This window comes from Neobacillus cucumis, assembly GCF_023715505.1.
The window spans coordinates 1-57,671 of the sequence record NZ_JAMBOH010000008.1 but is presented as its reverse complement, the minus strand read 5'-3'; the positions used below and the strand labels follow the sequence as shown (position 1 = coordinate 57,671).

The 57,671-nt window shown below is 42.9% G+C and carries 59 protein-coding genes; 54 read left to right on the top strand and 5 right to left on the bottom strand.

Features of this window, described 5'->3' with window-relative positions; genetic code table 11:
* Positions 1 to 110: 110 nt before the first annotated feature.
* From M3226_RS13560 to M3226_RS13415, 30 genes are all read left to right on the top strand, one after another.
* The gene (locus M3226_RS13560; RefSeq protein ID WP_251566201.1) at positions 111 to 707 is read left to right on the top strand and encodes a thymidine kinase; all 597 of its coding nucleotides are present in this window, start codon (positions 111 to 113) and stop codon (positions 705 to 707) included.
* A gap of 164 nt (positions 708 to 871) precedes the next feature.
* A complete protein-coding gene (locus tag M3226_RS13555; protein WP_251566199.1) occupies positions 872 to 1,543 on the top strand; it encodes a hypothetical protein in 672 nt (223 codons plus the stop codon).
* A gap of 147 nt (positions 1,544 to 1,690) precedes the next feature.
* Positions 1,691 to 2,764 (top strand): peptide chain release factor 1, encoded by a 1,074-nt coding sequence (prfA, locus tag M3226_RS13550; protein WP_251566196.1) that lies wholly within the window; start codon positions 1,691 to 1,693, stop codon positions 2,762 to 2,764.
* Complete coding sequence (gene prmC, locus M3226_RS13545; RefSeq protein ID WP_251566194.1) at positions 2,757 to 3,701, top strand: peptide chain release factor N(5)-glutamine methyltransferase; 945 nt, start codon at positions 2,757 to 2,759, stop codon at positions 3,699 to 3,701. The genes prfA and prmC overlap by 8 nt, the downstream gene beginning before the upstream one ends.
* Positions 3,702 to 3,858: 157 nt before the next feature.
* Positions 3,859 to 4,833 carry a stage II sporulation protein R gene (gene spoIIR, locus M3226_RS13540; protein WP_251566192.1) on the top strand — a complete coding sequence of 325 codons (975 nt, stop codon included), beginning with the start codon at positions 3,859 to 3,861 and terminating at the stop codon, positions 4,831 to 4,833.
* A gap of 204 nt (positions 4,834 to 5,037) precedes the next feature.
* Positions 5,038 to 5,484 carry a GNAT family N-acetyltransferase gene (locus M3226_RS13535; RefSeq protein WP_251566190.1) on the top strand — a complete coding sequence of 149 codons (447 nt, stop codon included), beginning with the start codon at positions 5,038 to 5,040 and terminating at the stop codon, positions 5,482 to 5,484.
* A 185-nt stretch (positions 5,485 to 5,669) separates the two neighbouring features.
* The gene (locus M3226_RS13530) at positions 5,670 to 6,713 is read left to right on the top strand and encodes an L-threonylcarbamoyladenylate synthase (protein WP_251566188.1); all 1,044 of its coding nucleotides are present in this window, start codon (positions 5,670 to 5,672) and stop codon (positions 6,711 to 6,713) included.
* A 312-nt stretch (positions 6,714 to 7,025) separates the two neighbouring features.
* The gene (locus tag M3226_RS13525) at positions 7,026 to 7,583 is read left to right on the top strand and encodes a manganese efflux pump MntP (RefSeq protein ID WP_251566186.1); all 558 of its coding nucleotides are present in this window, start codon (positions 7,026 to 7,028) and stop codon (positions 7,581 to 7,583) included.
* Between the two features lie 162 nt (positions 7,584 to 7,745).
* Positions 7,746 to 8,189 carry a low molecular weight protein arginine phosphatase gene (locus M3226_RS13520; protein ID WP_251566184.1) on the top strand — a complete coding sequence of 148 codons (444 nt, stop codon included), beginning with the start codon at positions 7,746 to 7,748 and terminating at the stop codon, positions 8,187 to 8,189.
* A 265-nt stretch (positions 8,190 to 8,454) separates the two neighbouring features.
* Positions 8,455 to 8,901 carry a ribose 5-phosphate isomerase B gene (gene rpiB / locus M3226_RS13515; RefSeq protein WP_098527763.1) on the top strand — a complete coding sequence of 149 codons (447 nt, stop codon included), beginning with the start codon at positions 8,455 to 8,457 and terminating at the stop codon, positions 8,899 to 8,901.
* 26 nt (positions 8,902 to 8,927) lie between these two features.
* The gene (locus M3226_RS13510; RefSeq protein WP_251566183.1) at positions 8,928 to 9,494 is read left to right on the top strand and encodes a TIGR01440 family protein; all 567 of its coding nucleotides are present in this window, start codon (positions 8,928 to 8,930) and stop codon (positions 9,492 to 9,494) included.
* A 172-nt stretch (positions 9,495 to 9,666) separates the two neighbouring features.
* Positions 9,667 to 10,908: a serine hydroxymethyltransferase gene (glyA, locus tag M3226_RS13505; RefSeq protein ID WP_251566181.1), complete on the top strand. Its 1,242-nt coding sequence runs from the start codon at positions 9,667 to 9,669 to the stop codon at positions 10,906 to 10,908.
* A 233-nt stretch (positions 10,909 to 11,141) separates the two neighbouring features.
* Positions 11,142 to 11,771: a uracil phosphoribosyltransferase gene (upp, locus tag M3226_RS13500; protein WP_251566179.1), complete on the top strand. Its 630-nt coding sequence runs from the start codon at positions 11,142 to 11,144 to the stop codon at positions 11,769 to 11,771.
* A gap of 330 nt (positions 11,772 to 12,101) precedes the next feature.
* Positions 12,102 to 12,668 (top strand): nuclease-related domain-containing protein, encoded by a 567-nt coding sequence (locus tag M3226_RS13495; RefSeq protein ID WP_251566177.1) that lies wholly within the window; start codon positions 12,102 to 12,104, stop codon positions 12,666 to 12,668.
* 438 nt (positions 12,669 to 13,106) lie between these two features.
* Positions 13,107 to 15,290: a S8 family serine peptidase gene (locus M3226_RS13490; RefSeq protein ID WP_251566175.1), complete on the top strand. Its 2,184-nt coding sequence runs from the start codon at positions 13,107 to 13,109 to the stop codon at positions 15,288 to 15,290.
* Between the two features lie 387 nt (positions 15,291 to 15,677).
* Positions 15,678 to 15,902 (top strand): AtpZ/AtpI family protein, encoded by a 225-nt coding sequence (locus M3226_RS13485; protein WP_251566173.1) that lies wholly within the window; start codon positions 15,678 to 15,680, stop codon positions 15,900 to 15,902.
* A 2-nt stretch (positions 15,903 to 15,904) separates the two neighbouring features.
* Complete coding sequence (locus M3226_RS13480; protein ID WP_098527770.1) at positions 15,905 to 16,279, top strand: ATP synthase subunit I; 375 nt, start codon at positions 15,905 to 15,907, stop codon at positions 16,277 to 16,279.
* 22 nt (positions 16,280 to 16,301) lie between these two features.
* Positions 16,302 to 17,015, top strand: coding sequence for a F0F1 ATP synthase subunit A (atpB, locus tag M3226_RS13475; protein ID WP_251566171.1), 714 nt, complete (start codon positions 16,302 to 16,304; stop codon positions 17,013 to 17,015).
* Between the two features lie 72 nt (positions 17,016 to 17,087).
* Positions 17,088 to 17,312 carry a F0F1 ATP synthase subunit C gene (gene atpE / locus M3226_RS13470; RefSeq protein WP_098527772.1) on the top strand — a complete coding sequence of 75 codons (225 nt, stop codon included), beginning with the start codon at positions 17,088 to 17,090 and terminating at the stop codon, positions 17,310 to 17,312.
* Between the two features lie 119 nt (positions 17,313 to 17,431).
* Positions 17,432 to 17,971 carry a F0F1 ATP synthase subunit B gene (locus tag M3226_RS13465; protein ID WP_251566169.1) on the top strand — a complete coding sequence of 180 codons (540 nt, stop codon included), beginning with the start codon at positions 17,432 to 17,434 and terminating at the stop codon, positions 17,969 to 17,971.
* On the top strand, positions 17,968 to 18,504 hold the full coding sequence (locus M3226_RS13460; protein ID WP_251566167.1) for a F0F1 ATP synthase subunit delta: 537 nt from the start codon (positions 17,968 to 17,970) through the stop codon (positions 18,502 to 18,504). The genes M3226_RS13465 and M3226_RS13460 overlap by 4 nt, the downstream gene beginning before the upstream one ends.
* 26 nt (positions 18,505 to 18,530) lie before the next feature.
* Positions 18,531 to 20,039 (top strand): F0F1 ATP synthase subunit alpha, encoded by a 1,509-nt coding sequence (atpA, locus tag M3226_RS13455; RefSeq protein ID WP_251566165.1) that lies wholly within the window; start codon positions 18,531 to 18,533, stop codon positions 20,037 to 20,039.
* 95 nt (positions 20,040 to 20,134) lie between these two features.
* Entirely contained in the window at positions 20,135 to 20,992 is an 858-nt protein-coding gene (gene atpG, locus M3226_RS13450; RefSeq protein WP_251566163.1) for an ATP synthase F1 subunit gamma, read from the top strand.
* Between the two features lie 201 nt (positions 20,993 to 21,193).
* A complete protein-coding gene (gene atpD, locus M3226_RS13445) occupies positions 21,194 to 22,615 on the top strand; it encodes a F0F1 ATP synthase subunit beta (protein ID WP_251566161.1) in 1,422 nt (473 codons plus the stop codon).
* Positions 22,616 to 22,636: 21 nt separating this feature from the next.
* A complete protein-coding gene (locus M3226_RS13440) occupies positions 22,637 to 23,044 on the top strand; it encodes a F0F1 ATP synthase subunit epsilon (RefSeq protein ID WP_251566159.1) in 408 nt (135 codons plus the stop codon).
* A gap of 413 nt (positions 23,045 to 23,457) precedes the next feature.
* On the top strand, positions 23,458 to 24,741 hold the full coding sequence (locus tag M3226_RS13435; protein WP_251566157.1) for an ABC transporter substrate-binding protein: 1,284 nt from the start codon (positions 23,458 to 23,460) through the stop codon (positions 24,739 to 24,741).
* A gap of 100 nt (positions 24,742 to 24,841) precedes the next feature.
* Positions 24,842 to 25,717 carry a carbohydrate ABC transporter permease gene (locus M3226_RS13430; protein WP_251566155.1) on the top strand — a complete coding sequence of 292 codons (876 nt, stop codon included), beginning with the start codon at positions 24,842 to 24,844 and terminating at the stop codon, positions 25,715 to 25,717.
* 2 nt (positions 25,718 to 25,719) lie between these two features.
* Positions 25,720 to 26,634: a carbohydrate ABC transporter permease gene (locus M3226_RS13425; protein ID WP_251566153.1), complete on the top strand. Its 915-nt coding sequence runs from the start codon at positions 25,720 to 25,722 to the stop codon at positions 26,632 to 26,634.
* Between the two features lie 278 nt (positions 26,635 to 26,912).
* Positions 26,913 to 27,926 (top strand): SIS domain-containing protein, encoded by a 1,014-nt coding sequence (locus M3226_RS13420; protein ID WP_251566151.1) that lies wholly within the window; start codon positions 26,913 to 26,915, stop codon positions 27,924 to 27,926.
* Between the two features lie 56 nt (positions 27,927 to 27,982).
* Positions 27,983 to 28,819 carry a PfkB family carbohydrate kinase gene (locus tag M3226_RS13415; protein WP_251566150.1) on the top strand — a complete coding sequence of 279 codons (837 nt, stop codon included), beginning with the start codon at positions 27,983 to 27,985 and terminating at the stop codon, positions 28,817 to 28,819.
* A gap of 253 nt (positions 28,820 to 29,072) precedes the next feature.
* Here the strand turns inward: M3226_RS13415 and M3226_RS13410 are convergent, their stop codons facing one another.
* Positions 29,073 to 30,059 (bottom strand): SIS domain-containing protein, encoded by a 987-nt coding sequence (locus M3226_RS13410; RefSeq protein ID WP_251566148.1) that lies wholly within the window; start codon positions 30,057 to 30,059, stop codon positions 29,073 to 29,075.
* A 241-nt stretch (positions 30,060 to 30,300) separates the two neighbouring features.
* Here M3226_RS13410 and M3226_RS13405 point away from each other — a divergent pair, with 241 nt between their 5' ends.
* From M3226_RS13405 to nuoN, 14 genes are all read left to right on the top strand, one after another.
* Positions 30,301 to 31,137, top strand: a complete 837-nt coding sequence (locus tag M3226_RS13405; RefSeq protein ID WP_251566146.1) for a sugar phosphate isomerase/epimerase family protein — start codon at positions 30,301 to 30,303, stop codon at positions 31,135 to 31,137.
* A 111-nt stretch (positions 31,138 to 31,248) separates the two neighbouring features.
* Positions 31,249 to 31,968 carry a GntR family transcriptional regulator gene (locus M3226_RS13400; protein ID WP_251566144.1) on the top strand — a complete coding sequence of 240 codons (720 nt, stop codon included), beginning with the start codon at positions 31,249 to 31,251 and terminating at the stop codon, positions 31,966 to 31,968.
* A 44-nt stretch (positions 31,969 to 32,012) separates the two neighbouring features.
* Positions 32,013 to 32,870, top strand: coding sequence for a YitT family protein (locus M3226_RS13395; RefSeq protein WP_251566142.1), 858 nt, complete (start codon positions 32,013 to 32,015; stop codon positions 32,868 to 32,870).
* A gap of 1,402 nt (positions 32,871 to 34,272) precedes the next feature.
* On the top strand, positions 34,273 to 34,644 hold the full coding sequence (locus M3226_RS13390) for an NADH-quinone oxidoreductase subunit A (protein ID WP_098527788.1): 372 nt from the start codon (positions 34,273 to 34,275) through the stop codon (positions 34,642 to 34,644).
* Entirely contained in the window at positions 34,635 to 35,147 is a 513-nt protein-coding gene (locus M3226_RS13385) for a NuoB/complex I 20 kDa subunit family protein (protein ID WP_141561107.1), read from the top strand. The genes M3226_RS13390 and M3226_RS13385 overlap by 10 nt, the downstream gene beginning before the upstream one ends.
* A gap of 3 nt (positions 35,148 to 35,150) precedes the next feature.
* Entirely contained in the window at positions 35,151 to 36,449 is a 1,299-nt protein-coding gene (locus M3226_RS13380; RefSeq protein ID WP_251566140.1) for an NADH-quinone oxidoreductase subunit C, read from the top strand.
* Positions 36,450 to 36,452: 3 nt separating this feature from the next.
* Positions 36,453 to 37,553, top strand: a complete 1,101-nt coding sequence (locus tag M3226_RS13375) for an NADH-quinone oxidoreductase subunit D (RefSeq protein ID WP_251566138.1) — start codon at positions 36,453 to 36,455, stop codon at positions 37,551 to 37,553.
* Entirely contained in the window at positions 37,553 to 38,557 is a 1,005-nt protein-coding gene (nuoH, locus tag M3226_RS13370) for an NADH-quinone oxidoreductase subunit NuoH (RefSeq protein WP_251566136.1), read from the top strand. Before M3226_RS13375 ends, nuoH begins: the two co-directional genes overlap by 1 nt.
* Positions 38,558 to 38,617: 60 nt before the next feature.
* Positions 38,618 to 39,037, top strand: a complete 420-nt coding sequence (gene nuoI, locus M3226_RS13365) for an NADH-quinone oxidoreductase subunit NuoI (protein ID WP_098527792.1) — start codon at positions 38,618 to 38,620, stop codon at positions 39,035 to 39,037.
* Positions 39,034 to 39,555 (top strand): NADH-quinone oxidoreductase subunit J, encoded by a 522-nt coding sequence (locus M3226_RS13360; protein WP_251566134.1) that lies wholly within the window; start codon positions 39,034 to 39,036, stop codon positions 39,553 to 39,555. The genes nuoI and M3226_RS13360 overlap by 4 nt, the downstream gene beginning before the upstream one ends.
* Positions 39,552 to 39,866: an NADH-quinone oxidoreductase subunit NuoK gene (gene nuoK, locus M3226_RS13355; protein WP_251566133.1), complete on the top strand. Its 315-nt coding sequence runs from the start codon at positions 39,552 to 39,554 to the stop codon at positions 39,864 to 39,866. The genes M3226_RS13360 and nuoK overlap by 4 nt, the downstream gene beginning before the upstream one ends.
* A 133-nt stretch (positions 39,867 to 39,999) precedes the next feature.
* On the top strand, positions 40,000 to 41,871 hold the full coding sequence (gene nuoL, locus M3226_RS13350; protein WP_251566410.1) for an NADH-quinone oxidoreductase subunit L: 1,872 nt from the start codon (positions 40,000 to 40,002) through the stop codon (positions 41,869 to 41,871).
* Positions 41,868 to 43,376, top strand: a complete 1,509-nt coding sequence (locus M3226_RS13345) for an NADH-quinone oxidoreductase subunit M (protein WP_251566130.1) — start codon at positions 41,868 to 41,870, stop codon at positions 43,374 to 43,376. Before nuoL ends, M3226_RS13345 begins: the two co-directional genes overlap by 4 nt.
* A 6-nt stretch (positions 43,377 to 43,382) precedes the next feature.
* A complete protein-coding gene (gene nuoN, locus M3226_RS13340) occupies positions 43,383 to 44,870 on the top strand; it encodes an NADH-quinone oxidoreductase subunit NuoN (RefSeq protein WP_251566128.1) in 1,488 nt (495 codons plus the stop codon).
* A gap of 358 nt (positions 44,871 to 45,228) precedes the next feature.
* Here the strand turns inward: nuoN and M3226_RS13335 are convergent, their stop codons facing one another.
* Positions 45,229 to 45,399 (bottom strand): CsbD family protein, encoded by a 171-nt coding sequence (locus M3226_RS13335; protein ID WP_251566126.1) that lies wholly within the window; start codon positions 45,397 to 45,399, stop codon positions 45,229 to 45,231.
* Positions 45,400 to 45,443: 44 nt separating this feature from the next.
* Entirely contained in the window at positions 45,444 to 45,680 is a 237-nt protein-coding gene (locus M3226_RS13330; protein ID WP_251566124.1) for a hypothetical protein, read from the bottom strand.
* Positions 45,681 to 45,826: 146 nt separating this feature from the next.
* Between M3226_RS13330 and M3226_RS13325 the strand changes: the two genes are divergently transcribed.
* The 9 genes from M3226_RS13325 (at position 45,827) to M3226_RS13285 (ending at position 55,045) form a co-directional block, all read left to right on the top strand.
* Complete coding sequence (locus tag M3226_RS13325) at positions 45,827 to 47,335, top strand: mechanosensitive ion channel (protein ID WP_251566122.1); 1,509 nt, start codon at positions 45,827 to 45,829, stop codon at positions 47,333 to 47,335.
* Between the two features lie 66 nt (positions 47,336 to 47,401).
* Positions 47,402 to 48,709 carry a hemolysin family protein gene (locus tag M3226_RS13320; RefSeq protein ID WP_251566120.1) on the top strand — a complete coding sequence of 436 codons (1,308 nt, stop codon included), beginning with the start codon at positions 47,402 to 47,404 and terminating at the stop codon, positions 48,707 to 48,709.
* Between the two features lie 156 nt (positions 48,710 to 48,865).
* Positions 48,866 to 49,666 (top strand): SDR family oxidoreductase, encoded by an 801-nt coding sequence (locus M3226_RS13315; RefSeq protein WP_251566118.1) that lies wholly within the window; start codon positions 48,866 to 48,868, stop codon positions 49,664 to 49,666.
* A gap of 138 nt (positions 49,667 to 49,804) precedes the next feature.
* Positions 49,805 to 51,730: a BglG family transcription antiterminator gene (locus M3226_RS13310; RefSeq protein ID WP_251566116.1), complete on the top strand. Its 1,926-nt coding sequence runs from the start codon at positions 49,805 to 49,807 to the stop codon at positions 51,728 to 51,730.
* A gap of 24 nt (positions 51,731 to 51,754) precedes the next feature.
* Positions 51,755 to 52,204 (top strand): transcriptional regulator GutM, encoded by a 450-nt coding sequence (locus M3226_RS13305; protein WP_251566114.1) that lies wholly within the window; start codon positions 51,755 to 51,757, stop codon positions 52,202 to 52,204.
* Positions 52,205 to 52,220: 16 nt separating this feature from the next.
* Positions 52,221 to 52,772 carry a PTS glucitol/sorbitol transporter subunit IIC gene (gene srlA, locus M3226_RS13300; RefSeq protein ID WP_098527803.1) on the top strand — a complete coding sequence of 184 codons (552 nt, stop codon included), beginning with the start codon at positions 52,221 to 52,223 and terminating at the stop codon, positions 52,770 to 52,772.
* Positions 52,773 to 52,791: 19 nt separating this feature from the next.
* A complete protein-coding gene (srlE, locus tag M3226_RS13295) occupies positions 52,792 to 53,805 on the top strand; it encodes a PTS glucitol/sorbitol transporter subunit IIB (RefSeq protein WP_251566112.1) in 1,014 nt (337 codons plus the stop codon).
* A gap of 103 nt (positions 53,806 to 53,908) precedes the next feature.
* Positions 53,909 to 54,274, top strand: a complete 366-nt coding sequence (locus tag M3226_RS13290; RefSeq protein WP_374110600.1) for a PTS glucitol/sorbitol transporter subunit IIA — start codon at positions 53,909 to 53,911, stop codon at positions 54,272 to 54,274.
* A 93-nt stretch (positions 54,275 to 54,367) separates the two neighbouring features.
* Positions 54,368 to 55,045, top strand: a complete 678-nt coding sequence (locus M3226_RS13285) for a transaldolase family protein (protein WP_251566108.1) — start codon at positions 54,368 to 54,370, stop codon at positions 55,043 to 55,045.
* Between the two features lie 314 nt (positions 55,046 to 55,359).
* On the opposite strand, the gene M3226_RS13280 is transcribed toward M3226_RS13285, so the two are convergent.
* Positions 55,360 to 56,082, bottom strand: coding sequence for a TrkA C-terminal domain-containing protein (locus M3226_RS13280; protein ID WP_251566106.1), 723 nt, complete (start codon positions 56,080 to 56,082; stop codon positions 55,360 to 55,362).
* A gap of 53 nt (positions 56,083 to 56,135) precedes the next feature.
* Positions 56,136 to 56,402 (bottom strand): hypothetical protein, encoded by a 267-nt coding sequence (locus M3226_RS13275; protein WP_251566104.1) that lies wholly within the window; start codon positions 56,400 to 56,402, stop codon positions 56,136 to 56,138.
* Between the two features lie 122 nt (positions 56,403 to 56,524).
* Between M3226_RS13275 and M3226_RS13270 the strand changes: the two genes are divergently transcribed.
* On the top strand, positions 56,525 to 57,460 hold the full coding sequence (locus tag M3226_RS13270; RefSeq protein WP_251566102.1) for a magnesium transporter CorA family protein: 936 nt from the start codon (positions 56,525 to 56,527) through the stop codon (positions 57,458 to 57,460).
* Positions 57,461 to 57,671 lie beyond the last annotated feature (211 nt).

Sequence of the window (57,671 nt, the reverse complement as noted above, 5' to 3'; positions counted from 1 at the left end):
AGAGTATTCACATAGATATGCACGAAAAATACTTAAATATAGTTGAGAGTTCAGCTTAAAATAGACAATATAGTCGTAACAGGGTTCGTTATAGGAAGGAGACACCGTTTATGTACTTAATGAAACAAAGCGGATGGGTTGAGGTTATCTGTGGCAGTATGTTTTCCGGAAAATCAGAGGAATTGATTCGTCGGGTCAGGCGGGCTCAGTTTGCGAAACAAAATATAGCTGTGTTTAAGCCGAAAATTGATAATCGTTACAGTGAACAGTCTGTAGTATCCCATAATGGCTCTTCTTTTCATGCGAAGCCAATTTCCCATTCTATTGAGATTTTGCATCATGTAGAGGCAGATATTGATATTATTGCGATAGATGAAGTTCAGTTTTTTGATGAAGGGATTGTCCGGGTTGTTCAGCAATTGGCGGACAGCGGTCACCGCGTGATTTGCGCCGGCCTTGATATGGATTTCCGCGGCGAGCCCTTTGGCCAGATGCCGGCATTGATGGCGGTAGCAGAGGCGGTAACAAAGCTTCAAGCTGTGTGTACCGTCTGCGGTTCACCGTCCAGCAGAACACAGCGTTTGATTGACGGCCGTCCTGCTTCCTACCATGACCCCGTTATATTAGTCGGTGCTGCTGAAGCGTACGAGCCGCGGTGCCGCCACCACCACGAAGTCCCAAAAACATCACCAGTACCAGCCCGCTAATGGTGCCTGTCACCGTTAACGTGGTTAACGATGTGAAAAAATGATAATCGGTGCCTGACACTGTTAACACTGTCTGAGAGTTGATTTCTCAGGCAGTTTTTTGTGGCTGGATTTAGGTTAGGGTTATTAGTGTTGGTTAGCGAATCAACAGGAGTTTGCGCGGAATGTTGGCTGAATTCGGTGGAATTATAGCTAGAATCAACGGCATTACTTATAAAATTGATGGAATTATATTCAAAACAAGTGGAATCCACTTTAACCTCCCAATGAACAGAGCCTTGGAAATATTTCTCTCGCTCAAATTAAACAGGGCCGGGCATGATAATATTGGAGGTGTAAGAATGTTAAAAAAGTGGATGTATCTTGTAAGTATCATGTGTATGTTTCTATTAAGCGGCTGTCAGGGAGCTTACCTTGGTTCGGATGATAACGCCAATAACCTTCGCAAAAAGAATTCTGACCAAATGAACATCCGTGGTAATAATGTAGATTCCACAGCTGATCGCGGTAAAAACAAACAGCACTTGGTAGAAGACGATATCACCAATCAAAACCCGAACTTCCTTGATCTAAAGCGGACGGGCAGCGGTGGTGAAGCTGGTGCGACTAATCATGGCAACGATATCAACAAAGCCAAACAAGTGATTGCTGATACAGATGAGTTTAGGACCGACTCAGTATGGATTAACGGTGACCGCATGTGGGTAACCGTTTATAAAAAAGGAATGCTTTCTGATAAAGCTAGAAACGATGCGGAGGCTCGCCTTCACCGTAAGCTGGTTACAGCTCTCCCGCGTTATAATATCGAAGTACGTGTCCAGGAGGACCGCAGGTAACATGCTCTGATTTAGGGCATGTTTTTTTGTATGAAAAAAAAGGGTTTGGCCTCATAAAAAAATTTCTCCCTCAATTTGGTTTTGACGGGGGTTTTCACCTATACTATAATTAGAATGTTATGGACTAAAACTCGAGGTGAATAAACTGTGTTTGATCGTCTTCAATCTGTGGAAGATCGCTATGAAAAGTTGAACGAACTTTTAAGTGATCCAGAAATTATTAATGATTCAAAAAAACTTCGCGAATATTCAAAAGAACAATCTGATATACAAGAAACCGTACAGACCTACCGCCAATATAAAGAGGCTCGTGAACAGCTCCAAGAGGCAAAGGCAATGCTTGATGAGAAGCTTGACGCCGAAATGCGTGAAATGGTGAAGGAAGAAGTGAATGAGCTTGAGGCCCAAATTGAGGAGCTTGAAGCTAAAATGAAAATTCTTCTTGTTCCAAAGGATCCAAACGATGACAAAAACGTTATCTTTGAAATCCGTGGTGCGGCCGGTGGGGATGAGGCAGCATTGTTTGCAGGTACCCTTTACCGGATGTACAGCCGGTATGCAGAAGCCCAGGGTTGGAAAACAGACCTTATTGATGCTAGCCCAACAGGACTTGGCGGCTATAAGGAAATCAGTTTTATGATTAATGGTCAAGGTGCTTACTCCAAATTGAAGTTTGAGAGTGGTGCCCACCGTGTACAGCGTGTTCCGGAAACTGAATCTGGCGGACGGATTCACACTTCAACGGCAACGGTTGTTTGTTTACCGGAAGCTGAGGAATTTGAATATGAGATTCATGAAAAGGATATCCGGTTTGATACGTTTGCTTCAAGCGGCGCCGGCGGACAATCCGTTAACACGACGATGTCAGCCGTTCGTTTGACACACATTCCAACTGGAATTATGGTTTCAATCCAGGATGAAAAATCCCAGCATAAAAACCGGGATAAAGCGATGAAAGTATTGCGTGCTCGTGTTTATGATAAATTCCAGCAAGAGGCACAGGCTGAATATGACCAGGTTCGTAAATCGGCGGTTGGAACGGGTGACCGTTCTGAACGAATTCGCACCTACAACTTCCCGCAAAATCGGGTAACCGATCACCGTATTGGCTTAACACTTCAAAAATTAGATCAAATTGTTGAAGGTAAGCTTGATGAAATCATTGATGCGTTGATAATGGATGAACAAGCAAAAAGACTGGAAGCGGCATCTAATGAGTAAAAAAGTATTTGAGGCCCTAAAATGGGCTTCTTCTTTTTTAGTTGAGGCGGGTCTTGATGAGAACGCCGGCGAACTATTACTCCGGCATTTTACGGGGATGTCCCGGGCGCAGTTGTTTGCCAATATGCGAGAGGATTTAGAGCTGAGCGTCTTGGAAGCGTTTGAGAAGGCGGTGCGGGAGCATGTTGAAGTAGGCGTCCCGGTCCAATACCTGATTGGATCAGAAGAATTCTACGGCCGGACTTTCATCGTCAACGACGAGGTCCTCATCCCACGGCCGGAAACAGAAGAACTCGTCTATGGAACACTCCAGCGCATGAAGGATATCTTCAGCAGCCACCAAGAAATCCGCTTAGCTGATATCGGCACAGGCAGCGGCGCAATAGCCATCACGCTGAAACTGGAATACCAGCTGACGGCAATGCAAAAGGTGAAAATGGTGACAGGCACCAATAATAATCCGGAGACGTTACAAACGGTAACAGGCACCGTTAAGGTGACGGCTACTGATATTGCGGAGGGGTCGCTTGCGGTGGCGCGGGAAAATGCTGCGCGGCTTGGGGCGGATGTCAGGTTTATTCAGGGGGATTTGCTCCAGCCGTTTATGGAGAATGGCGAGAAACTGGATGTAGTGGTATCGAATCCGCCTTATATTCCACGCGCAGACATCGAAACAATGTCTAAGGTTGTAAAGGAGCATGAGCCGCATCGGGCCTTGTTTGCTGGTGATGATGGCTTGGATTTTTACCGCCGTTTTATGGCGGAACTTCCACAAGTCCTCGCTCCAACCGCACTCGTTTGTTTTGAAATCGGTATGGGGCAGGGAGAAGCGGTAGCAGAGCTGATTCGAAATACTTTTCCAAAGGTTAATGTCGAAATAGTTAATGATATTAATGGCAGGGATCGGATGGTTTTTGCCGAAATAAAAGAGTGTTAAATCGCATATCGATTTAATGCTCTTTTTTCTTTATATAACGGAAATTCCTTGCTCACCACTCCAGTCTCCAAAATCTATTTTTTCAAATTTACTAGTTTAAGATTCTTATTCTTTGTCCAAAATGAAACTATCGAAGGGCAAAGGAGATGTGCTAGAGATGAGAGGTAAACTAATAGTTTGGGGATACTTAGTCATTTTATCATTGGGAACAATGTTGAATTTATATATGCCAAAGACTGAAGCAGCATCAAAGGAGTCAATCGTCATTCCAGGGCAGGCGATTCGCCTCAGGATTTTGGCAAACAGTGACTTTGAAGAGGATCAAGCCATCAAACGCAAGGTGCGCGATGCCGTTAATGCCAAAATTACAGTTTGGGTACAAGATTTGACCTCCATGAACGAAGCAAAGAAAGTCATCAATGGCAAGCTTCCGGAGATTCAGGATATTGCAGAAAAAGTAGTCCATGAACAAGGATCCAACCAGTCCGTAAAGGTCGAGTTTGGAAAAGTAAGCTTTCCAACTAAATTATATGGCCAGTACTTATATCCGGCAGGGGAATACCAAGCGATCTTGATTACGTTAGGCAAAGGGGAAGGGGCGAACTGGTGGTGCGTCTTATACCCGCCGTTATGCTTCCTTGATTTTTCGAATGGTGTTGCCGTAAGTGACGGTTTTGAGGAAAAGCATGTGGCAAAAGCGGAAACCATTAGTAAAAAGAAACAGGAGGATGTAAACACAGATGAGGCTGTCGTCACTTCTGCCCCTGCAGCAGTGGAAGATGAACAATCTGAAACAGTAGAAGAAGTGGAACAACCTGCGAAAGAAGTAGCTCAAGTTCAGGAGACAACGGTAAAAGAAGTACAAGAGCCAAAGAAACCGGTAGAAGAAATACATGTAGAAAAAAAACGGATAGATGAAGTACAAGTAGAAAAGAAGCCTGAAGTAGAATTACAAGACGAGAAAAAACAAACAGAGGAAGTACAGACTACAAAGAGGACTGTAGAAGAAGTAAAGAAGATCAAGAAGGCAGCGAAGGCGAAGAAAGAAACACCTATATATACAGCTAAGGACGAAGAACCAGTAAAAGTAAAGTTCTTCGTAGTGGAAATGTGGGAGCAAATGTTTAACTAAACCAGTCCAGCGTCGGACTGGTTTTTTGTAAGCCGATAGGAAAGTATAACTTTCCAATCAGACATAATTGCAGCTTCGCCTTTGTCTTCGTTCTTAGGTCTAGCTAATCAGTGAGTTTTCTAATAAAAATTACGCATCTATCAGTTCTATTATCTCTGGTTTTTCATAGTAATAGGGTAGAATCTTTTAAACGAGGTGGATAGGATGCAGGCATTAATTCGCAGAGCTAATCAAGAAGATTTGGAAAATATACGAGAGTTCCTGACAAGAGCAAACCTAGGGACCGGTGGACTAACCGCAGAAGCGATCGACTATTTCCTCCTATTAGAAAATGAGGACGGCACGATCCGCGGTTCACTTGGTATGGAGGCATTCAATGAATACGGCATGCTGCGTTCACTGGTGGTTTCACCAGGACAAGCCGATAAAGAAATCTTTGTCCTTTTTGACCAAATGGTACAACTAGCAAAAGAAAAAGGGATGAAAAGCTTGTTTTTGGCAACAAATAAAAGTGTGGCCTTGCCATTTTTTGAATTAATGGGCTTTCAAAAAATCGAACGAGAAGCAATACCCACAGATTTTTATGAATCTGAGCATATTCGACACGTTTTAAATGTGGATAACTCGTTATTTTTAAAATTTTCTTTATAGTTGTGGATTAACCCGCAAAGTTATCCACTTTTTCAAAGAAGTTATACACAATTTGTGGATAAAGCTTGTATTTATACCCACCTTCTTTTATACTTTCAAACGTATAAGGTGAACAAATAGGAGTTTTTCCGTGTAAATTCGCCAAAATTCGATAAAAGTCTCGTCATCTATAAAGGTGGATAACTATGAACACAAATGTTTGGAAAGTGGATAAATATGTGGATAAACTTGAAAATAATCCACAGGTTGTGGATGCAGCCAATTTTTTAAGGGAAAATGAAGTCGTCGCCCTGCCCACAGAGACTGTTTACGGCCTTGGCGGTAATGCTGAAAATGATGAAGCAGTGGCTAAAATTTTTGCAGCGAAAGGACGGCCTGGGGATAATCCGTTAATAATTCACATCGCCGATCGCAGCCAGCTTAGTAGATTTGTAACCGAAGTCCCTGAAACGGCGGCAAAACTAATCGATGCCTTTTGGCCAGGACCGCTGACGATTATTTTTAAAAAGAAGGAAGGCGTTTTGTCTGAAAAGGCAACTGCCGGTCTTGACACCGTTGCGGTTAGGATGCCAGATCATCCGGTCGCACTGGCGCTGTTGAAAACTTGTGGATTGCCAATCGCTGCCCCTAGTGCCAACAGTTCTGGAAAACCGAGCCCGACTAAGGCTGAACATGTGTTGGATGATTTAAATGGAAAAATTGCTGGAGTGTTAGATGGAGGGGCAACAGGTGTAGGCGTTGAATCAACTGTTATCGATTGTACCGCTGGGACCCCCGTGATCTTAAGACCAGGCGGCATAACGAAAGAGCAGCTTGAGGCAGTCGTCGGCGAAGTTGAGGAGGATGCGGCCTTAAAGGACCAATCCGCACGTCCAAAGGCACCTGGAATGAAATATCAGCATTACGCGCCGAATGCCCCGCTTTATATGGTCGCAGGCCCGAAGGAATTTTTGCAAAAATTAGTAACAGAGAAGCAAGCGGAAGGGCTCCGGGTTGGTGTGTTGACGACGGAAGAAAATTGCGGCTTCTATGAGGCTGAACTGGTTCTATCGTGTGGTAGAAGGACCGATCTTGATACCGTTGCGGCCGCTCTCTATGATACGTTACGGAGCTTCAACCAGGGGCAAGTAGATATTATTTTTAGCGAAGTTTTTCCGGATGAAGGCGTGGGACATGCCATCATGAACCGTCTGGAAAAGGCAGCAGGCCATAGGCTTATCAACGAATAACACCGAAACTCCCTCGCAGGGGTTTCGGTGTTTTTTTAAAGATAAGAAAATCGAGAATCGTCCAGCTCCAGGCGCCATCGGATCGAGGACACAAGCTTATCCAGTTGCGTCCCAGAACAGTCGCCTCCACATTTAGATCAATCCGTCCAAAAGGTTAAAGAATAACCTTTGGGCCCGCTCGTCTTGTACTTGTCGCCGATAGGCGGTCGCCTTGCGCTTTTCTTGTACCTTGGATTCCTTTTTCCAATCTCACTTCTATTTCCGATTGGACGTGCATAGGCTAGGATAGTTAGTCCAAGGAGGCGTAGTTGAATGTCAGAAATGGTTGGCGAACTTTTAACACTAATAATAATGGCATTTGCACTTGGAATGGATGCCTTCTCGGTTGGTCTTGGCATGGGAATGTACAAACTGCGGCTGAGGAAGATTTTTAATATTGGCCTGACGATAGGCTTATTCCATGTATGGATGCCGCTCTTAGGCCTCATAGCAGGAAAATTTCTCTCAGAAAAATTTGGCGTCTTTGCAACAATAATCGGGGGCCTGCTCCTCATGGTCCTCGGTTTGCAAATGATTTGGTCGACCATGAAAAAAGAAGAAGCGAAGGTAATCACACCAGTAGGCTTCGGCTTACTGTTATTTGCATTAAGTGTGAGTCTTGATAGTTTTTCAGTTGGTTTGACCTTAGGGATCTATGGAGCCAAAACGATTATGGTTCTACTGTGTTTTGGAATCGCGGCAACTGTACAAACATGGGCAGGCCTTTTGCTCGGCAGAAAGGTTCAAGGCTGGCTTGGGACCTATAGCGAGGCTTTGGGAGGAACCATTCTACTTGGGTTTGGTTTAAAGCTGCTTGCACAAATTTGGTAATAGAAACTATGAATCATTTAAAACCTTTTTCTAAATATGCTAGACTATAGATGATGGGGGAAACAGTCTCGGTTAAGCCGGCGTCTACTTAGGTTTATTTTAAAAAACTGGTTCATTTAACCATTTCTGGGGTAAAATTCTAAGGGAAGGGAGCGACTCAGGTTGCGTCATATTTTATTTGTTTGTACAGGGAATACATGCAGGAGTCCAATGGCAGAAGCGATTTTAAAAAATAAAAAACTTGCTGATGTTGAGGTAAAGTCGGCTGGGATTTATGCGGCAAACGGCAGTGAGGCGTCCACCCATGTGAAACAGGTGCTGGATGACAATCAAATCCCGCATAATCATCGCTCACAAATGTTAACAGCGGAGGCTGCCCAGTGGGCCGATCTCATCTTAACGATGACGAGTTCTCACAAATTCGCAATTCAGCAGCAGTTTCCTCAGGCAACGATGAAGGTGTTTACGTTGAAGGAATATATCGGCGAAACCGGCAATCAGGATGTTGTTGACCCTTACGGCGGCAGTCTTGCGATCTACGAGGAAACATATCAAGAATTAGAGAAATTAATTGATAAGGCAATTGAAAAATTTAAATCACAGTGAATAGCGAATGGCGTAAAGCTTTTTTGAAAAAACTAAATGAGAATAGACATGGTAGAGCTCTCTTATGAAAAAGAGGGCTATTGTTTTTGGGTTTAAAAACCTAAGATGATGAAGGTTTCTGCTTTAAATTTTTGGGTCGGTGTGTCAAAATGAATACAGATTATCCTCGGACAAGCAGTGTGCTGATGGCAGCAAAGCTTGTTGTTGGGGAGGACAAAACCATTTGTTTTTTGAATTTTATGATAAGAGGAACAGGAGGATTTATATGAAAGTGGCATTAGCGTCAGATCATGGCGGTGTCAATATACGTAAGGAAATCGCTAATTTATTAGATGAATTAAAGATTGAATACGTGGATTTTGGCTGTGATTGTGAAACATCAGTGGATTTTCCGGATTATGCATTGCCTGCAGCTGAAAAGGTAGCAAGCGGTGAGTTTGACCGAGGTATTTTAATTTGTGGTACGGGGATTGGGATGAGCATTGCCGCCAATAAGGTAAAAGGCATCCGCTGCGCCCTTGTTCATGATACCTTTAGTGCCCGCGCAACGCGTGCACATAATGATTCCAATATGCTTGCGATGGGCGAACGCGTCATTGGGCCAGGACTGGCCCGTGATATTGCTGAGATTTGGCTGACTGGAGAATTTGAAGGCGGCCGTCATGCAAACCGGATTGGAAAAATAACGGAGTATGAGAAAACGCACCTCTAAGCAATGCTGAAAGAAGGGTATGTTTAATGATTCGTGATTGGGAAAAAGAGCTCGAAGCAATTTTGGTGGACTTTCAAGAACAGGCTGCGCTAAAACCGGGACAGCTGATGGTTGTTGGCTGCAGTACCAGTGAAGTGATCGGCGAACGAATTGGTACTGCAGGGACAGTTGAAGTGGCAGAAATGATCTACAGGCAGCTGAAAAATCTTCAGAATAATACGGGAATTCACCTTGCCTTTCAATGCTGTGAGCATTTAAACCGGGCATTGGTCATGGAGCGTTCAGCTGCGGCAGAGCGGGGGTATGAAGAAGTTTCCGTTGTTCCCGTCCGTACGGCAGGCGGTGCGATGGCAACCTATGCTTTTGGCCAGATAGAAGACCCGATTGTCGTGGAATTCATTAAGGCGGAGGCCGGGATTGACATTGGCCAAACACTAATCGGCATGCATCTTAAACATGTGGCCGTGCCCGTCCGTGTCAAGCAAAAAAGCGTCGGGCATGCCCTCGTCACCCTAGCCAAAGCACGTCCAAAACTAATTGGCGGTGCCCGCGCCGTCTACGAAAAAAACACCGAGAATACCAGCTGCTCGTAGTAGTAATGGTGACAGGCACCGAAAGCACTATTGTTCGGGTATTAATGGTGAAAGGTACTTTTTATCCTGTTTTTTAGAGTTTAGGGTGGCAAATTCCGAAAGATATGTTAGAATGGAGAAAGAATTTTCGAATTTTGAATTTTAATGGGTTAATATAAAAGGGGGATTTAGGATGAAGCATTTGTCTCAAGCGGATGATCAGGTATTTCAAGCAATTCAGCAGGAATTAGGACGTCAGCGTTCAAAGATTGAATTAATTGCCTCAGAAAACTTTGTAAGTGAAGCAGTTATGGAAGCACAAGGTTCTGTATTAACGAATAAGTATGCAGAAGGTTATCCAGGACGCCGTTATTATGGCGGCTGTGAATATGTTGATGTAGTCGAAGATCTTGCCCGCGATCGTGCGAAACAAATTTTCGGAGCAGAATACGTAAACGTTCAGCCGCATTCAGGTGCACAGGCCAACATGGCGGTTTACTTCACAATCCTCGAGCAGGGCGATACTGTTCTTGGTATGAACCTATCTCACGGCGGACACTTAACACATGGAAGCCCCGTAAACTTCAGTGGTGTTCAATATAACTTCGTTGAATATGGTGTGGACGAAACGACTCACCGCATCAATTATGATGATGTGCGCGAAAAAGCATTAGCTCACAAACCTAAGCTGATCGTTGCCGGTGCGAGTGCGTACCCACGTGCAATCGACTTTGCGAAATTCCGTGAGATTGCCGATGAGGTCGGTGCTTATCTAATGGTCGATATGGCTCATATTGCTGGACTTGTTGCAGCTGGTTTGCATCAAAACCCAGTCCCATACGCAGACTTCGTTACAACTACGACCCACAAAACATTAAGAGGCCCTCGCGGCGGGATGATTTTTTGCAAAGAGGAATTTGGCAAGAAAATTGATAAATCCATCTTCCCTGGAATCCAAGGCGGTCCGCTTATGCATGTAATCGCAGCAAAAGCTGTTGCTTTTGGTGAAGCACTGCAGGACAGCTTTAAAGAATATGCTGCAAATATCATCGCAAATGCGAGCCGTCTGGCTGAAAGTCTGCAAAAAGAAGGCTTGAAGCTTGTATCTGGCGGTACGGATAATCATTTGCTGTTGGTCGATGTGACAAGCCTTGGCTTAACAGGCAAGATCGCGGAACATGTTTTGGATGAAGTCGGCATTACCGTTAATAAAAACACGATTCCATATGATCAAAATAGCCCATTTGTAACGAGCGGAATCCGTATCGGTACGGCAGCTGTTACAAGCCGTGGCTTTGGTTTAGCGGATATGGACGAAATCGCATCTATCATTGCCTTCACATTGAAAAATCACGAAGACGCAGCTAAGCTAGACGAGGCACGTGGACGCGTTGAAGCATTAACAAACAAATTCACCCTATATCCAGAGTATTAATAGATTTTTTCGAAATGGGCCTTCATCTTCCAGATGGAGGTCCATTTTTTTCTCACCTCAGAACAAATCCCGGATAAAAATAAGCCTTTATTTCCCGGGATTTGGGAGGTTTTTATAGAGGGAATATTCGCTCTACTTTTTCGTCTCTCAAAGCATATGAACAAGAGTTGCTCTAAGGGTCTTTTTTCTGTAAAATGAGGCGATGATTAATTTAAGATAAAGGGGCGATTATTGTGGCAAAGGTATACGTCTTCGACCACCCGCTAATTCAGCATAAACTTACGTACATACGTGATAAAAATACAGGAACAAAGGAGTTCCGCGAACTTGTTGACGAGGTCGCAACCTTGATGGCATTCGAAATCACAAGAGATCTGTCACTTGAGGACATCGATATTGAGACACCTGTATGCCCGGCGAAATCAAAGGTTCTTTCTGGTAAAAAAATCGGTATCGTGCCAATCCTCCGTGCCGGAATCGGAATGGTCGATGGGATCTTAAAGTTAATCCCGGCTGCCAAGGTAGGCCATGTCGGCTTATACCGCGACCCAGAAACATTAATGCCGGTTGAATACTATATAAAGCTTCCAAGTGACGTAGAAGAGCGTGATTTTATTGTTGTTGATCCAATGCTGGCAACAGGCGGGTCTGCTATTGAAGCGATCAACTCTTTGAAAAAGCGCGGGGCGAAGCATATCAAGTTTATGTGTTTAATCGCTGCACCTGAAGGCGTTGAGGCCGTAAAGGCAGCTCATTCGGATGTAGATATCTATATCGCTGCGTTAGACGAGAAATTAAATGACCATGGCTATATCGTCCCAGGTCTAGGCGATGCCGGTGACCGTTTATTTGGAACGAAATAATAGAGTCGAGCAGAAATGCTCGGCTTTTTTTTGGTGCTATTTGGGTATAATTGGAAAAATAGCCAATACTGGCGAAAAATGAGCCAATAGTTTGGCGAAATCGGCCAATCCATCCCAAATTTGAGCCAATTCGCCAATCAAATGAGCCAAACCCTTCAAAAAATCGGCCAATCAAAAACTACTCACAAAAAATGCAGGCAAATTTCCCTCCAAATCCAATAAAATCCCTCCAAAAAGCAGCGTTCACAAAGAGTTCTAAATTATTTAGAAGGAAATTCACCCTAAATGAGGGAAATCTAGGAGTTGAATCGTTAAAAAGGAGGAATTTCGATGATAGTAAATGAAAGGCCTATTCCCATCCCTTTATTACAGCGAGAGGCACTGCTGCAAAGGATCATCAAATCGCATTCTAGACACAAGGATATTGAAAAGGAGCTGATTAATTGGAAAACAGGCTTTGCTGGGGAGCGAAATGTTGATTATTATCTTAGTTACTTGCCAGATGAACCGTATCGCATTATCAATGATCTTCGTTTGAAAAACAAAAACACCTTCCAAATCGATAGTTATATCCTTTCGCAGATGTTTGGCCTGGTTTTAGAAATCAAGAATATAACGGGGACGTTGTTTTTTGATAAAAACACAAACGGCGTCATTAGGACATATAAGGATATCGAGGAAGGCATCCCCAACCCCCTGACACAGGCTAAGCGCCATCAAAGACAATTAGTGAATTGGAAAATGATGCATAAAATTACCCCTATGCCGATCGAGTACTTAGTCGTATTTAGTAGAAATTCAACCATCCTAAAGACCAATCCGGGAAATGAACATATATTCGAGCATATAATTTATGCGGAGAATTTAGAGGAAAAGGTGGCGCAAAAAATATCATAGCCCCATCCTAAAAGGCAAAGCATTAAACAAACTGACCGATTACCTCATATCCGAAAGGATTCCTTCCTATCCTGAAATCCTCAAAACCTATAGTATTCCTAAATCTGATATCCTCCCCGGCGTTCAATGTCCAAATTGTAAAGCAATCCCGATGATAAGAGTGTCAGCCGCATGGTATTGCTCGTGGTGCAAGTTGTACTCAAAAGAGGCCCATATCCAAACAGTAAGAGACTACTTTCTATTAATGAACGCGCCCTTGACAGTCAAAGAATTTCAGGAGTTTTTACTAATAGAGCAACGAGGTGTGGCTAAAAACTTGCTTCACTCCTTAAACATTCCGTCCACAGGAAAAAACCGAACAACCCAATACTTTCTCCATCCCGATTGCATACTTTCCTCTTTGAAAGAAAACGCTAGAGGAAAAAGGGGAATTCATGAATGAAATGGCTTTTATCAATCCTTCTAACCTTACAAACCGCCTCAACCGTACTTATCCACCCGCCCATACCAAAATCCACACAGGTAGCGATTGTTGTCCTTAAACAACCGCTATCCGAGCAAGAAATTAAGCAAATAATCACCCCCTATAAAGACGTAAAACTAAGACGGATTTTTCAGGAAGCACTAGATGGTTTTTCGATTGAGGGCAGCCCTGAGGCCATCGCAGGTCTTAGCAAACAACAGCACGTCCTCACTGTATCGCCTGTCGCTAAATATCAGGCGGAATCAGAAGAGGGCGTCAAGATCATTGGCGGGGAAGAAGTGCGCCGGATCTTTGACGACCACAACCAACGCCTCACCGGCAAAGGAATCACCGTCGGAGTCATTGATACCGGGGTCGACTATAATCACCCTGATTTAAAAAGTAATTATGCTGGCGGCCACGATCTGGTTGATAATGATCAAGATCCAATGGAGACACTCGCCGTAGGCAAATCGACCATTCACGGCACCCATGTCGCCGGCATTATTGCTGCAAATGGAAAAATAAAAGGCGTTGCCCCGGAGGCCAAAATCGTCGCATACCGCGCCCTTGGGCCTGGCGGTGGCGGAACGACGGAGCAGGTACTCGCCGCAATTGAGCAAGCAATCAAAGACAAAGTGGATGTTGTTAACCTTTCCCTAGGAAATGACATTAACGGACCTGACCTGCCTATCTCCCTCGCCTTAAACCGTGCCGTGGACAAGGGTATTGTTGCCGTGGCAGCTTCCGGCAATTCCGGACCGAATGTATGGACAGTCGGTTCCCCCGGCACCGCCTCAAAGGCGATATCTGTGGGGGCATCGACGCCGACAATGGAAATCCCTTCCTTAATAATAGAAGGAAGTCGGAAAAAAATGCGTGTCCAGCCATTAGAGGGTTCAGCAAACTGGGGGCTTGACCGCTCGCTCGAATTAGCCGACGGCGGCATAGGTCGAAAAGAGGACCTCCATAATATTCAGGGAAAACTAGTGCTAATTAAACGTGGGACGATAACATTTACCGAAAAGGCCAAGAACGCCTATGAAGCAGGGGCAAAAGCGGTATTGATTTACAATAACTTGAGCGGAAGCTTCATGGGCAACCTCGATACTCCGATGAACATCCCAGTGGGAGCGCTCGCTCTCGGTGACGGAGTGATTTTACAAAAAAGATTAAAAGAACATAGTGTGACAGCAAGGGTTCTAATAAGCGAAGAGCGCGACCGGCTCGCGGACTTCAGTTCCCGGGGGCCTGTAACGGAGACATGGGAAATAAAGCCTGATATTGTCGCACCGGGGGTGGCCATCAAATCAACAATTCCAGGCGGCTACTTATCGCTGCAAGGCACCAGTATGGCCGCACCGCATGTGGCGGGTGCTTGTGCGTTAATTAAGCAGGCGCACCCGGAGTGGACACCGGCGCAGATTAAGGCGGCCTTGATGAATACGGCCAAACCAATCGGACCAAACAGCAACGCCTTATACCGCACGTATGAGCAGGGGGCTGGCCGCATTCAGGTCGATGACGCCATTCAGACCACTTCGCTCGTAACCCCAAGCAGCCTGCGCTTTGGGAAATATACCGAGGAGAACAACAGCCATAAGGCCATAGTAAAAATAGAAAATACGGGTGAAAAAACGCAGCGCTATTCTTTTAAAATTCCGCACCAAGTCGAAGGTGTCAGCTGGCGGTTTCCGTTATCGTTTACGCTCGGACCAAGGGAATCTAAAGAAATTACCATCGAATTGCAAATAGACCCGCAAGTTTTTAAGGAAAAGATCCATGATGGTTTTCTTCAGCTCGAGGCAGGTTCGGAACTGATTCAAATCCCTTATCTGTATGTACTCGAGGAGCCGGGATATCCGAGGGTGATGGGCTTTGATTTTGCGTATGGCGATAGACCGGGAGAATACCGCTATGAAGTGTACCTGCCAGGCGGGGCTGAGGAGTTTGGCATTGCCTTGTTTAACCCGGAGGATTACCGGTTTGTCGGATTCTTAGATACGGAAACAAATGTGAAAAAGGGGCAGCTTCGCAAGATCATCCCGAAAGAGCAGCTGCCGGCATCAGGTACTTATCTAGTAAAGGTTTTTGCGAAAAAGGCAGGTAAGGAGGATTTTATCGAGAGGATGATAACCGTCGAAAAGAAGGATGACTAAGTATAAGGCTGGGGCGATGGCACACTCCAGCCTTTTAAAAATGTCCAAAAGGAGCACATAAACAGGTGCTAGAATCTATTATTTATTAGAATTAGATTAAAATTCAATTAAAAGTTCACAAAATAGACACAAATTAGCCTAAAATTATTCAAAATTTACAATACAATTAATGTGTTAACAAAGGTGTCAAAGATTCAGAAATTATTAATAGTAGATTGTGGTATAATTCACGTAAATTCATTGACATTGATAAGTGGCTATTGTATGCTAACAAAGGGTGTCAATGATAGGGTTTTCATGTCATTTTATCTATATAAAGATAGTTTCTATGGAATGTATTTGTCACTTGCCCATTTGACATTCTCTCCAGAGTGAGGATGTGATCATATGCGTCAAAATAACCGCAACCCATTCCAAGCAATGGCGTTAATGTCCGCGATTGTCTCCCAATTAGTTGGCTCCATTCTCATAGGTATTTTTGCCGGCAGGTGGCTGGATCGGCATTGGAGTACCGAACCAATTTTCTTAATACTCGGACTGCTCTTGGGACTGGCAGCGGGAACTTATTCTATGCTTCTTTCAATACGCCATTTCTATTCAGGAGATAAATAATAATGCCAGATTTTAGAGTCATGTACAACAGGCAAAAGAAATGGATATTCTACTTGTTAGCCATATATGTTCTTGGCTGGGGCTTCACGACTTACCATACGATCTTTTTAGGATTGGTTTTAGGGACATGCTTCGGTTTTCTTAACCTCTTACTGCTGGTAAGAAAGACGGAGAAGTTTGATAAACAAGTATCAGAGGGGAAAAAACCCCGGTCTCTAGGCTCCTTATCAAGGATGGCGACAGCGGGTATTGGAGCAGCAATCGCCTTGAAGTACCCGGAATATTTTAATATTTTTACTTATGTGATAGGACTAATGACATCCTATATTGTCATTATGATAGATTATTTTTACAATGCAATGCATCAACATAAATGAAGGGGAAGTGAGGTGAGTACATATGGAACATAAAGCTCCTGAGTTTGAATTCTTGGGTCTATGGTTTAATGGCGCCAATATCCTGATGATCACTGTAGCAAGTGTCATTGTTTTTCTAATTGCCGTTCTTTCTACCCGCAAGCTGGCTATGAAACCAACAGGGATGCAGAACTTCTTTGAATGGGTGATGGACTTTGTAAAAGGGATCATCAATAGCACCATGGATTGGAAGGATGGGGGAAGATTTCATATCCTTGGAATCACACTCATCATGTATATCTTTGTATCCAATATGTTAGGTTTGCCGTTTTCAGTTGTAATTGATGGAACACTTTGGTGGAAATCACCTACAGCTGACCCAATCATCACGTTAACTCTCGCTGTTATGATCTTGGGATTAACCCATTTTTATGGTGTGAAGTTAAAAGGTGTCAAGGGATATGGAGAAACTTTCTTCAGCCCAATGAAATTCTTATTTCCTTTAAAGATTATTGAGGAATTCGCGAACACATTAACACTCGGTCTGCGTCTTTACGGTAACATCTTCGCAGGTGAATTGCTGTTATCACTATTGGCAGGTGGATTAGCCCACCAAGGAATTGCGGGTACCATTGCCGCAATACCGTTAACATTAGTTTGGCAAGGTTTCTCTGTCTTTGTCGGCTCTATCCAGGCTTACATTTTTACCATGTTAACAATGGTTTACATGTCTCACAAAGTGAGTCATGACCATTAAAATAACCGTTCATACTCATGAACAAAACAAAAAAATATTATGTTTTCATACATTTAAGGAGGAAAAACAGAAATGACAGGTTCAATTGGTATTTTAGCAGCAGCGATCGCAATTGGTTTATCCGCAATTGGTGCAGGTATTGGTAACGGTCTTATCGTAGGACGTACAGTAGAAGGTGTAGCACGTCAGCCTGAATTACGTGGTACGCTTCAAACTACAATGTTCATCGGGGTTGCGTTAGTTGAAGCCCTACCTATTATCGGGGTAGTTATTGCGTTCATGGTATTAAACCGATAAAATTGGAAAATCCTAGGTGGCGAAGATAACCGAATCCTTCGCCATTCATTTATGTTTATTCGATTCCATTGATTGTTCTCGAAACGTGTTTAGCAACTCTTGAAAGGAGTGAACCCAGGGTGTTAACTAGCAGTTTTGTACTGGCCACTGCCGCTGAAGCCGGCGAACATAGCGGCCACATTAATACTGGAGATATCTTCTTCCAGCTAATCGTATTTATCATTTTGTTAGCATTGCTTAAAAAATTCGCGTGGGGTCCATTAATGGGCATTATGAAACAACGTGAAGAGCATATCGCTAATGAAATTACTGCGGCAGAAAACAGCCGTCTAGAATCGCAAAAACTTATTGAAGAGCAGCGTAATCTTTTAAAAGAAGCACGTAATGATGCGCAAAATTTAATTGAAAATGCTAAAAAGCAAGGCGATATTCAGCGTGAAGAAATCATCTTGGCGGCTCGGGCCGAAGCAGAGCGCGTTAAAGAAACTGCCAAGCTTGAAATTGAGCAGCAAAAGGAAAAAGCTGTTGCTGCCATTCGCGAACAGGTTGCTTCCTTGTCTGTGTTAATTGCTTCTAAAGTGATTGAAAAGGAATTAACAGCACAAGACCAAGATGCACTAATTAACGAATATATTAAAGAGGCAGGAGAAGGACGATGAGCAACACTATGGTAGCAAAACGCTACGCGTCCGCTCTTTTTCAAATCACGAATGAACAGCAGATTCTAAATCAAGTAGAAGAAGACCTTCGTGTCGTTAAGGAGGTCTTGGAATACAATCTTGATTTAAAGGCTGTCCTAAAATCTTCAAAGCTTACAATTGATAAGAAAAAAGAGATTGTGAAAAATGCTTTTTCATCAGTGAATCTGTATGTCCTTAATACGGTGCTGCTCTTAATTGATCGACATCGCGAGGATCAAATTGTCGAAGTAACTGATCAGTTCCTTGAACTGGCAAATGAAGCAAAGGGTATTGCAGATGCGGAAGTGTACAGCGCTCGTGAATTGACGGATGCTGAACGCGATGCATTATCTGCGACATTTGCTGCGAAAATTGGCAAAAAATCACTAAGAATTGAAAATATCGTCGATTCCAACCTGCTTGGCGGCATTCGCCTTCGCATTGGAAATCGGATTTATGATGGCAGCTTGCGCGGCAAGTTAGACCGTTTAGAACGTAAATTGCTAAGCTAAGATATGAAAGAATAGGGGTGAAACTCATGAGCATCAAAGCTGAAGAAATAAGTGCCCTGATTAAATCACAAATTGAAAACTATCAGGCAGAAATTCAAGTAACTGATGTCGGTACAGTTATCTCAATCGGTGACGGTATCGCACGTGTTCATGGCCTCGACAATGTCATGGCTGGAGAACTTGTTGAATTCTCAAACGGCGTTATGGGTATGGCACAAAACCTTGAAGAGAATAACGTCGGTATCATCATCCTTGGACCTTACACAGAAATCCGTGAAGGTGACGAAGTACGCCGCACAGGCCGCATCATGGAGGTTCCCGTTGGGGATGCCTTAATCGGACGCGTTGTGAACGCACTCGGACAACCAGTTGATGGAATGGGTCCAATCAATACAACTAAAACTCGCCCAGTAGAAGCAATTGCTCCTGGCGTTATGGCTCGTAAGTCTGTTCATGAGCCATTACAAACTGGTATCAAAGCGATTGACGCACTTGTGCCAATCGGCCGTGGTCAGCGTGAGTTAATTATCGGTGACCGTCAAACAGGTAAAACATCTGTTGCGATTGATACTATTTTGAACCAAAAAGGTCAAAACATGATTTGTATCTATGTGGCGATTGGTCAAAAAGAGTCAACTGTACGTGGTGCGGTTGAAACCCTACGTAAATATGGTGCATTAGATTACTCTATCGTTGTTACAGCATCTGCATCACAGCCATCTCCAATGCTATTCTTAGCACCTTACGCTGGCGTTGCGATGGCGGAAGAATTCATGTATGAAGGCAAGCATGTTCTAATCGTATATGATGACTTGTCTAAACAAGCAGCTGCTTACCGTGAGCTTTCCTTGCTGCTTCGTCGTCCTCCAGGCCGTGAAGCATATCCAGGGGATGTATTCTACTTACACAGCCGTTTGTTAGAGCGTGCATGTAAAATTAACGATACTCTTGGTGCTGGTTCGATTACAGCATTACCATTTATTGAAACACAAGCAGGTGACGTTTCTGCTTATATCCCGACAAACGTTATCTCCATCACGGATGGACAAATTTTCTTACAATCTGACCTCTTCTTCTCCGGTGTTCGTCCGGCGATCAACGCAGGTCTTTCCGTTTCACGTGTAGGTGGATCTGCCCAAATTAAGGCGATGAAAAAGGTAGCAGGTACATTACGTCTTGACCTTGCATCTTACCGTGAATTAGAGGCATTCTCTCAATTTGGTTCTGACCTTGATAAGGCAACCCAAGCGAAGCTTGCCCGCGGTGCTCGTACGGTTGAAGTTCTTAAACAAGATCTTCACAAGCCGCTTACTGTTGAAAAGCAAGTAGTAATCCTTTACGCATTAACACGCGGTTTCCTTGATGATATTCCATTACAGGATATCCGTCGTTTTGAATCAGATTTCCATAATTGGTTAGACCACAACCGCAAAGAGTTGTTAGACCATATTACAAAAACGAAGGATCTTCCTTCTGATGAGGATATGGCTTCTGCAATCAACGACTTCAAAAAGACGTTTGCAGTTTCCGAATAATAGGGTCTGACATGTAGTAAGGCTGGGCAGTGCGGCCGCCGTAAGGCTGCCGTGCGCCGGGCCAGACATTCTTTGAAAAAGGGTGGTGAGAACCTATGGCTTCATTACGCGAAATAAAAACACGTATTAATTCGACGAAAAAGACGAGTCAAATCACAAAAGCAATGGAAATGACCTCTGCTGCGAAATGGAACCGTGCTGTTACAAATGCTAAATCATTTGTACCGTACATGGAGAAAATCCAGGAAGTAACGGCGTCGATTGCGATCGGCTCAGGCGGTGTGAATCACCCCATGCTTAAATCTCGTCCTGTTAAGAAAACAGGTTATATTGTGATCACAAGTGATAGTGGACTTGCTGGTGCGTTTAACAGTAACGTCATTCGTAAAGTTCATCAGACGATTCAGAGCCGTCACAAATCGAATGATGAGTTCGCTATTATTGCAATCGGAAGAGTGGCCCGTGATTATTTTGTAAAGCGCAATATAAATGTTATCTTAGAAATTATCGGTATCCCTGCACAGCCAAATTTTGCGGATGTTCAAGATGTAACCCGGAATACGGTTGCCATGTTTGCTGATGGTACCTTCGATGAATTATATGTCTTTTACAATCACTATATAAGTGCGATTTCACAGGAAGTGACCGAGAAGAAATTACTTCCGTTAACGGATTTATCTGCTTCTCACAAACTCACTTCTTATGAATTTGAGCCCTCTGCAGAAGAAATTTTAGAAGTTCTCCTGCCACAATATGCGGAAAGCTTAATTTACGGCGCCCTGCTTGACAGCAAGGCAAGTGAACATGCTGCCCGGATGACGGCAATGAGAAACGCAACGGATAACGCAAAAGAATTAATTAATCACTATACATTAGTATTTAACCGTGCGCGTCAAGCCGCGATTACCCAAGAAATTACCGAAATCGTCGGCGGTGCGGCAGCATTAGAATAGTGCTTGGTGACAGGCACCATTATTAACACGCCTTTAGTGAAAATGGGCTCTGTTCAGTGACCTTGATGAGTATCGTAGTGAGAAATGGTGGAGCGCTCCTGTTTTCTAACTTACAATGGATACGAATAAGGTGCAGGAACAAGGTTCATTTTTCAGAAGGATGTTTGGATTCTTGTAAAGAGTAAGTTAGGAGGGAAAACGATGAACAAAGGACGCGTTCTTCAGATTATGGGTCCGGTTGTTGACGTTAAGTTTGAGAATGGTCAATTGCCTGAGATCTATAATGCATTAAGAGTTGTCAATTCAGCGCGTAATGAATCAGATGTTGATATCAACTTGACCCTTGAAGTAGCCCTTCATTTAGGTGATGATACTGTTCGTACGATCGCGATGTCAACCACTGATGGTTTAACTCGTGGTGTAGAAGTAGAAGATACTGGTAAGCCGATTTCTGTTCCAGTTGGTGATGTAACACTTGGTCGTGTATTTAACGTATTAGGTGAAGCAATTGACTTGAAAGAGGATGTACCAGCAAGTGCCCGCCGTGATTCAATTCACCGTGAAGCACCAACATTTGAAGAGCTTTCTACTCAAGTAGAAATTCTTGAAACTGGAATTAAGGTAGTAGACCTTTTAGCACCATATATTAAAGGTGGTAAAATCGGTCTATTCGGTGGTGCCGGTGTAGGTAAAACCGTTTTAATCCAGGAATTAATCAATAACATCGCTCAAGAGCACAGCGGTATTTCTGTTTTCGCTGGTGTAGGCGAACGTACTCGTGAAGGGAACGACCTTTACCACGAAATGACAGATTCCGGCGTTATTAAGCAAACAGCGATGGTATTCGGACAAATGAACGAGCCGCCAGGTGCACGTATGCGTGTTGCCCTGACTGGTTTGACAATGGCTGAATATTTCCGTGATGAACAAGGACAAGACGTATTGTTATTTATCGATAATATCTTCCGTTTCACGCAAGCAGGTTCTGAGGTTTCTGCCCTACTTGGCCGTATGCCATCTGCGGTAGGTTACCAGCCAACTCTTGCTACTGAAATGGGTAGACTAGAAGAGCGTATTACGTCTACAAATAAAGGTTCTGTAACATCAATCCAAGCGATTTATGTACCTGCCGATGACTATACGGACCCGGCTCCGGCTACTACTTTCGCTCACCTTGATGCAACAACAAACCTTGAGCGTAAGCTTTCTGAGATGGGTATTTACCCTGCGGTGGATCCACTTGCTTCGACTTCTCGTGCATTGGCACCGGATATCGTGGGTGAAGAGCACTATACAGTAGCTCGTGCGGTTCAATCGACTCTACAAAAATACCGTGAGTTACAGGATATTATCGCGATCCTCGGTATGGACGAACTTTCTGATGATGATAAGTTAGTCGTATTCCGTGCGCGTCGTATCCAGAACTTCTTGTCACAGAACTTCCACGTGGCGGAGCAGTTTACTGGTCAGCCAGGTTCGTATGTTCCTGTTAAGGAAACCGTTAAAGGATTTAAAGATATCCTTGAGGGTAAATATGATCACCTTCCTGAAGATGCGTTCCGTCTTGTCGGCCGTATTGAAGATGTGGTTGAGAATGCAAAACGTATGGGTGTAGAGGTCTAAAGAGAGCCAGGAGGGTAAAAAATGAAGACGATTAAAGTCAGTGTTGTTACTCCCGATGGCCCGGTGTATGAATCAGATGTGGAAATGGTAAGTACCAAAGCTAAAAGTGGTGAGTTAGGTATTTTACCTGGCCATATTCCATTGGTTGCTCCGCTTGAAATTGGTTCGGTTCGTCTGAAAAAGGATGGAAAGACGGAATTTATCGCAGTGAGCGGTGGATTTTTGGAGGTTCGTCCTGATCAAGTGACAGTTCTGGCCCAATCGGCTGAGAAAGCATCTGATATTGATGTGGAACGTGCCCTAAGAGCGAAGGAACGTGCCGAGCAGCGTATGAGAGACCAGCGCGCTGAGCATATGGATTTCAGACGTGCTGAGCTTGCCTTGCAGCGTGCAATCAATCGCCTCGCCGTATCGGAAAGAAGATTATAAATAAAATGAAAAACCTCTCTGGAGTGTGCCGGAGGGGTTTTTTTTGTTTAAAAAGCAAAAATCATATTCTGTATAACCTAATATATTTTCGAATAAATAATTTTTTTCTATCAGAAGTGCTATTATTATGATATTTTTATCTAATAAAGAAGTATTGTACAATACTAATTCGCTAATCGAAAAATAGTAAATAAAGTATTTATCAATCCGCAACAAATTGTTTGAAAGTTTTAGCTATTTTGATATTGACGATAAACGTTATAACATGTAATAATATATTATAATACAACAGGTGATAAACACTGACAGGATAGGTCGAAGGAGGATGGACAAAAAGATTAATATATTGGTTTAGTTCATTATGAAAGCGGTTTAAAAAACCTTTTGCCAAGTGAATGAATTTACTGGGGGGAATGTATGTGAAACGTTGGTTTAGTGTAGCTGTCATTATTTTAATGGTTATGTCATTAATTATCGGTTGTTCCTCAAAAAGCACTACTTCAAAATCAAAAGATGGAAAGACTACGATCACATTTTTTTACCGTTGGCCAAATGAGCCGTACAAGTCCTATTTTAAAAGTGTTATTGCCGACTTTGAAAAACAAAATCCTAACATTAAAGTCGAAGAGGTAACCGCATTAAACGATGATTATAAGCAAAAAGCAAATGTTCTTCTAGGAAGCCAGAATCCACCTGATGTATTCTTTAGCTGGGCTGGAGAATATGGACAAAAGTTTATTAGAGATGGTGTGGCGTTAGACCTGACAAAATACTATCAAGATGACACTAAGTGGTCTGGCCAGTTAATCAGCGCACAAGTAGATTTCTTTAAAAAGGATGACAAAGTCTATGGAGTACCGCTTTTTACAGACAGCAAGCTGTTCTTCTACAACAAAGATCTATTTGATAAGTTGGGATTGAAAGCACCAACTACGTGGGATGAGTTCATGAACGTATTGGAAACCATTAAAAAGAATGGAACAACACCGATCATCCTGGGAAATAAATCACCTTGGGCTGCCGCTCACTATGTAACAGCGTTGAATCAGCGATTAGTTCCAAAGGAAGTGCTGGACAAAGATCTTAGCTATCAGGGAGCCAAGTTTACTGACCCTGGATATGTAGAAGCATTAAAGAAATTAAATGAATTAAGACCATATTTTAATGACGATCCAAATGCAGTTGCACATGATGAAGCAAGAGGCCTTTTCCTGGGCGGGAAAGCAGCAATTACATTCCTAGAAACACAGGAAATTACGTATATGAAAGATGCAACCTTTAAATGGGATACATTTAAGGTACCAACCATTGAAGGGGCAAAAGGGGATCAGGGCGGTTTAATCGGTGCACCTGAAGGCTTTATGGTTCATAGCAAATCTGCTCATCCAAAAGAAGCGATGGCGTTCTTGAAGTTTATGACGTCTAAGGCAAATGGCGAAAAGTTAATTAAAGATACTGGATTAGCTAGCACAGTTGTTGACGCAGTCAATGAGAATAGCGCAACGAAAGAAGAAGTAAAAGCAATGGATTTAATTAAGGAACAGAAAAATATGTTGATCTGGACTGATAGTGCGCTAGACAGCCGAATCTTCAAACCATACGGTGATGGAGTACAGACGATGCTTGGCGGCGGAATGAAGCCTGCAGAAGTTATGAAGAGTGTTCAAGAAGCAGCAAAACAAGTGTATCACAAGTAACAGTATCTACAAATCTATCAAAGGTGCCGGTTAAGAGAGACAACAACTCCCTTTTAACCGGCAAAATGCTAAATGATTTTGTTGTTTGGGGGGGGTTAAGATGCGCAGAACACGAATGGTCCCGATTCTTTACATGGCACCGGCCTTGGGTTTGCTGGCTTTATTTGTATACTACCCATTAGTTCGAAATGTCGTAAATGGCTTTTATGAATGGAACCCATTTACATCAGATAGAAGTTTTGTTTTCCTAGATAATTATCTACGACTCTTTAAAGATCCTGTTTTTTACACAGTGATAAAAAACAATATGTTATACGCGGTGATCTCTGTGATTATGCAGGTTGGGCTTGGGTTAGTGATTGCAGCGGTACTGGAAGATAAGATTTTCAGGAGATTTTCGACCTTCTTCCGGACAACCTTTTTCATCCCCGTTCTCATCTCGATGACGGTCATTGGAATCCTGTTTAGTTTTATTTACAATCCGGAAGTAGGGCTGCTAAACAGTTTCTTACGGCTAATCGGACTAGGGGATTTGGCGGAGGGCTGGCTGGGCAACCCCAAAACAGCGATTTATGCAGTCATTTTTGTCTCTCAATGGCAAAGTATTGGATATGCGGTCATGTTGTATGTGTTAGCAGTGCAAAAGGTGCCAGGAGAATTATATGAAGCGGCCACCATCGATGGGGCCGGGAAGATTCGTACATTCTTCAGCATTACAGTTCCACAAGTAAAAGAAATGACCTTTGTTCTATTAATCTATACAGTGACTGGCTCGTTCTTAGTTTTTAGTGAAGTATATGTATTAACGAGTGGTGGTCCGGGGAATTCATCACAGGTTTTTAGTACATATCTCTATCAAAAAGCGTTTATTGATAATGAGCCAGGATTTGCATCAGCGATCGCAAACGTGATTCTTGGTATCACGCTTATCTTTTACTTTGTACAGAATAAATTCTTAAAAACAGGGGAGGAGTAGAAATGAAGCTGGTCGAATCCCAGGGAGATTCAGTGAGACAAGATGGAAATCTTGAAAAAATTGTCAATGTAAACTTAAAGTCTGCTAAAAGCAAATCTGGCTTTTCAATCGTTGTCGGTTTGATCTTTCTCTTTTTACTCCTTTACTTTGCAGCCATTGCCTATCCATTGTTCTGGATGGTCATCAACTCCTTTAAAACGACGGCTGCCATTTTTAACGACAGCTGGGGACTTCCAAAAGAGTGGCTCTTTTCAAATTATACGACGGCTTGGGAACAAGGGGTTTCAAGCTACTTTATGAACAGTTTGATTATCACGGGCGGGACCTGTTTGTTGACGGTGTTAGTAAGTTCCTTGTGTGCGTATGGTTTAACTCGTTTTCAAATCAAAGGCGGCAAGTTCCTGCTTTTGTTTGTTTCAGCGGGTCTGATGTTTTCTCCGCAAAGCAGTTTGATTCCGCTCTATGAGCTGGTTCAAAAGCTGGGGATCTTTGATACGTATTGGGCATTGATTTTAACGTTTACGGCCTACCGTATTCCTTTAACCGTGCTGCTAATCCGCTCTTTTTTTCTATCGATTCCGAAAGAGTTAGAGGAATCTGCTTACCTTGACGGAGCTAACAGCTTTAAGGTGTTTACAAAAATATTCCTGCCAATGAGCAGACCGATTCTGTTCACGGGTGTAATTTTAACCGCTTATTATGCTTGGAATGAGTTCTTATTTTCGATTCTCTTTATTCAAACAGAAGACGTTAAACCGATTACCTCTGGACTCTTAGTGTTTAAAGGTGCCTTGAGCACGAATTGGGGCGTACTGATGGCTGGTTTGGTCATTTCTGCCATTCCGCTTATTGTCATCTTCCTCATGATGCAAAAATACTTTGTCCGCGGCTTAGCCGAGGGAAGTGTGAAGGGATAATTTTTTAAAAATAGGTTCTGTTAACTGATATTGTTTTTTATACTCTGTTGATTGGATCGGAAGGCGCCGACTCCTCGAAAATGCTATCGCATTTTCTTCGTGCGTGGGCGGATTCGAGGATGAATTTCAATGTCCTGCGGGAGTAAGGGGCAGGGGAGACCCCACAGGCGCTAATGCGCCGAGGAGGCTCCCCGGCACGCCCGCGGAAAGCGAGTGCCTGGAGAGGAAATCAACAGCCAAATTTAACGGCTTAAAAATAATAATAGGGAGTGGACGCAATGTTGAATTTTAGCAGGGAAAAGTATTTAAAGGTGACAGGTGGAGCCATCGGGCTGAGAGAAGAAATTGAAAGAGTAGTAGATAAGGTCTATGAAAAAGGCTTTAAAAACCTTTTCTTAATCGGATCCGGCGGGGCAGTGGCAACCTTCTATCCATTCGAATATATGGTGAACTCAACATCGACGATTCCAGCCTATGCGGAAATTGCCGCAGAATTTGTTTTACAAAATCATAAACAGTTAAGTGAAGAGTCACTAGTTATTCTTTCTTCTCTATCAGGGACGACAGAGGAGACGGTTGCCGCAGCCAAATATTGCAAGGAAAGAGGCGCAACTACTATTGGCTTAACAGGTGAGTACAATAAGCCGCTAGCTGACACAGTAGACTTTCCATTAGTCAACTTTGCAGAGAATGATTTTGCCAGTGATTCCAATCAATTGGTGCTCTTCCACCTTATTTTTAGACTGATGCATAAAAATGGCGATTTCCCTGAATATGAAAAATTTGCTGCACAGCTTGAACTACTTCCAGAAAAGTTAATCGAGGCAAAGGAAAAATTTGAGCCTAAAGCAGAAGCGTTTGCGATTGTTTATAAGGATGAGCCATACCATATGGTAGTTGGTTCGGGAACCACATGGGGCCGTGCCTACTCTTATGCGATGTGCGTACTGGAAGAAATGCAGTGGATTAAGACGAAATCAATCCATGCGGCGGAGTTCTTCCATGGCACCTTGGAGTTGGTTGAAGAGGATACAAGCATGATTCTATTAAAAGGGGAAGATGAAACTCGTCCACTAATGAATCGTGTGGAGCAGTTTGCTGAACAGTATACGAAGAAATTAACGGTGCTTGATACAAAAGACTATGCACTAGAGGGAATCAGTTTGGAATTTAGAAAGTATTTATCACCAATTGTTACGTCTACTCTTCTGCAAAGACTTAGCGTCCACCTGGAAGATAAACGGAATCACTCATTAGAGATTCGAAGATATTACCGGACCGTAGCATATTAAAAAATGTAAGGGAAAGATGATATCTTTCCCTTATTCACTAATGGGAGGGAAAATTAATGAGATTAATAGCGGTTGGAGATAATGTAGTGGATTATTATGAGGATCGAGAAGAAATGTTTCCTGGCGGGAATGCCGTCAATGTGGCTGTTTTTTGGAAACGTTATGGTGTAGAGGAAGTTTCATATATTGGCATCGTCGGGAATGACGAAGAGGGCGGGCATATTGTCAGCTCGCTAGCACAGGAACAAATTGATGTTTCCCGGGTAAGGAAAGTGTTCGGACCCTCAGGAGAAGCCGTTGTTACGTTGGATGAGCAGGGCGACCGTAAGTTTGTCGGCTCGAATAAGGGCGGTGTCCAGAAAGAGCTGAAATTGAACTTTACCGAATCTGAACTAGCGTTTATCAGCACTTTCTCGCTGCTGCATACAAGCGTATTCAGCCACTTAGAAAAGGAATTGCCTTTATTGCAGCAGTATATTGATCTCTCATTTGATTTTTCAACGAAATATGATGAGGACTATTTAGAGCTTGTCTGCCCCTATATAAAATTTGCCATTTTCTCTGGCGGTGACTTAACGAACGAGGAGTGTGAGAGACTAATCGCGCGTGTTCACCAGCTTGGGACACCGAATATTATTGTGACCAGGGGTTCGGAAGGATCTTTATTCTCCGATTCAAAACAGCTATATAAGCAAGGAATTGTAGAGACGGATGTAGTCGACACACTTGGTGCAGGTGACACCTTTGTAGCAATCTTTTTAAAAGAATATGTCTCCTCCGGGAACGCTCAGGAGGCAATGGAAAAGGGTGCGGCGGCGGCGGCTGAAACGTGCCAGCGCTTTGGTGCCTTCGGCCACGGGAAAAAGCGTGGGAAGCGGATTACTATTGGTTAAGGCAAGGAAACCTGTTCTTTGTAGAACAGGTTTTTCTATTACGCTTATAAAAAACACTCCCTAAGTCTTTAAGACTTAGGGAGCGGATTCATTTTAAGAGATAAGAAAGTATAAATTTCGACTTCGGGAATTGTCTAGCTCCAGGCGCCATCGGCTCGAGGTCACAAGCCAATCCGTCCAAAAGGTTAAAGAACAACCTTTCGGCCGGCTCGTCTTGTGCTTGTCGCCGATAGGCGGGCGCCTTGCGCTTTTCTTAGTATTCTACTTTCCACATATATCTTCTTTTTGAAAGCGGGTGATTACGCGCATCGGCTAATTGTTCTGCATAGCGGCGGAGAACGTAATTTAAGACAAGCGGTGCGATATATCCCTTTAACTCTTCGTCAATGCCTTCTAAATCAAGCTCTTTTGCATCTAACACGACGAGTTTTTTACCATATTTTTTCGAAAAATCTAAGGCTCTTTCATCTAGTGGACGTGTTTCATCTAAGCCAACTAGGATAATAAATGGTACTTCTTCATCAATGATTTCAAATGGACCATGGAAGTATTCACCGGAGTGAATGGCGTTAGAGTGAATCCACTGCATTTCTAAAAGAATGCAAGTAGTATAGGAATAGGCAATTCCATAGTTGGCTCCGCTCGCCATCGTATAGATTACTTTTTCATCCTTGTAGCTTTGACCAAATTGTTGGGCACGATCTTCAAATTGCTTGCCAGCTTTCTCAAAAGCGGCCTGGGTATTGAATAAGCTATTGACCATTTTGTCAAACTTATCGTTTCCTTCTAGGACGTTTAGAACACCCATCGTTAGTTGATATAGTAAGCCTAAGTTGGTATTGAAGGCAACGGATTCTGCGCCCCATTCGTATTTAACAACGAATTCACTTTCTTGTGCCAGCGGGGAGGTTGGTTCGTTTGTGAAACCAACTGTTAATGCACCTTTTTGACGGGCAAATTCCGCAGCCTTTACGGTTTCAGGAGTGGTACCTGACATCGAGCACAAGATGACAAGTGAATTTTCGCCAAGTTTTCTAGGGTTGCGATGAATGAATTCATTGGAGCTGTATACATCAGAAGGAATGTTTTTTGCTTCTCGGTCCATGATATATTTGTTCGGATACATGATAGCAGAGGAACCGCCGCATGCTACAAAGTATACATGGTTAATTGTGCGCCCTTTCAAAGCATCTAACACGTTTTTTACCTGTGGATCTACAACTACTTGTGAGTTTACCATTCATTTTTCCTCCTTAGGACTATTTGATCTAACATATAATAATACATTATATGATGTTATAGTATTATACATGATATAAATTGTCAATCTCTTTTGAAAATTAAATTTTATATTTTAATAGATACTAATACTGAATTGACTTATAACATATTATAATGTTATATTAACTTTGAATATCTTACTAAATGAGATAGTTTTTGGTTTAAAAATAAATACAGGATGAAGTGAAGGGGATGGGGAAATGTCAAGGATCACGAAGGATCAAATTACGGGAATGAACTTCCATTATAAGCACTATCCTTTGGAATACTTTTTAGATGCAATGGTTCGATATGAATGCAAAAATATTGAATTATGGGGAGCATCCCCTCACTTTTATGTGGATGAACTAACACTTCAGGATATGAAAAATATAAAAAGAGAGATTGATAGAAGAAACTTGTCGGTGGTCTGTTTTACACCGGAACAGTGTGTCTATCCAATCAACCTTGCGGCCAAAGAGGATAGCATTCGGGAAAGAAGTATCCAATATTTCATCAAATCAGCCGAGGCCGCAAAAGAACTAGAGGCACCATTACTATTAGTTACGCCAGGCTGGGGCTATGAAAATGAAGATAAAAAGGAAGCTTGGAAGCGAACGAGAGATTCTCTTGAAAGATTATCAGCCGTTTCAGGCGAACTTGGGTTAACCCTTGCGCTTGAACCTTTAACAAGAGTAGAATCCAATATCATCAACGATGCGAAGTCATTAAAAGCGATGCTAGAGGAAGTAAATAGTCCCTTCCTCAAAGGGATGATTGATACGATTCCAATGGCTCTAGCTAATGAAGATTTCAATGATTATTTCAGTATCCTTAAAGACGAGATTGTCCATATTCATTTTATTGACGGGAAACCGGAAGGCCATCTGGTCTGGGGAGATGGGGTCTTACCGCTGCAGAAATATATCGATCAGTTGAGTGAACATGGTTATCAGGGATCGCTCACTTTAGAGTATACATCCTATCAATATGTGCAGAACCCAGATGAGGCGATGGAACGCACGTTGGACGTGCTTTCAGGGGTGTTAGCCGATTGAAACAAATTGATAGCTGGAAATTTTTTATATATACTTGAAGTAATTATGGAAAAAGCAGCAATGGAATAATGATGGCAGTGTGCTAATAAGAAAATTAGGCAGGTGATTGATATGTTAAAACAGGATGATCAGATTCCTTTATATATTCAATTAAAGGAATCGCTCCTCAGCTCGATCTTGAATGGGGATTTAAAGTATGGGGATAAAATCCCGACGGAAGCAGAATTAAGTGAAGAATATAAAATCAGCAGGATTACCGTAAGAAAGGCGATTGTTGAACTGGTGGAAGATGGGTTCCTCGTCAAGCGGCAGGGCAAAGGAACGTTCGTTAACAAACGGAAGATTGAGCGAAAGATTGTCCACTTTTTAAGCTTTAGTGATGCCTGTAAAGCAAATGGCCTGACAGCGAGCAGTAAAGTCATAAAAAAGGAAATTGTTCAGCCAACGGCAAAGGATAAAGAGCTGTTGCAGCTTGAAGAGGGGGATGCCCTGTTATTTATTCAACGAGTCCGCTTAGCTGGCGATTCTCCGATTATGATTGAAAACAATTATTACTCCTATAAAAAGTTCCATATCTTACTGAATGAGGATTTAGAGGGTTCCGTCTATAAAGTAATTGAAGAAAAACTGAATATTAAGCCTCGTGGTTCCTGGGAGACGACGTTGGAGATTGTCCGGGCGTCAGAGGATGAAGTGCAATTACTCAATACTTCAAGCGGCGAGCCTCTATTTTATATGGAAACGACCGTATATGATGAAAACGACGAGCCTGTTCATCGCGGAAAACAGTATATTTTAGGTGATAGCTATAAATTCATCTTCCAGCAATAGTTTTAAAAAGAAAATCGGAATTCGATATGGGGAAGTAGAGCGCGATGAGGAAAACGATCCAAGATTGTTTATACATTTTGCTGGGTTCGCTTATTTTTTCAATTGGTATTAACTACTTTACAATCCCAAACCTGTTGTCAGAAGGCGGGATTATCGGCTTAACGATCATTTTTCACTATCTGTTCCACTGGTCGCCTGGGATTGTGAATTTTATCCTTAATACGGTGCTTGTTTTGGTAGGAATGAAGTTTTTGGAAAAAAGGGCTATTATTTATACGTTATTTTCCATTTTTTCATGTTCTTTGTTTTTATTTATTACCGAGGAAACGGGAAAACGGCTGACGAATGACACGTTATTAGCGGCCATCTTTGCTGGTTTATTGGTGGGAGGCGGCTTAGGGATTATTTTCCGTGCCGGGGGAACCTCTGGCGGGACGACGATTTTAGCGAGGCTTGCCAACCAGTTTTTGGGCTGGAGTATGGGGAAGGGTATTTTGGCGATTGATCTTATCGTAGTGGCGGGCTCGGTGTTTATCATTGGGCTTGGGAAAGCGATGTATACGTTTATTGCAGTTTATTTGGGTGCTAAGGCGATTGATTTTATCGTGGAAGGGCTAGAAGAAAAGGTGGCTGTCCTGATTATTTCTAATTCATCTGACTTGGTGTTGGAAGCGATTACGAATAAGTTATCACGAGGAATTACGGTTTTAGAGGGACGCGGCGGTTATACCGGTGATAATAAGGATGTGCTTTATATCGTGATTAATAGGCAGGAAATTGTTCAGCTGAAGAATTTGATTCATGCAGTGGATGAGGATGCCTATGTGACCGTTCATCTTGTTCAGGAGATGATTGGAAAGGGATATAAGGTCGGTAAGACTAAGATGGCGAAAGGTATGTAGGGTAGGTTGTTTGAGGGAGTGATATTGGTAAGGAGCGGGTTCCGTTAACTATCGCAACCAATATTGCTGGGGTACCTATATATGTTCGCTTGCAGATTGTGATTGACTACCGGGATGGATGATATTTGAGGATGCCGGTCGTTAATGAGGTCTATTGACTACCGGGATGAATGATTTTTGAGGATGCCGGTCGTCAATAAGGTCTATTGACTACCGGGATGGATGATATTTGAGGATGCCGGTCGTTAATGAGGTCTATTGACTACCGGGATGGATGATATTTGAGGATGCCGGTCGTTAATGAGGTCTATTGACTACCGGGATGGATGATATTTGAGGATGCCGGTCGTCAATAAGGTCTATTGACTACCGGGATGGATGATATTTGAGGATGCCGGTCGTTAATGAGGTCTATTGACTACCGGGATGGATGATTTTTGAGGATGCCGGTCGTCAATAAGGTCTATTGACTACCCGGATGAATGATTTTTGAGGATGCCGGTCGTTAATAACGTTTATTGACTACCTTGTTGAATCATTTTTTTTGTTAACGGTCGTCAATCAATATTCCTATTAGTTAATCATCTTTTGCATTTCTAAGCGTGTATATTTTATTAATAGTTAGTTCGGCCAGTCTTGCGACTGGCTTTTTGAGTGGGAAAGATATGTGTGGTGAGAAAGACTCAGTTTTTTCTAGAGGTGGTATGATGAGGACAATTCTGCATATGATGATAGGGGAAATAAATATATTTAGTTGGACTCAAGTACGGGTGTTAGAAAATGTTCTAGCAATATAACAGTTTGTGTCATTTTTTGATAAAAAAGAGTGATTCTTGTTTATTTTTTAGAAATAGGAAAGAAAAGTGAACATTTGATGACAAATCTCACAGACAAAAGAGAAGAAATTATTGTTAAATAGTGGTTGTTGTCGATAATTTTAGTAGGGTTACTGGGGTTTTTGCCAACCCTGTTTTAGGCACGTCATCTTCCACCGAGGCTCCAGATCACGTGCACTGAAAGCCGCACTTTGGATTAGTTTTGCTGGTTCGCTCTTGCGTCATCCCTGATGTATTTAGAGGAGCTTTTCTGCACAGATCACGCAAACGCTCAAGGGGGAGGGACCCGTGTCTTAAGACAAGTTTAGTGTGGGAAAATTGGATTTCTATCGCCATGTGAGAAAAGCACATTTCGCTTTCGCTGACACTCCATCTTGCAACGATTCCCTATTTGAAGTCTCTTTTGAGAGCCAGCTCTCACGAGGCTAAAAATGGGAAATTGCCGCGGCGATAGAATTCCAATTTTTATAAAGTTGGTTTGTCGACACGGGTTTGTAACAGTGCTATAATGAATTCGGTTACATATTTAATTAGTATGAAAATTTACAACATTGGAGGGGATAGACATGGAACTTAATGTATATCAGAATAATTATCTGATAGTTTTTGTGTTCCTATGTCTTGGTGTGCTGCTGCCTGTGGTGGCGTTATCTTTTGGGAAACTTCTGCGTCCGAATAATCCGAGCGATGAGAAGAATACCACATATGAAAGCGGTATTGAGCCATTTCACGATTCGCGTGTGCAGTTCAATGTCCGCTATTATATTTTTGCCCTGATGTTTGTTATCTTTGATGTAGAAACAGTGTTTTTATATCCATGGGCGGTTGCTTATGATAAGCTTGGGATCTTTGCGCTCGTTGAGATGTTAATTTTTGTGGCGATGCTTTTACTTGGCCTAGTGTATGCTTGGAAGAAGAAGGTGTTACGATGGATTTAAGACTAGAAGATTTCACACCGGATGAAATAAGAGAGTTAGAACGAAATGTATTTTTTGCCACGCTGGAGCAAATTAAGGCATGGGCACGGAGTAATTCTTTGTGGCCGATGACATTTGGTCTGGCTTGTTGTGCGATTGAGATGATGGGCACCGGGGGAGCGAACTATGACCTTGACCGGTTCGGGACGATTTTCCGTACATCACCGCGGCAATCCGATTGTATGATTGTTTCTGGTACAGTGACGAAAAAAATGGCACCGATCTTACGCCGTTTATATGACCAAATGCCGGAGCCTAAATGGGTGATTGCAATGGGTTCATGTGCGACTGCCGGCGGACCGTATGTAAAATCGTATTCCGTTGTTAAAGGAGTCGATCAGATTGTTCCGGTGGATGTCTATATCCCAGGATGCCCGCCTAACCCTGCTGCTTTAATATATGGAATCAATAAGTTAAAGGATAAAATTCGTTACGAAGCGAAGACAGGGAAGAAGGTGATCTAACCGATGAGCGGGGAGAAGGATCTCGAACAATTAAAGAAAGAGGCGGCCGCGAAGGCAAAGGCTGAGGCATTAGCAAGGCGTAAGGCGAAAGAGGCTGGCGGATCCGCACCACCACCGGCACCGGAAGAGGCACCAGCACCAGCCGCTGCTGCGAGTGCGGGCAACGCTGATGACCTCGCCAAGAAAAAGGCAGCCGCAGCTGCGAAAGCAAAAGCGGCTGCGTTAGCGAAAAAGAAACGCGAAGGGATCACGGATAAAGAGGCGCCAGCTGAAGAAACACCAACGCAGGCTGCGGAAACTGCTTCAGCAAATGACGCTGACGATCTCGCGAAGAAAAAGGCGGCCGCAGTGGCAAAAGCGAAAGCAGCGGCCGCAGCAAAACGCAAAGCGATGGAACTTGCGGGCGGTACGGCACCAGCTGAAGAAACCTCGTCTGAGCAAGGCGATGATAACGATGACCTCGCAAAGAAAAAGGCGGCCGCGGTGGCAAAGGCGAAAGCGGCAGCTGCAGCGAAACGCAAGGCAATGGAATTAGCAGGAGGAAACGCCACTGAAGCGGAAGCTCCAGCAGGGGACGATGCGAAGGCAAAGGCAGCCGCAGCGGCAAAAGCCAAAGCAGCAGCGGCAGCAAAAGCAAAGGCCGCGGCAGCCGCAAAGGCCAAAGCAAGTGGAACCGATGCAGATGCAGGCGGCGATGATGAAAAGGCAAAAGCGATTGCAGCCGCGAAAGCGAAAGCAAAAGCAGCGGCAGCAGCCAAAGCAAAAGCAGCAGCAGGCGGGAAAGCGGGTGCCGCAGCTGAACCGGCAGCCGAAGTGAAGCCATCGGTCAATCAGCCATACTTAGATAAGTATGTAAAAGTGATTGCAGAACACTTAGGTCCGGATGTTTTAGAAGATTCTTATATTAATAAACTATCCAAAGATGTTCCGACACTTGTGGCGAAGCATGATACATATTTCAAAGTAGCTCAATTTTTAAAATATAATGAGCTGCTCGGGTTTGATTATCTGTCAGAGCTGCATGGAACAGATTTTGAAACACATATGGAAGTCTATGTTCACTTATACTCATACAAAAACCGGCAATCGGTGGCGTTGAAAGTAAAGATTGACCGAGATGAACCAACAATCGAATCCTTGCAGCCACTATGGGCCGGCGCGGACTGGCCTGAATGTGAAGCATATGATTTACTAGGAATTAAGTTTAAAGGACACCCCGATTTACATCGGATCCTGCTTGGAGAAGATTGGGTTGGCCATCCACTGCGTAAAGATTATGAACAGTATGATGTGGAGGTGTAGCGGGTGATCAGAACAGAAGAAATGTTACTAAACGTCGGTCCCCAGCATCCAAGTACGCACGGAGTTTTCCGCTTGGTTGTTAAAATTGATGGGGAAATCATAACCGAAGCAAAACCTGTCATCGGTTATTTACACCGTGGAACGGAGAAATTGGCCGAGAATCTGCAATATACGCAGATTATCCCTTATACCGACCGGATGGACTACCTTTCAGCGATGACCAATAATTACGTTATCTGTCATGCGGTTGAAACGATGATGGGAATCCAGATTCCTGACCGCGCTGAATACCTGCGCGTCCTGGCGATGGAGCTAGGGCGAGTTGCGAGTCACCTTGTTGCCTGGGGAACTTATATCCTTGACCTTGGTGCGACGAGTCCATTTATTTACGCCTTCCGCGATCGTGAAATGATTATTAATATGCTGAATGAGTTATCAGGCGCCCGCTTGACCTTCAACTATATGCGTGTCGGCGGTGTGAAGTGGGATGCTCCTGAGGGCTGGATTGAAACGGTAAGGGATTTTGTTCCGTATATGCGCGAGCAGTTAAAAGGTTACCACGACCTTGTTTCCGGAAATGAAATCTTCTTGGATAGGGTAAAAGGTGTTGGTAAATATACGAAGGAAGAAGCGCTTCAATACTCGCTTAGCGGACCAAATCTACGCAGTACAGGTGTGAAGTGGGATCTTCGTAAAGATGAGCCATATTCGATTTATGATCGCTTTGACTTTGATGTACCAACCTCTGAGGACGGTGATTGTCTAGCCCGCTACCACTTACGGCTTGCTGAAATCACTGAATCGTTAAAAATCATTGAGCAGGCTGTCGAGCAATTCCCTGCTGAAGGTGACATTATGGCCAAGGTTCCAAAAATCATCAAAGTGCCAAAAGGTGAGGGGTTTGTCCGAATTGAATCACCGCGCGGCGAGATTGGCTGCTATATTTACAGTGACGGGAAGAAAGAACCGTACCGCTTAAAGTTTAGAAGGCCATCATTCTATAATCTACAAATTCTGCCGAAATTACTAGTAGGCGAAAATATTGCAAACTTGATTGCCATTTTAGGGGCAGTGGATATTGTCCTTGGGGAGGTCGACGGCTAATGATTCAAGATTTGCTCCAATCAAGTCCTGGCTTAGTTAACTTTGGAATATTCTTTTTACTTGGTGTTGTCTTGCTTTTAGTCGTTTTAGGTTTCGTAACTTACGGAATCTTAGCCGAACGGAAAGTAATGGGATATATGCAATTGCGGCACGGCCCAAATCAACTTGGCGGCCGCTGGGGTCTATTGCAGACTGTTGCGGACGTTTTAAAGCTATTATTAAAAGAGGATGTTATCCCGAAAGCAGCAGACCGGCCATTATTTATTTTGGCACCGATCATTGCTTTCGCACCGTCATTCATGGTGCTGGCCACCTTACCATTTACCGATAAGTTTCAGTTTGCGGATATTGGTGTCGGCTTACTTTATTACATTTCTATTTCAGGGTTAACTGTTTTTGGGATGCTGCTGGGCGGCTGGGCATCAAATAATAAGTATGCACTTTTAGGCGGGATGCGTGCGGCGGCACAGATGATTTCCTATGAAATCCCGCTGGTCATGTCCGTGTTAGGGGTGATCCTGTTAGCAGGAAGTTTAAATTTAAATGATATCGTCATGCAGCAGAGGCACGGCTGGTTTATCCTATTGCAGCCAATTGGCTTTATCGTGTTCTTTATCGCTTCAATTGCGGAATTAAACAGGACACCGTTTGACTTGCCAGAGTCGGAGAACGAACTGGTTGCCGGTTATTTCGTTGAATATGCTGGATTTCGCTGGGCGTTTTTTATGCTTTCAGAGTATGTATATGTATTTGGGATGTCGACGCTGATTACGGTCGTCTTCCTTGGAGGCTGGCTGGCGCCATTTGCGTTCCTTAGCTTTATCCCTGGAGCAGTATGGTTTGCACTTAAATTCTGTTTAATCGTCTTTATCTATTTCTGGATTCGGAGTACGCTGCCGCGTTTCCGCGTCGACAGATTGATGGAATTCGGCTGGAAAGTCCTATTGCCAATCGCATTAGGAAACATCTTCCTGACCGCTCTCATCAAATCATTATTCTTTTAATTACATTTGTGGTGCCTGACACCAATAACAATATTTAAACTGTCTAAAGGGGTGAAAAACGTGCTTGGAGTATTTAAAGGCTTGAAATATACCCTTAAACAATTATCGCGCGAAAAGGTTACGTATGATTATCCGAATGAGCCGCTTCCGCTGCCGGACCGCTTTCGCGGCATCCAAAAGTTTTATCCGGAAAAGTGTATTGTCTGCAATCAATGCATGAATATCTGCCCGACAGAATGTATTAATTTAACGGGTAAGAAGCATCCGGACCCAACCAAAAAGGGGAAGATCATCGACACATACGATATTAACTTCGAAATCTGTATCCTATGTGATCTGTGCACAGAGGTTTGCCCGACGGAAGCAATCGTCATGACGAATAACTTCGAGCTCGCCGCATACAGCCGCGACATGTTATTTAAAAATCTGGAATGGCTGGATGAAAACGACGAAAACGTACGGCAGGTGAATAAACCATGACATTCTCAGGCGAATTCCTCGCATTTATGGGACTCGCACTCGTGGCCATTATCGGCGGCGTTCTGCTGTTAAACTTGAATAAGGTAATCCATATGGTTGTCGCTCTTATTTTCACATTCGTGGCGATCGCGGGGATTTATGTACTACTTTCTGCAGAGTTTATTGCGGCAGTGCAAATCTTAATCTATTCAGGGGCCATTACGATCATCATGCTTTTCGGCATTATGTTAACGAAGCATAACGATGAGAGCGAACCCAAAACAGGCAGATTACGAAAGTTCCTCTTGTTCCTTGGAGTAGTCGGCTTTGCCTTTGCGGTTTACATTGGCATCTACAATTTCAATATTGAGCAGGTTCCGACCAAGCTCCATGAAAATAACACATTACAAATTGGGCAGGCGCTCTACTCAAAGTATATTATTCCATTTGAGTTAACTTCTGTTTTACTATTGGTGGCACTCGTCGGCTCGATTATCTTAGCAAAAAATGATAAGAAGAAGGAGGCGGATGAGGAATGAGTTCAGTTCCCGCTTCAGCCTTCCTGGCACTGGCACTAATCCTATTTTGCATTGGCTTATACGGTGCTTTGACAAAGAAAAATACCGTTATCATCTTGATTTCAATTGAACTAATGCTGAATGCCGTTAACATAAATCTGGTCACCTTCAGCAAATATGGCATGACACCATCGATTACAGGTCAAGTCTTCGCCTTGTTTGCCATCAGTGTGGCAGCAGCGGAGGCAGCGGTAGGTCTGGCGATTCTTATTGCTCTATATCGCAACAAGAAAACCGTCGACATCGACGAAATGGATACAATGAAACACTAATTGGACTCAGGCAAACCTCGGGTAGTAAGCCCTTGAGGTTATTCGACCAAACTTCGGACAGTAAAAGCACACCCGTCCGAAGGAGAATCGACAAAATTCGGATGGTCACTCATCACCATCCAAGGGGTTGATAATATTGGAAAATGCATGGCTTATCCCGCTTTTCCCGCTATTATCGTTTTTGATCCTTCTTCTATTCGGTAAGCGGCTGAAGGAGGCGAGCGCATATGTGGGGATTCTCTTCACGCTCGCATCGCTGATATATTCCATTTTGGTCTTATTCGAGCGCTTTACAGAGCCAACCTACGGGACAAATTTTGAATGGCTCACGATAGGGGATCTGCATCTTACAGCGGGCTTCGAAGTCAATCAATTAAATGCATTAATGCTGGTAATCGTGTCGCTCGTTAGTTTCTTGGTACATACGTACTCCAAAGGGTACATGCATGGCGACGAGCGGTTTCATGTATTTTATGCTTATTTAGGATTATTTACCTTTGCGATGCTGGGTCTGGTAATTTCACCGAACCTGCTGCAAACTTATATTTTCTGGGAACTAGTTGGTGTGGGTTCCTTCTTATTAATCGGTTTTTATTTTTACAAGGAAGAAGCGAAAGCGGCGGCCAAAAAGGCGTTTATCATGACTCGTATTGGGGATGTTGGCCTGTTTATCGGGATGATCCTTCTTTTCTGGGAAACCAAAAGCTTCGAATATAGCGTCATTTTCCATTCAGTCGAAGCCGGCGCTATCCCAACATCGATGATTACCCTGATAGCAATTCTGATTTTTATCGGGGCAGTCGGAAAATCCGGTCAGTTCCCGCTTCATACCTGGCTTCCAGATGCGATGGAAGGTCCGACACCTGTCTCGGCTTTAATCCACGCTGCTACAATGGTTGCCGCTGGTGTTTATTTAGTCGCAGCACTATTTCCGCTGTTCGCAGCCAGCAAAACTGCGCTGCTTACAATTGCAGTCATCGGAGCGTTTACCGCCATTTTTGCGGCAAGCATCGGTTTAGTGCAAACCGATATTAAACGGGTTCTTGCCTACTCAACTGTCTCACAGCTTGGCTACATGATGTTAGCCCTTGGCTCGGCCGGTTATGTGGCAGGTGTATTCCACCTAATGACACATGCCTTCTTTAAGGCTTTGCTATTCTTAGCTGCCGGTTCGGTCATTCATGCGGTTCACTCGCAAAACATTGAGGAAATGGGCGGGCTTTGGAAAAAATTAAAATTGACCGGGCCGTTATTCTTAATCGGAACACTCGCGATCAGCGGGGTACCATTATTATCCGGTTTCTTTTCAAAAGACGAAATTCTCGCCGCGGCATGGGAAGGCGGACATCCAATCCTATTCTTGCTGGCACTCATTGCGGCATTCATGACAGCATTTTATATGTTCCGCTTGTTCTTCCTGGTTTTTACCGGGGAAGCGCGCGGCAACCAGCAGCATGTTCACGAATCGCCATCCAATATGACCTTGCCGATGGTAATCCTAGGCGTACTCGCAATCATCGCTGGTTACGTGAACACACCATGGTTCGGCACGTTCCTTGGCGACTGGCTTGTTGACGGCAATGCAGCACTTGCCCAGCATGGACATACGGAAGGTCCTGCCTGGATCATGATTGCCGCAACGATTGTATCATTAGCGGGAATTTATCTAGCCTACTTGATGTACTATAAGCGTTCGCTTGCCCGTAATTGGTTAAGCGGTACAGGGGACACCTTGCACAGTATTTTATTTAATAAGTATTATGTTGACGAGTTCTATCAATACACCGTTGTCGCAGCTACCAGAGCACTTAGCTACTTCTTGCGGTTCATTGATGTCTTCCTCGTTGAAGGGCTTGTCAAAGGTGTTGTCGGGATTGTTCAAGGACTCGGACGTGCAGGCTCTAAGCTGCAATCCGGACAGGTACAGACCTACGGGGCGGTTGCCTTTATCGGTCTCGCACTGCTCGCCGTCATTTTTGCATTAACAGGGGGGTACTTACGATGAATTTATCAGCTGTTCTTTCAATCCTAGTATTCTCCCCAATACTCGGTATCATTGTCTTGGCTATGATGCCAAAATCAGTTGAAAAACCAATCAAGATCGTTGGCTTTCTAGCCACCTTGCCGGCACTATTCTTGTCACTCGCTTGTTATCTCCATTTTCAGTGGGGCAAGAACCTGGCAGACTTCAATGTCGCAAAAGAGTGGATTCATTTCCGCGGCATGAATACCGAAGAGCCCTACTTTGCAGTCAACTACGAACTTGGCCTAAGCGGCTTTCAGCTTTTACTAGTCGTGTTAACCGCAGTAGTGGCAACATTATCAGCGATTGCCGCCGCACGGTTTGTTAAAAAAGAATGGAAAGGCTATTTTATGCTGTTCCTTCTTTTAGAAATTGGAATGCTCGGCGTGTTTACCGCTGAAAACCTAATTTTATTTTTCATATTCTTCGAGGTTACGCTCATTCCAACGTTCTTCTTAATTGGAAAATGGGGTTATTTTGAAAAAGAAAAAGCTGCATATAGTTTCTTAATCTACAATGGGTTAGGCTCTGCCGTTCTCCTTATCGTGATTATGATTCTATTTGCAAAAACAGGTACTACCAACATTGAGCTGCTGACACAAATGATGGCAGATCCAAGCGCACCGCTTTCTGGTGACTTGAAAATGGGACTCTTCATCGGTCTTTTGATTGCCTTTGGTGTGAAGTTGCCAATTTTTCCATTACACAGCTGGATGCTAAAGGTGCACGTTCAGGCACCACCTGCGGTTGTTATGATTCACTCTGGGATTCTATTAAAAATTGGTGCATATGGACTGATCCGTTTTGGATTGGGAATTTTTCCGAAGCAGTTTGATACCCTTGCGACGCTGATTGCCGTCCTTGGCGTGATTAACCTACTATATGGAGCGTTCCTAGCTTTCATTCAAACAGATTTTAAAATGGTTTTGGCCTATTCGTCGATTTCTCACATGGGGATCGTGCTCATTGGACTTGCGGCGATGAACACAGCCGGTGTACAGGGAGCAATTTTCCAAGTGGTCTCGCACGGTCTCATTTCGGCGTTATTGTTCTTCATCGTCGGCGTCCTGTACGAGCGTACCGATACGTCGCTTCTCAAGAACCTGGGTGGAATGGCGAAGGGGATGCCGCTCGCAGCCGGCTTTCTGCTTGCTGGCGGAATGGCCTCACTGGGACTTCCTGGCATGTCCGGGTTTGTCAGTGAATTTATGGCCTTCCTAGGGCTTTTCAAGGAACTGCCGTGGCTTGCTGCCGTGGGAACCATCGGCATTATCATGACCGCAGCGTACGTACTGCGCGCTGTCTTGGGAATCACGTACGGCAAACATAATCGCGAATTTACGGGCGTGGTCGACCTAAAAGGCGTCGAATTCATACCGGTTGTGGTACTAATGGTTTTAATCGTATTAATTGGAGTTTATCCAAGTGTTCTAAGTTCTCCGCTGCAAACAACACTGGAAACCATCATGTTAGGGTTAGGAGGGTGATGAAGAATGGATTTAACGACATTGAAATCATTTAACTGGAGTGTCATGACACCAGAGTTCATCATCCTCGGTGTGGCCGCAGCGCTTACATTAATCGATTTATTTACACCAAAAAAACAAGACCGCCGTTTCCTTGGCTGGATTGGGATCTTGGGCATATTGGCCGCTATCATATCGGTTGTATCGCTGCTCAATACGGAAGCGACATCGATTTTAGATGACAGCTTCACCTTGGATGCTTTTGGCAAAGCCTTTAAATTAATCCTGCTTGTTGGTGCGGGGCTCGTCATGTTCCTTGCTGTCAGTTATGAAGCAAAGGAAGGCATGGAAAACTACCGCGGCGAGTTTTATTACTTATTCTTAACAGCCTTGCTCGGTGCGATGGTGATGACCTCAAGCGGTGACTTAATCACGTTATTCATCGGGCTAGAATTATTAACTGTTTCTTCTTATATCTTAGCGGGCATCAAGAAGCACAACTTACAATCAAATGAGTCGGCGATGAAGTACGTTATCAATGGTGGTATTTCCACCGCCATCACCTTGTTTGGGATGAGCTATGTGTATGGGTTAACAGGATCAACTAACTTGTTCCAAATTGCCCAGACTCTGTCTGCGGTAACAGATGCGCAGCATACTTACCTGCTCGGTCTTTCATTTTTAATCATTTTTGTAGGTTTATCATTTAAATTAGCGGCCGCACCGTTCCATATGTGGGCACCGGACGTTTATCAAGGTGCGCCGACACCAGTTACGGCTTTCTTGAGTGTAGTTTCTAAATCTGCTGGCTTTGTCATCGTTATTCGTCTGCTGATTGCTGTCTTCTACAATGCGGCACCAACAGGGGCAAACGGTGAAGGTATCCTCTTTAGAATGCAGGATTATCTTGCAGTGATTGCCGCTGTCACCATGATTGTCGGAAACGTTGTCGCGTTAAGGCAGTCAGATATTAAGCGATTGTTCGCTTATTCGAGTATTGCCCACGCCGGATATATATTGGTCGCGTTAACCTCTTTGAGCTCGAACATGCTTTTTTCAGTCTGGTTCTACCTATTGGCATATATGTTAATGAACCTTGGTGCGTTTGCTGTGATTCAGCTGATTACCGAGCAGTCTGGTTCGAGCAAGATTGCTGATTTCGCCGGACTTTACCGCCGATCACCAGTTCTTGCTTGTTTAATGGGAATTCTCTTAGTTTCCTTAGCAGGTTTCCCGGGTACAGCTGGTTTCATTGGCAAATTAAATATTTTTGTCGGAGCCTTCTACGGCACACCGCATTATGTACTAGCATCAATCATGATTGCGACGACCGTCGTTTCGTATTTCTATTATTTCGGCGTCATGACGCAAATGTTTTTCCGCCCGGCTGCAGACGAGCGCAAACTAAACATTCCATTCGGTATCGTGGTCGTACTGCTAGTCGCAGTCGTCGGGTCAGTTCTGTTCGGAGTGGCACCAAACATTGCCCTCGACTTCTTGAATAATCTGCAGTAGTTTTTTTAAAAGGAACTCAAGCGCGGACTTTGAACTTTTGCTTGTCCAGGGAAAAAGTATTTCCCCGGGAAATAATATAACGATCCGGTTGGATGCTTTGGGGAAGGCATCCGACTGGTAAACATGGTCAAATAAAAGGGGTAACATAGAAAAGAAGAGGCCGGGGGGCCTCTTCTTTATTTAGAGATAAGAAAGTATAAATTTTGACTTCGAGAATTGTCCAGCTCCAGGCGCCATCGGCTCGAGGTCACAAGCCAATCCGTCCAAAAGGTTAAAGAACAACCTTTCGGCCGGCTCGTCTTGTGCTTGTCGCCGATAGGCGGGCGCCTTGCGCTTTTCTTATGCTTATATCTACCTATCACTTTGACAATTTTTCTTTTACTTCCCCATATACTTCCTTCACTTTACCCTTCACTTTATCAAACTTTCCTTCCGATTCGGTCGGGCGGTCATCGGTCGTTTTTCCCCACTGTTCCTTTGCTTCACCTTTGACTTGATCAAACCGTCCTTTTAATTCATCTTTATTCACGTTGTTCTCCTCCTTTTATTTATAAAAATCTAGTAATATCTATCTTAGTTGTTAGTATCCTGTTTGATTTCCTTCTCCACATCGTTCTTAATATCTTTTAAATTATTCTTAGCTTCTGTTAAGTTTTCCTTAGCTGATTGCTTGGTACTATTATCAACCGCATCTTTTTGCTGCCCATCACTAATACCATTGTCTTGGTCGACGCCATCACCGCACCCGGCCAAACCGCCAAAAGTCAGTAACGCTGCTAATCCGCCAGCTAACAATGTTTTGCACTTCATCGTTTCTCCTCCTTTTGTTATTCGGTTGTTGAGTATATTCCCGTAGAAAATGGTTGTGAAACCAATTTTTTAAAATGTTTGAAACGAATTAGACGGGGTATATCATCTAGCAACCGATATGACAAACAAGAAAAGGAGCGATGTATATGAATGTAAATAATATGGTATCAGGGTGGTACATATACACAGATAAGATTCCCCACCTGCTATTAGCCCTTCTCGTCCTATTAATAGGATGGCTAATTGCAAAAGGAATTGGAAAAGCTGTGACATCATTATTAAAGAAAACAAGTTTCGATGACAAGTTGTTTTCTGGTCTTGGTCATAATAGAAAATATTCATCGGAAACGATTATTGGAAAAATTGTTTACTACACATTATTAGTCGTCGTCTGGATTATCTTTTTCAACATGCTGAACTTAAGTCTAATTGCTGAACCGCTTGTCAATATGATGTCAGCCATAACAGGGGCAATTCCGCATCTACTAAAAGCGGCTCTCATTCTACTATTTGCCTGGGTGGTTGCCAACCTGCTGCGCTTGTTTTTCAGAAAAGGAGCGGCAATGCTCCAGTTAGAAACACGGTTGGTTAAATGGAAAATGGCTGAAAATCAGGTCGAAGCCCATTATAATGTAGAAAGAATCGCACAAGGCGTTTTTTATTTTGTTTTATTGCTATTTTTACCAGGAGTATTAGGGGCATTACAGATTGAGGGGATTTCAGGACCATTCACACATGCACTTACTTCCATGCTTGCGTTTATTCCAAAATTATTTGCCGCTGCGTTGATCGTATTGATTGGCTGGTTGATTGCTAAACTAGTTCGCGATATAATTACAAACCTCCTAAAAAGCCTTGGGGCTGACCATATCGGGCAGCGATACGGCATCATTAAGGATAAGGACGATACCAATCTATCAAGCATTATCGGGAATATTGTGTTTATCTTCATCTTAATTCCAACCATCATTACGGCATTGGAAAAACTCGATTTGAAGGGAATCTCCGAACCCGCGATTTCGATGTTAAATCATATTCTAACGTTAATTCCTAATATAGTGGTTGCCATCATTCTGATGTTAGTTGGTATCTGGTTAGGTAAGTGGATTGAAAAAATGGTCGTCCAAATGCTTTGGCGTTTACGATTTGACAGCATCTTCCATCAAATCGGTATTGGTTCATTAACACCAGAAAAACCGAAGTTTACTTTATCACAAATTGTTGGTCTGCTTGTTAAAATTGTCGTTGTGTTGTTATTCGCAGTCGAAGCCTTACAAATTGTTCATTTAGACTTCTTAGTAACGCTGGCAACAGGAGTAATTGCATATCTGCCAATGCTGTTAGCAGCTATCTTAATCTTAGGTGTAGGATTATATGTAGGCCACTTATTGGAGCGTATTTTACAAAATGTCATTAAGAATAACTATTCACGCACCTTGGCCGCTATCGCCAAATATACCATTTTTGCTATCACAGTATTTATGGCATTAGACCAGCTTGGTGTAGCACACTCCATTGTGAATGCAGCCTTCATTCTCGTCTTAGGCGGGTTGGCGCTCGCATTTGGCTTGGCGTTTGGTCTTGGCGGAAAATCGTTTGCTGCTAAATATTTAGAAAAACTAGATGACAAGCTGGACAAGAATAATCATTTATAGACCGTGGCAATCCGGAATCCAGCGGGATTTCGGATTGTTATTTTTTTAAAGGAGGTGTTCCGTCTTTTGCTGTGGATAAACGTATTGATCATCGTCCTGTTGATTGTCTTAACTGGTTTCTTCGTGGCGATTGAATTTGCAATTGTCAAGGTGAGAACCTCACGGATTGAACAATTGATGACAGAAGGGGAACGCCGTGCGGCCGCCGCACAGAAGGTCGTCACTCACCTCGATGAGTACTTATCAGCCTGCCAGCTCGGCATCACTGTGACAGCGTTAGGACTAGGGTGGCTCGGCGAACCGACGGTGGAGAAGCTGTTTCATCCGGTTCTGGCAGCTTTTCATTTAAACGAGGCTGTTACCCATTTCTTATCCTTTACCCTGGCATTTGTTATCGTTACCTTTATTCATGTTGTCGCCGGGGAACTCGCGCCGAAAACCTTGGCCATTCAAAAAGCGGAGCAGATTACCTTATGGTTCGCCAAACCAATCATTTGGTTTTATAAGCTCATGTTTCCGTTTATCTGGCTGTTAAACCATTCAGCCCGTCTGCTTGTCGGTATGTTTGGACTAAAGCCAGCCTCTGAGCATGATATGGCCCATTCGGAAGAAGAATTGCGAATCCTCTTGTCGGAAAGCTATAAAAGCGGGGAGATTAATCGGAATGAATGGCGATACGTGAACAATATTTTTGAATTTGATGAGCGGCTGGCTAAAGAAATCATGGTACCTCGCACAGAAATGTGCTGCATATCGCTAGACGATACGATTGAAGAGATCGCTCAAAAGCTTCAAAGTGAAAAATTTACCCGTTATCCCGTTGTCGACAATGATAAGGATCATGTTCTGGGGATGCTTAACGTGAAAATGTTGTTTACTCAGCGTTTTATGAATAAAGGCTCTCAGCAGGAATGGAAACTCGAATCCCATATTCAGCCGGTGATTACCGCGATCGAAACGACCCCGATTCATAATTTATTGCTGCTGATGCAAAAGGAACGGACCCATATGGCAATTTTACTTGATGAATATGGCGGTACAGCTGGATTGGTAACGGTCGAGGATATCATCGAGGAAATCGTCGGTGAGGTAAGAGATGAATTTGATGGAGATGAAGTTCCAGCGATTCGGACTGTAATACCGCGAACCCAATATATAATTGACGCTAAAGTTGCTATTCAGAGAGTGAACGAGTTACTCGGAATCGATTTAAGTGCGGAGGGCATTGAGACGCTCGGCGGCTGGTTTTTAACAGAAAGGTCGACGCGGATAGACGATGATGCAGCAGTAGTTGCAGAGGGATTTGAATTTAGGGTCAGCGAAGCGGAGGGATATCATATTAAATATGTAGAAGTTAAAAAAGCCTCTGATTAGAGGCTTTTTGTCATTTTATAAAAGAATACTTTTAATAGTTCAACCGTTTTCACTTTTCTGTGAAAAAGTATGTATTAATTCGATTGAAGAAAATTTTTATACTTGATACATAAATTGAAAACGTTTTATAGATTGAAAGACTAGGAGGAATATAGATTGAATACATCTTGGCTTGAATTAGAAGGTAAAGTAGCAATTGTAACAGGTGGTGCATCTGGCATCGGATTAAGTATTGCCGATGAACTAAGAAAAAATGGAGCAAAAGTGGTTGTCTCTGACCTAAATGTGGAAGAAGGTCCACAGGCCGATGGAACTTATTTTATAAAGTGTGATGTAACTAAAAAAGAAAGCGTTGACCTAATGGTGTCTAAGACAGTGGAGTTATTTGGATCTGTAGATATTCTCGTAAATAATGCAGGGATCAACCTCCCTAGACTATTAGTAGATGTAAAAGGGGAAAGGCCAGAATATGAGCTAAGTGAAAAGGATTTTGACTTTATGATAGCGGTTAATCAAAAGGGCCCTTTCCTTTGTTCACAGGCTGCAGCAAAGGAAATGGTCAAACAAAACAAAGGTGTTATCGTAAATATTGCTTCAGAGGCAGGTCAAGAAGGGTCTGCTGGTCAAAGTTGTTATTCCGCAACGAAAGGAGCTGTCATTTCCTTCACTCGTGCGTGGGCAAAGGAATTAGGTAAATATAATATCCGTGTGGCAGCAGTGGCCCCTGGAATCATGGAAACAACGGGGTTGAGGACAGACGCCTATAATGAAGCATTAGCTTATACACGTGGTGTGACAGTCGACGGGTTAGCAACCGATTATAGCAAGTCCATTCCTTTGGCTAGGGAAGGAAAATTATATGAAGTAGGCGAACTGGTTTCTTACCTTGCTTCCGACCGCTCAAGTTATATTACCGGTACTACAATCAATATCTCAGGTGGTAAATCCCGCGGCTAATATAAGGTAAGATAAGTGACGAACTTTTTCTTGAATGTCAATACTGGAAAGGAACACCCTAACCAGTATAAACTGTCCATATATTTGTTTTTTGAAGATAATTTCGGCATTTGTTTTTAAAAGGAGGTGGTGAAGAAAATGTCTGATTTAATGATGGATGAACGAGTTGTTCAAATAATTGAGATTGTAAGGAAGAAAACTTATTGCTCTTTGGAGTATCTTGCAGAAGCAATGGGGGTAAGTACTAGAACTGTCCGTAATTATAGTAAACAGTTAAACAGCGACTTGGAAGGCATCGCATCATTTGTGAACGAAAAGGGAAAAGGATACCATTTAATCATTGAGAATGAGCAGTTATTTGAGAACTTGTTGGAAAAAATCCATTCAGAGAAAAATCAGCAGGATTCACCACAAAGCCGAATTGCTTTTATCATTGACCAACTAGTAAACAGTGACGAAATGAATACTCTCGATGAAATGGCTTTTCGTATGAACATTGGCAGGACCACTCTCATAAATGAGTTAAAAAAAGCTGCTGTAGCATTAGAAGCCTATCATCTCTCGATTCTTGGTAAACAAAACAGCGGCATGTTTTTAAGTGGGGATGAACTTAACCTGCGTTTCTTTATCCTGGATAACCTTTATGATTATTTATATAGCGGTTATCCACTGGATGAAGATATAAAAGATGAGGTGATTCGGATTGCGAATCAGTTTGATTTGGAATCAACCACGCAAAATCGGCTAATCCGTTTTGTTATCATTATGCTGGACCGTTTGTTAAAGGACCATCCACTTCAAGAGAGTAATGAGAAACACCATAAACTAATTGATACAAAAGACTATCGGCTCGCGTTAGAAATAGCAGCCGCGATCGAAAGGCATTTACCTATAAAGATTCCGCAGCCGGAAATTTTGTTCATTACGTTACCGATTGCAGGACGGAGAACACCGACGAACAATCGGACAATGGCCGATGTAACCGTTACGGAAGATGTGAAAAATCTTTTGGGGAAGATCATGGAAGCAGTGGGTTTTGAGAAGGGGATATTTCTTGAAAATAAAGACTTCTTTGAAGACCTGCAATACCATTTAACTTTTATGTTAAATCGTTTGATGTTTGGAATGAGGATTACCAACCCGCTCCTTATTGACGTAAAGGAGAAATACCCGGTTGCTTACAAAATGGCAGAAATGGCTGGAAAAGTGATTGAGAGAGAGTATGGTCTAAAGGTTTCAGAGGATGAACTTGGCTACATTGCCTTTTATTTTGGCGTATTTATCGCCCAAAATGATGTGAAGGTGAAGCGCTTGCGGCAGGTTGCCGTTATTTGTGGAACCGGCCGGGGAACAGCTAAATTGGTTGCCATTCAACTTCAGCGAGTTTTGAATCAGAACACGCAGATTGACTTGTTTTCGGAATCAGAGGTAACGAAGGAACAGTTAGCCGATTATGATATGGTTTTTTCAACCGTCCAGCTTACATTTGAAACAGATGCTCCATTAATATCAATCAATGAAATTTTTGATGAAAAAAGCATTTCACAGCAAATTGAAAGAGTGACCTATTTACGGAAATTCAAGTTACAAGATACAGGAAACAATCATTCCATCGTCAAGATGTTAACCAATGAAGATAAATTTTTTGTTTTAGACAGCCAGAAGGGTTACCGAGAAAATGTAAAGTTGATGATTGAAGATTTAGTGATGAAAGGCTATCTCGATGACGGCTTTAAAGAACGGCTTAAGGTTCGGGCAGAAAAAGGATCGATGGTATTTGATCGGTACATAGCCTTGCCCCATACCGTAAACCATAAATCTAATAAAATCGAGCTTGCATTGGGTGTATTTCCTGAGATGGTTATGGCCGATGGAAAAGAAATCAAATTGGTCTTCTTGTTAGGAATACCCGAGCAGACTGACTATGATGCTAGTCTTTTAGTGAAAATTTACGATGAAATAATGCGGATTGCCGGTAATCAACAGCTTGTCAACCAATTATCCGGGACTACCAGCTATGAAGAATTATCACAATATCTCGAAAAAGCAAGCAGGACCTCCTGAATTATTTTGTAAGGACGTGAAACAATGCAAATTTTTATCATCATGATTTTTATGGCAGGTGCATTTATTTTTCAAATGGCATTAGGGTTTCTGCAAATAAAGCATTTTTCGAAAGCGTATGCAGAGCTGAGAAGAATCGGAAAAGTAGCCATCGGTAAGAAGCCTGGAAAGATTCGCTCCGGAACCATTGTCATGTTTGCTGTTACGAATAGCGGTAAAATCCTGAAAGCGAAGAGGATTCAGGGAGTTACGGTCATGGCGAAAGTGAAAGATATGCCCGGCTTTGAGGACAAAAATATTAGAACACTAGAAGAAAAAGATCTGACTCAATGCAATAAATTACTAAAATTGGCCATTTTGGACGCCGTTCATAATTATAAGGTGATTATGAGCGGGGGAGAAATTCCTGAAAAGAATAGTCTCTTTAAACGAATGATGCTGCAAGCAGAACGTGTGGCTACTGTAAAAAAATAAGAAGAGGTGATTGTTAATGGATTATATCGTTGTATTTGCCGAAGGCTTTATGAAATTATTCCAAACGGGTGCAGACACGTTTATTTCATGGATGAAAGGAATTGTACCAGTTGTTTTATTATTAATGGTGGCGATGAATACGTTGATTCAGTTGATTGGAGAAAAACGGATTAACAAGCTTGCGATGGCTTCAAGCAAGAACCCGCTATTAAGATATTTAGTTCTACCATTTATTGGTTCGTTCATGTTAGGGAATCCAATGGCGTTATCACTAGGACGCTTTTTACCAGAAAAATATAAACCAAGCTATTATGCTTCTGGTTCTTATTTCTGTCATACAAGCAACGGATTATTCCCACATATCAATCCAGGTGAATTATTTATTTTCCTCGGGATAGCCGCTGGGATCGAAAAGCTCGGATTCAGTACTGCAGAATTGGCTGTCCGATACTTGTTAGTCGGATTAGTGATGAACTTCTTTGCGGGCTGGATTACCGACTTTACAACAAAATTGGTTGAAAAACAACAAGGCATTAAATTAAAAACAGAAGTGAAGTTACATCACTAGGATGTAGGGAGGGTTCAAGATGACTGAGTATCGTGCAATTAAAATTGTAAAAGGAAGCGGTGGTTTTGGGGGACCGTTGACGATTACTCCAACTGCAGCTAAAAATAAAATCGTTTATATTACAGGCGGCGGTGCAAAGCCTGCTATTGTAGATAAGATTGTGGAACTAACTGGCACTGAGGCGGTAAATGGCTTCCAAACATCGGTTCCAGATGACCAGATTGCGCTGGCGATCATTGATTGCGGGGGTACCTTACGCTGTGGAATTTATCCGCAAAAAGGTATTCCAACTGTTAATATTATGCCAACAGGTAAAAGTGGTCCATTAGCTAAATTTATTACGGAAGATATTTATGTTTCTGCAGTGGATGTGGATCAGATTAAACCTGTTGACGGGGCAGAAGTACAGGTAGCTGCAGCAGCAGAAAAATTACCTGAGCCGGAAAAGGAATATAAATACAGTACTGATAAAAAAATCTCCCAAACGTTGGCAGCTAAAAAGAATAAAAGCATCATAACAAAATTTGGACTTGGTGCAGGTAAGGTTATTAACACTTTTTATCAAGCAGGTCGTGATGCAGTCCAAACCATGATCAATACGATTATTCCGTTTATGGCCTTTGTATCCTTATTAATTGGAATCATCCAAGGCTCTGGAATTGGCAATTTATTTGCGAAGATGATGTCACCGCTCGCAGGTAATATCTGGGGACTAGTTTTAATAGGCTTTATCTGTTCTTTACCATTTCTATCCCCATTACTTGGCCCAGGTGCTGTTATCGGCCAGGTTATCGGTACACTGATTGGAGTTGAAATAGGGAAGGGAAATATCTCACCGAACCTTGCGCTGCCAGCATTATTTGCAATCAATACCCAAAGTGCATGTGATTTCATTCCTGTCGGTTTAGGGCTTGCTGAAGCTGAGTCTGAAACAGTCGAAGTGGGGGTACCTTCTGTCCTCTACTCGCGTTTCTTAATTGGGGTGCCAAGGGTGCTTGTCGCTTGGCTGGCCAGTTTTGGATTATACGAGTAAGACATGCTTAGGGATTAGTTACGGAAGAAAATTTTTTACTAACTTAGAAAAAAGTATTGGAGGTATGAGGCTCGGCAACGCTAGTTGTCAAAGCCATGATAATATGAAAACAATTTATGAGAATCAAGTAAGAAGTATCGGTGCAATGGCGAACACATTTTTAGAGGAAAAAATGCTAATCTTATTTGGCGATGCAGCTCCGCAGGATTTAAAAGATTTTTGCTATAATATCGAAGTTGTGAATGTTGACGAAGATATCCAAGCCGGGCAAACCCTTTATATCAACAATGAAAAATTTAAAATTACCTCCGTGGGAGATGTAGTTCAACGAAACCTTACCACATTAGGACATATTACATTAAGGTTCGACGGCTCAGCCACACCGGAATTACCGGGGACTCTATATTTAGAAGATAAAGAGGTTCCATCAATAGAAGTGGGTTCTGAACTAAAGATTGTAAGTGAATAGCCTAGAGGCTAACAGTCTATAATTAAACCAATTATTAGTCAAAGGCTTAATCTGCTATAGATTAAGCCTTTGGCCTTATGGAGGTATATGTAAATGAATTTGTATATTGATTCGGCTGATTTAAAACAAATTGCATATATACAAGAGTACTATCCGATTTCAGGCGTTACAACGAATCCATCCATTATCGTGAAAGAAAATCGCCCCTATTTAGAACTTCTAAAGGATATTCGAGAAGTTATTGGGGGGGAAAAGGAACTATTTGTTCAGGTAGTTGGGGAAAAAGCGGAGGAGATGGTCGAAGAAGCCAAGTTTATTAGCCGTCAGCTTTCAGGAGCGGTCGTTGTAAAGGTTCCGGTGACGGAAGAAGGCATTAAAGCCATTAAACGATTGACAGCAGAAGACATTCCAACCTTGGCCACGACCATTTATACCCCGTTTCAAGCGCTGATTGCAGCGATGGCAGGAGCAAAATATGTGGCTCCTTATGTGAACCGGATTGATAATTTAACAGGCAGCGGTGTTAAGGTTGTCTCGGAAATCGCGGCCCTATTTGCTGCTTATCAATTACCAACTCAAATCCTGGCAGCAAGCTTTAAAAATGTTCAGCAAGTCCATGATGTTTGCCTTTCAGGTGCACAAGGTGTCACGGTGGGGACCGACCTTATCAAGAAATTTATCGACTTCCCCGCTACCACTCAAGATGTAGACGCATTTAAAAAAGAGTGGCAAGACATGTACGGTGTGGAAAAAGTTTTATTAAACTCTTAAAATAAAAAAACTAGGGATTAGGGTAGTTCCATTAAGGTAAAATGATATTCCTAATTAAGGTGGAGCAATGGGATATAGATTAGTTAAATATAATGGTGAGAAATATTGGATTCTTCATCAATATGAATCTGGGTATTGTGAAATTAAAAAAGACACATCTTCAATAGCTAAGGTTGAATTAGTCCATATATCGGAGTTACAGGAAGTGATAGAGAAAAATAGGATTGGCAACCTTAAACATCTTAATTATTGATCCTCTGCAATTAGCATGTAAAATGCGAAGTAAGAAAAAGAACCGCCTCTAGCTTCCTTGATCATAGTATATTATTTGTTGGAAGTTCGCGGTTCTTTTGGTTTTCTTTCATAATGGATATATCCTCGTGAAAGACCTTTAAGACGACCTCATTTACACCATATACCAAAAGCTGATCACCCTCGTGCAGCTTCGTGTCATACAAATGTTTGCGGATTTTGACATCACCGCGCTGAATAAACAAGACGACCAGCTCCAACTCTTCATGATCTTTGACCGCTTCACTAATTGTGTGATTGACCAGAGTAGAGTCCTCATAAATATGAAGATTGAGCAGGACATCCTCATTATTTTTCAAAAATACATCCCGGACCGGTAAATCCGCCAGTTCAATGCTCTGCTTCATTTGGCGATTAAAAACCTTAGCAAGCCGCCGCCGGACTCTTTCCGTTTTTAATACCGCAAAAACTGCGATAATAGCGCCCGCACCGAAAAAGATTTCCTTTGCGTGCAGACCCTCTGATAAAAATTGGCTTATCGATGAAATTATCACGGCAAGGGAAAAGGCGCCGAACAATATAAGAAAGGTAGCCAGCTTACGGCGAATCGGATGACCCAAAATTAACTCAGATTCCCAAGTTGTAAAGCCAGTCCCTGTCATCATCGAAATCACTTGGAACCGCGAAACCTCCACCTTCAGCCCGGTCAACCGGAATAAAATCACAAATATCTCAATCACAGCAATAATAATCACCATGTAGATGAACAAAAAAAGTAGATTCAATAAATATCACCTCATAAAAATAGTTGGGGCATTAAAAGCCCCAACTGCCTGCGTTACTGTAATTTTTCATTATAAAACTGAACCGAGTACGCCGCACCTTCATCGACCATTTTGTTGTCTTCTATATCATCTGGATGCGGATGACCGCCTTTATGAATCGGAAGCTGTTCGCTTTTCTGATAGACCGTTGGCAGAATCTTGCGTTTCCAATCTCTTAGTAACGTTTCTACCTTGATTCGATTGGGCTTATTGCTCAGCCATACTGCGGAAGCACCAACCCCAACAGCTAATAGTGAGCTCATACTTAAGACACGTTTCATGAATATTACCTCCTTAAGATTTGAACAACCTATCCTTGTTTATTTAATACCCGCCTTCCTTTAAGATGAAACGTTTAAATTCGCAGTTAAGCGGGGATAAGTTCTAATGAGGAGGGATTCTTTTGGAAAAATATATTGGCAGCAATCAGTGGAAGTGGGTAGAGTGGAACAGCGACAAGATGAAGCTCACCCACTCATCCAACAGTGAAGAGGACCCAGTTATGACCGCTTGGCTGAATCAGGTTGGAAAAGATAAAACCAATAGTTTGCGGGTAACCAGCTTAGAAAATGGCGAAAAGGTTATCAACGGTTCCCTCATTTATAAACAGAGCTACACAGATGAAAAGGATTATAAAATTTTTCATTTCTTTTTAACAAGTGATCAATTAATCACTGCTGACCTGGAAATCAACTCCGTTCATCTGGACATGTTGAATCGCCAATTAGCGCGGACAAATAATGCTGTTGAAGGCTTTTTACTTTTTCTGGGAGAACTGATGAATGAAATGCTTGTGGAGATTGATCAGTTTGAAGAAACACTCAAGACACTGATATGGAGTGTTCGAAAAAGAAATGAAATCGGAATTCTTGAACTTGTCTATAAACGCCGGCATGAATTATTGATTTGCAAAAACCTGTTAATTCCGATCAACGAGGTGAAAATGGCGATAGACGAGGTCAATTTCCCTGATATTAAGGACGGAGATTTTTTCTTGTGCACATGCAAACGGATTGAGCGGGCGATGGTACTGCTTAATGAGTATGAACATGAAATCGACTCGCTCATCAATTTAGAAGACGTCATCTCCTCGCATCGCGGAAATGAAATCATGAAAACCTTAACGGTGTTGACGACGATTTTTACACCGATAATGGCTTTCGGGGCATTATGGGGCATGAACTTTAAACATATGCCGGAGCTGGAATGGCGGTATGGCTATATTTTCTCGATTGCTTTAATCATCATTTCAACGGCCCTCTTATATTATTTTATAAAAAATAAAGGCTGGACAGGTGACCTGTTGAAGGGGAAGAAGCAAGGATCGTTTTTTAAATAAGAGGTTTGAGCATAAGGGTTAAGTGGTACTACATGAACATGGCTAGCAAAAAGCTAACCAGAATGAAGAGTCTAGCTTAGGAACGAAAGAGGGTGGTTGAAATATGTGGTTGCTTGTTCGGTAAAACCTGTTGAATGACTAGGGATGAAAAACAGCAGTCTTGGGAGATAAAAAGGAGGAACTGAACATGGCGAGGAATTATGCAGAACCG

What these genes read in the sequence shown, in the direction of transcription:
- M3226_RS13560 (WP_251566201.1), top strand. Translation starts at nt 111, where the DNA reads ATGTACTTAATGAAACAAAGCGGATGGGTTGAGGTTATCTGTGGCAGT.
- M3226_RS13555 (WP_251566199.1), top strand. Translation starts at nt 872, where the DNA reads ATGTTGGCTGAATTCGGTGGAATTATAGCTAGAATCAACGGCATTACT.
- prmC (WP_251566194.1), top strand. Translation starts at nt 2,757, where the DNA reads ATGAGTAAAAAAGTATTTGAGGCCCTAAAATGGGCTTCTTCTTTTTTA.
- spoIIR (WP_251566192.1), top strand. Translation starts at nt 3,859, where the DNA reads ATGAGAGGTAAACTAATAGTTTGGGGATACTTAGTCATTTTATCATTG.
- M3226_RS13535 (WP_251566190.1), top strand. Translation starts at nt 5,038, where the DNA reads ATGCAGGCATTAATTCGCAGAGCTAATCAAGAAGATTTGGAAAATATA.
- M3226_RS13530 (WP_251566188.1), top strand. Translation starts at nt 5,670, where the DNA reads ATGAACACAAATGTTTGGAAAGTGGATAAATATGTGGATAAACTTGAA.
- M3226_RS13525 (WP_251566186.1), top strand. Translation starts at nt 7,026, where the DNA reads ATGTCAGAAATGGTTGGCGAACTTTTAACACTAATAATAATGGCATTT.
- rpiB (WP_098527763.1), top strand. Translation starts at nt 8,455, where the DNA reads ATGAAAGTGGCATTAGCGTCAGATCATGGCGGTGTCAATATACGTAAG.
- M3226_RS13510 (WP_251566183.1), top strand. Translation starts at nt 8,928, where the DNA reads ATGATTCGTGATTGGGAAAAAGAGCTCGAAGCAATTTTGGTGGACTTT.
- glyA (WP_251566181.1), top strand. Translation starts at nt 9,667, where the DNA reads ATGAAGCATTTGTCTCAAGCGGATGATCAGGTATTTCAAGCAATTCAG.
- M3226_RS13495 (WP_251566177.1), top strand. Translation starts at nt 12,102, where the DNA reads ATGATAGTAAATGAAAGGCCTATTCCCATCCCTTTATTACAGCGAGAG.
- M3226_RS13490 (WP_251566175.1), top strand. Translation starts at nt 13,107, where the DNA reads ATGAAATGGCTTTTATCAATCCTTCTAACCTTACAAACCGCCTCAACC.
- M3226_RS13485 (WP_251566173.1), top strand. Translation starts at nt 15,678, where the DNA reads ATGCGTCAAAATAACCGCAACCCATTCCAAGCAATGGCGTTAATGTCC.
- M3226_RS13480 (WP_098527770.1), top strand. Translation starts at nt 15,905, where the DNA reads ATGCCAGATTTTAGAGTCATGTACAACAGGCAAAAGAAATGGATATTC.
- atpB (WP_251566171.1), top strand. Translation starts at nt 16,302, where the DNA reads ATGGAACATAAAGCTCCTGAGTTTGAATTCTTGGGTCTATGGTTTAAT.
- atpE (WP_098527772.1), top strand. Translation starts at nt 17,088, where the DNA reads ATGACAGGTTCAATTGGTATTTTAGCAGCAGCGATCGCAATTGGTTTA.
- M3226_RS13460 (WP_251566167.1), top strand. Translation starts at nt 17,968, where the DNA reads ATGAGCAACACTATGGTAGCAAAACGCTACGCGTCCGCTCTTTTTCAA.
- atpA (WP_251566165.1), top strand. Translation starts at nt 18,531, where the DNA reads ATGAGCATCAAAGCTGAAGAAATAAGTGCCCTGATTAAATCACAAATT.
- atpG (WP_251566163.1), top strand. Translation starts at nt 20,135, where the DNA reads ATGGCTTCATTACGCGAAATAAAAACACGTATTAATTCGACGAAAAAG.
- atpD (WP_251566161.1), top strand. Translation starts at nt 21,194, where the DNA reads ATGAACAAAGGACGCGTTCTTCAGATTATGGGTCCGGTTGTTGACGTT.
- M3226_RS13440 (WP_251566159.1), top strand. Translation starts at nt 22,637, where the DNA reads ATGAAGACGATTAAAGTCAGTGTTGTTACTCCCGATGGCCCGGTGTAT.
- M3226_RS13435 (WP_251566157.1), top strand. Translation starts at nt 23,458, where the DNA reads ATGTATGTGAAACGTTGGTTTAGTGTAGCTGTCATTATTTTAATGGTT.
- M3226_RS13430 (WP_251566155.1), top strand. Translation starts at nt 24,842, where the DNA reads ATGCGCAGAACACGAATGGTCCCGATTCTTTACATGGCACCGGCCTTG.
- M3226_RS13425 (WP_251566153.1), top strand. Translation starts at nt 25,720, where the DNA reads ATGAAGCTGGTCGAATCCCAGGGAGATTCAGTGAGACAAGATGGAAAT.
- M3226_RS13420 (WP_251566151.1), top strand. Translation starts at nt 26,913, where the DNA reads ATGTTGAATTTTAGCAGGGAAAAGTATTTAAAGGTGACAGGTGGAGCC.
- M3226_RS13415 (WP_251566150.1), top strand. Translation starts at nt 27,983, where the DNA reads ATGAGATTAATAGCGGTTGGAGATAATGTAGTGGATTATTATGAGGAT.
- M3226_RS13410 (WP_251566148.1), bottom strand. Translation starts at nt 30,059, where the DNA reads ATGGTAAACTCACAAGTAGTTGTAGATCCACAGGTAAAAAACGTGTTA.
- M3226_RS13405 (WP_251566146.1), top strand. Translation starts at nt 30,301, where the DNA reads ATGTCAAGGATCACGAAGGATCAAATTACGGGAATGAACTTCCATTAT.
- M3226_RS13400 (WP_251566144.1), top strand. Translation starts at nt 31,249, where the DNA reads ATGTTAAAACAGGATGATCAGATTCCTTTATATATTCAATTAAAGGAA.
- M3226_RS13395 (WP_251566142.1), top strand. Translation starts at nt 32,013, where the DNA reads ATGAGGAAAACGATCCAAGATTGTTTATACATTTTGCTGGGTTCGCTT.
- M3226_RS13390 (WP_098527788.1), top strand. Translation starts at nt 34,273, where the DNA reads ATGGAACTTAATGTATATCAGAATAATTATCTGATAGTTTTTGTGTTC.
- M3226_RS13385 (WP_141561107.1), top strand. Translation starts at nt 34,635, where the DNA reads ATGGATTTAAGACTAGAAGATTTCACACCGGATGAAATAAGAGAGTTA.
- M3226_RS13380 (WP_251566140.1), top strand. Translation starts at nt 35,151, where the DNA reads ATGAGCGGGGAGAAGGATCTCGAACAATTAAAGAAAGAGGCGGCCGCG.
- nuoH (WP_251566136.1), top strand. Translation starts at nt 37,553, where the DNA reads ATGATTCAAGATTTGCTCCAATCAAGTCCTGGCTTAGTTAACTTTGGA.
- M3226_RS13360 (WP_251566134.1), top strand. Translation starts at nt 39,034, where the DNA reads ATGACATTCTCAGGCGAATTCCTCGCATTTATGGGACTCGCACTCGTG.
- nuoK (WP_251566133.1), top strand. Translation starts at nt 39,552, where the DNA reads ATGAGTTCAGTTCCCGCTTCAGCCTTCCTGGCACTGGCACTAATCCTA.
- M3226_RS13345 (WP_251566130.1), top strand. Translation starts at nt 41,868, where the DNA reads ATGAATTTATCAGCTGTTCTTTCAATCCTAGTATTCTCCCCAATACTC.
- nuoN (WP_251566128.1), top strand. Translation starts at nt 43,383, where the DNA reads ATGGATTTAACGACATTGAAATCATTTAACTGGAGTGTCATGACACCA.
- M3226_RS13330 (WP_251566124.1), bottom strand. Translation starts at nt 45,680, where the DNA reads ATGAAGTGCAAAACATTGTTAGCTGGCGGATTAGCAGCGTTACTGACT.
- M3226_RS13325 (WP_251566122.1), top strand. Translation starts at nt 45,827, where the DNA reads ATGAATGTAAATAATATGGTATCAGGGTGGTACATATACACAGATAAG.
- M3226_RS13310 (WP_251566116.1), top strand. Translation starts at nt 49,805, where the DNA reads ATGTCTGATTTAATGATGGATGAACGAGTTGTTCAAATAATTGAGATT.
- M3226_RS13305 (WP_251566114.1), top strand. Translation starts at nt 51,755, where the DNA reads ATGCAAATTTTTATCATCATGATTTTTATGGCAGGTGCATTTATTTTT.
- srlA (WP_098527803.1), top strand. Translation starts at nt 52,221, where the DNA reads ATGGATTATATCGTTGTATTTGCCGAAGGCTTTATGAAATTATTCCAA.
- srlE (WP_251566112.1), top strand. Translation starts at nt 52,792, where the DNA reads ATGACTGAGTATCGTGCAATTAAAATTGTAAAAGGAAGCGGTGGTTTT.
- M3226_RS13290 (WP_374110600.1), top strand. Translation starts at nt 53,909, where the DNA reads ATGAAAACAATTTATGAGAATCAAGTAAGAAGTATCGGTGCAATGGCG.
- M3226_RS13285 (WP_251566108.1), top strand. Translation starts at nt 54,368, where the DNA reads ATGAATTTGTATATTGATTCGGCTGATTTAAAACAAATTGCATATATA.
- M3226_RS13275 (WP_251566104.1), bottom strand. Translation starts at nt 56,402, where the DNA reads ATGAAACGTGTCTTAAGTATGAGCTCACTATTAGCTGTTGGGGTTGGT.